The organism is Streptomyces sp. NPDC007872, assembly GCF_042868165.1.
GTDB lineage: Bacteria > Actinomycetota > Actinomycetes > Streptomycetales > Streptomycetaceae > Streptomyces.
In genome coordinates this window covers 247,160-304,830 of record NZ_JBIAEA010000006.1, presented here as the reverse complement: position 1 = coordinate 304,830, position 57,671 = coordinate 247,160, and the positions used below count along the sequence as shown (strand labels likewise).

48 protein-coding genes (2 of these 48 running past the window's edge) are annotated in these 57,671 nt (G+C 72.2%); 33 read left to right on the top strand and 15 right to left on the bottom strand.

The window, feature by feature from the left end; genetic code table 11:
• On the top strand, window positions 1-267 hold the end of the coding sequence (locus ACFYNX_RS23245) for a hypothetical protein (protein ID WP_388663737.1). Its footprint begins 432 nt before the window's first position; the window shows 267 of its 699 coding nt (coding positions 433-699); its start codon lies off the left edge, out of view; it ends in the stop codon at window positions 265-267.
• An 83-nt stretch (window positions 268-350) separates the two neighbouring features.
• Here the strand turns inward: ACFYNX_RS23245 and ACFYNX_RS23240 are convergent, their stop codons facing one another.
• Complete coding sequence (locus ACFYNX_RS23240) at window positions 351-2,564, bottom strand: helix-hairpin-helix domain-containing protein (protein WP_388663735.1); 2,214 nt, start codon at window positions 2,562-2,564, stop codon at window positions 351-353.
• Window positions 2,561-3,538 carry an aldo/keto reductase gene (locus ACFYNX_RS23235; RefSeq protein ID WP_365540018.1) on the bottom strand — a complete coding sequence of 326 codons (978 nt, stop codon included), beginning with the start codon at window positions 3,536-3,538 and terminating at the stop codon, window positions 2,561-2,563. Before ACFYNX_RS23235 ends, ACFYNX_RS23240 begins: the two co-directional genes overlap by 4 nt.
• Window positions 3,539-3,667: 129 nt before the next feature.
• Between ACFYNX_RS23235 and ACFYNX_RS23230 the strand changes: the two genes are divergently transcribed.
• Both ACFYNX_RS23230 and ACFYNX_RS23225 read left to right on the top strand, forming a co-directional pair.
• On the top strand, window positions 3,668-4,717 hold the full coding sequence (locus ACFYNX_RS23230; protein ID WP_388663733.1) for an LLM class F420-dependent oxidoreductase: 1,050 nt from the start codon (window positions 3,668-3,670) through the stop codon (window positions 4,715-4,717).
• Between the two features lie 340 nt (window positions 4,718-5,057).
• On the top strand, window positions 5,058-5,843 hold the full coding sequence (locus ACFYNX_RS23225) for a ferritin-like domain-containing protein (RefSeq protein WP_365540016.1): 786 nt from the start codon (window positions 5,058-5,060) through the stop codon (window positions 5,841-5,843).
• A gap of 36 nt (window positions 5,844-5,879) precedes the next feature.
• Here the strand turns inward: ACFYNX_RS23225 and corA are convergent, their stop codons facing one another.
• Entirely contained in the window at window positions 5,880-6,875 is a 996-nt protein-coding gene (gene corA / locus ACFYNX_RS23220) for a magnesium/cobalt transporter CorA (protein ID WP_388663731.1), read from the bottom strand.
• A gap of 166 nt (window positions 6,876-7,041) precedes the next feature.
• Between corA and ACFYNX_RS23215 the strand changes: the two genes are divergently transcribed.
• The 5 genes from ACFYNX_RS23215 (at window position 7,042) to ACFYNX_RS23195 (ending at window position 13,857) form a co-directional block, all read left to right on the top strand.
• On the top strand, window positions 7,042-7,731 hold the full coding sequence (locus ACFYNX_RS23215) for a histidine phosphatase family protein (RefSeq protein WP_125661128.1): 690 nt from the start codon (window positions 7,042-7,044) through the stop codon (window positions 7,729-7,731).
• 66 nt (window positions 7,732-7,797) lie between these two features.
• The gene (locus ACFYNX_RS23210) at window positions 7,798-8,388 is read left to right on the top strand and encodes a DUF3090 domain-containing protein (protein ID WP_125661125.1); all 591 of its coding nucleotides are present in this window, start codon (window positions 7,798-7,800) and stop codon (window positions 8,386-8,388) included.
• The gene (locus ACFYNX_RS23205) at window positions 8,352-9,188 is read left to right on the top strand and encodes an SCO1664 family protein (protein WP_388663940.1); all 837 of its coding nucleotides are present in this window, start codon (window positions 8,352-8,354) and stop codon (window positions 9,186-9,188) included. Before ACFYNX_RS23210 ends, ACFYNX_RS23205 begins: the two co-directional genes overlap by 37 nt.
• Window positions 9,189-9,393: 205 nt before the next feature.
• A complete protein-coding gene (mshC, locus tag ACFYNX_RS23200; RefSeq protein ID WP_388663728.1) occupies window positions 9,394-10,623 on the top strand; it encodes a cysteine--1-D-myo-inosityl 2-amino-2-deoxy-alpha-D-glucopyranoside ligase in 1,230 nt (409 codons plus the stop codon).
• A 114-nt stretch (window positions 10,624-10,737) separates the two neighbouring features.
• Window positions 10,738-13,857 (top strand): NPCBM/NEW2 domain-containing protein, encoded by a 3,120-nt coding sequence (locus tag ACFYNX_RS23195; protein ID WP_388663726.1) that lies wholly within the window; start codon window positions 10,738-10,740, stop codon window positions 13,855-13,857.
• Between the two features lie 68 nt (window positions 13,858-13,925).
• Here ACFYNX_RS23195 and ACFYNX_RS23190 read toward each other — a convergent pair whose 3' ends face one another.
• The 6 genes from ACFYNX_RS23190 to ACFYNX_RS23165 all read right to left on the bottom strand — a co-directional run bounded on the left by ACFYNX_RS23190 (window position 13,926) and on the right by ACFYNX_RS23165 (window position 21,377).
• Complete coding sequence (locus tag ACFYNX_RS23190; RefSeq protein ID WP_388663724.1) at window positions 13,926-15,080, bottom strand: PAC2 family protein; 1,155 nt, start codon at window positions 15,078-15,080, stop codon at window positions 13,926-13,928.
• 141 nt (window positions 15,081-15,221) lie between these two features.
• Window positions 15,222-16,283 (bottom strand): LLM class flavin-dependent oxidoreductase, encoded by a 1,062-nt coding sequence (locus ACFYNX_RS23185; RefSeq protein ID WP_388663722.1) that lies wholly within the window; start codon window positions 16,281-16,283, stop codon window positions 15,222-15,224.
• 101 nt (window positions 16,284-16,384) lie between these two features.
• Window positions 16,385-17,989, bottom strand: a complete 1,605-nt coding sequence (locus ACFYNX_RS23180; protein WP_388663720.1) for an FAD-dependent oxidoreductase — start codon at window positions 17,987-17,989, stop codon at window positions 16,385-16,387.
• A 27-nt stretch (window positions 17,990-18,016) separates the two neighbouring features.
• Window positions 18,017-19,552: a glycerol kinase GlpK gene (gene glpK, locus ACFYNX_RS23175; protein WP_125658994.1), complete on the bottom strand. Its 1,536-nt coding sequence runs from the start codon at window positions 19,550-19,552 to the stop codon at window positions 18,017-18,019.
• Window positions 19,553-19,587: 35 nt separating this feature from the next.
• Window positions 19,588-20,346, bottom strand: coding sequence for an MIP/aquaporin family protein (locus tag ACFYNX_RS23170; RefSeq protein WP_365540009.1), 759 nt, complete (start codon window positions 20,344-20,346; stop codon window positions 19,588-19,590).
• A gap of 266 nt (window positions 20,347-20,612) precedes the next feature.
• Complete coding sequence (locus tag ACFYNX_RS23165; RefSeq protein WP_125659000.1) at window positions 20,613-21,377, bottom strand: IclR family transcriptional regulator; 765 nt, start codon at window positions 21,375-21,377, stop codon at window positions 20,613-20,615.
• A 243-nt stretch (window positions 21,378-21,620) separates the two neighbouring features.
• On the opposite strand from ACFYNX_RS23165, the gene metH reads away from it, so the two are divergent.
• The 4 genes from metH to ACFYNX_RS23145 all read left to right on the top strand — a co-directional run bounded on the left by metH (window position 21,621) and on the right by ACFYNX_RS23145 (window position 29,699).
• Window positions 21,621-25,172, top strand: coding sequence for a methionine synthase (gene metH / locus ACFYNX_RS23160; RefSeq protein ID WP_365540008.1), 3,552 nt, complete (start codon window positions 21,621-21,623; stop codon window positions 25,170-25,172).
• A 148-nt stretch (window positions 25,173-25,320) separates the two neighbouring features.
• Window positions 25,321-26,019: an HAD family hydrolase gene (locus ACFYNX_RS23155; RefSeq protein ID WP_388663717.1), complete on the top strand. Its 699-nt coding sequence runs from the start codon at window positions 25,321-25,323 to the stop codon at window positions 26,017-26,019.
• Between the two features lie 442 nt (window positions 26,020-26,461).
• Window positions 26,462-28,051 (top strand): ABC transporter substrate-binding protein, encoded by a 1,590-nt coding sequence (locus tag ACFYNX_RS23150; protein WP_365540007.1) that lies wholly within the window; start codon window positions 26,462-26,464, stop codon window positions 28,049-28,051.
• Between the two features lie 64 nt (window positions 28,052-28,115).
• Window positions 28,116-29,699 carry an ABC transporter substrate-binding protein gene (locus tag ACFYNX_RS23145; RefSeq protein WP_388663715.1) on the top strand — a complete coding sequence of 528 codons (1,584 nt, stop codon included), beginning with the start codon at window positions 28,116-28,118 and terminating at the stop codon, window positions 29,697-29,699.
• 72 nt (window positions 29,700-29,771) lie between these two features.
• Here ACFYNX_RS23145 and ACFYNX_RS23140 read toward each other — a convergent pair whose 3' ends face one another.
• Window positions 29,772-30,446, bottom strand: coding sequence for a response regulator transcription factor (locus ACFYNX_RS23140; RefSeq protein ID WP_030213079.1), 675 nt, complete (start codon window positions 30,444-30,446; stop codon window positions 29,772-29,774).
• A 71-nt stretch (window positions 30,447-30,517) separates the two neighbouring features.
• Complete coding sequence (locus ACFYNX_RS23135) at window positions 30,518-31,408, bottom strand: RecB family exonuclease (RefSeq protein WP_388663938.1); 891 nt, start codon at window positions 31,406-31,408, stop codon at window positions 30,518-30,520.
• 353 nt (window positions 31,409-31,761) lie between these two features.
• On the opposite strand from ACFYNX_RS23135, the gene ACFYNX_RS23130 reads away from it, so the two are divergent.
• From ACFYNX_RS23130 to ACFYNX_RS23120, 3 genes are all read left to right on the top strand, one after another.
• Entirely contained in the window at window positions 31,762-32,895 is a 1,134-nt protein-coding gene (locus ACFYNX_RS23130) for a site-2 protease family protein (RefSeq protein ID WP_388663936.1), read from the top strand.
• 18 nt (window positions 32,896-32,913) lie between these two features.
• Window positions 32,914-33,801: a tRNA (adenine-N1)-methyltransferase gene (locus tag ACFYNX_RS23125; protein ID WP_383402348.1), complete on the top strand. Its 888-nt coding sequence runs from the start codon at window positions 32,914-32,916 to the stop codon at window positions 33,799-33,801.
• Between the two features lie 323 nt (window positions 33,802-34,124).
• Window positions 34,125-34,703: a hypothetical protein gene (locus tag ACFYNX_RS23120; RefSeq protein WP_388663712.1), complete on the top strand. Its 579-nt coding sequence runs from the start codon at window positions 34,125-34,127 to the stop codon at window positions 34,701-34,703.
• Between the two features lie 4 nt (window positions 34,704-34,707).
• Here the strand turns inward: ACFYNX_RS23120 and ACFYNX_RS23115 are convergent, their stop codons facing one another.
• A complete protein-coding gene (locus ACFYNX_RS23115) occupies window positions 34,708-35,019 on the bottom strand; it encodes a ferredoxin (protein ID WP_125659024.1) in 312 nt (103 codons plus the stop codon).
• A gap of 240 nt (window positions 35,020-35,259) precedes the next feature.
• On the opposite strand from ACFYNX_RS23115, the gene arc reads away from it, so the two are divergent.
• The 5 genes from arc to prcA all read left to right on the top strand — a co-directional run bounded on the left by arc (window position 35,260) and on the right by prcA (window position 40,895).
• A complete protein-coding gene (gene arc / locus ACFYNX_RS23110) occupies window positions 35,260-37,026 on the top strand; it encodes a proteasome ATPase (protein WP_365540003.1) in 1,767 nt (588 codons plus the stop codon).
• 187 nt (window positions 37,027-37,213) lie between these two features.
• Window positions 37,214-38,725, top strand: coding sequence for a depupylase/deamidase Dop (gene dop / locus ACFYNX_RS23105; RefSeq protein WP_365540002.1), 1,512 nt, complete (start codon window positions 37,214-37,216; stop codon window positions 38,723-38,725).
• A 159-nt stretch (window positions 38,726-38,884) separates the two neighbouring features.
• Window positions 38,885-39,097, top strand: a complete 213-nt coding sequence (locus tag ACFYNX_RS23100; protein ID WP_030213091.1) for a ubiquitin-like protein Pup — start codon at window positions 38,885-38,887, stop codon at window positions 39,095-39,097.
• 161 nt (window positions 39,098-39,258) lie between these two features.
• A complete protein-coding gene (gene prcB, locus ACFYNX_RS23095) occupies window positions 39,259-40,098 on the top strand; it encodes a proteasome subunit beta (protein ID WP_125659031.1) in 840 nt (279 codons plus the stop codon).
• Window positions 40,099-40,142: 44 nt separating this feature from the next.
• Window positions 40,143-40,895 carry a proteasome subunit alpha gene (prcA, locus tag ACFYNX_RS23090; protein WP_365540001.1) on the top strand — a complete coding sequence of 251 codons (753 nt, stop codon included), beginning with the start codon at window positions 40,143-40,145 and terminating at the stop codon, window positions 40,893-40,895.
• Window positions 40,896-40,977: 82 nt separating this feature from the next.
• Here the strand turns inward: prcA and ACFYNX_RS23085 are convergent, their stop codons facing one another.
• Window positions 40,978-41,997, bottom strand: coding sequence for a LacI family DNA-binding transcriptional regulator (locus ACFYNX_RS23085; RefSeq protein ID WP_388663708.1), 1,020 nt, complete (start codon window positions 41,995-41,997; stop codon window positions 40,978-40,980).
• A 123-nt stretch (window positions 41,998-42,120) separates the two neighbouring features.
• Here ACFYNX_RS23085 and ACFYNX_RS23080 point away from each other — a divergent pair, with 123 nt between their 5' ends.
• The 12 genes from ACFYNX_RS23080 to ACFYNX_RS23025 all read left to right on the top strand — a co-directional run bounded on the left by ACFYNX_RS23080 (window position 42,121) and on the right by ACFYNX_RS23025 (window position 55,203).
• The gene (locus ACFYNX_RS23080) at window positions 42,121-43,401 is read left to right on the top strand and encodes an MFS transporter (RefSeq protein WP_365539999.1); all 1,281 of its coding nucleotides are present in this window, start codon (window positions 42,121-42,123) and stop codon (window positions 43,399-43,401) included.
• 69 nt (window positions 43,402-43,470) lie between these two features.
• Window positions 43,471-44,832 (top strand): Pup--protein ligase, encoded by a 1,362-nt coding sequence (gene pafA / locus ACFYNX_RS23075; RefSeq protein ID WP_365539998.1) that lies wholly within the window; start codon window positions 43,471-43,473, stop codon window positions 44,830-44,832.
• Between the two features lie 197 nt (window positions 44,833-45,029).
• Complete coding sequence (locus ACFYNX_RS23070; RefSeq protein WP_365539997.1) at window positions 45,030-46,010, top strand: FKBP-type peptidyl-prolyl cis-trans isomerase; 981 nt, start codon at window positions 45,030-45,032, stop codon at window positions 46,008-46,010.
• A 128-nt stretch (window positions 46,011-46,138) separates the two neighbouring features.
• Entirely contained in the window at window positions 46,139-46,519 is a 381-nt protein-coding gene (locus tag ACFYNX_RS23065; RefSeq protein ID WP_365539996.1) for an FKBP-type peptidyl-prolyl cis-trans isomerase, read from the top strand.
• A gap of 130 nt (window positions 46,520-46,649) precedes the next feature.
• Window positions 46,650-47,606 (top strand): WYL domain-containing protein, encoded by a 957-nt coding sequence (locus ACFYNX_RS23060; RefSeq protein ID WP_365539995.1) that lies wholly within the window; start codon window positions 46,650-46,652, stop codon window positions 47,604-47,606.
• A gap of 15 nt (window positions 47,607-47,621) precedes the next feature.
• Window positions 47,622-48,575, top strand: a complete 954-nt coding sequence (locus ACFYNX_RS23055; RefSeq protein ID WP_365539994.1) for a WYL domain-containing protein — start codon at window positions 47,622-47,624, stop codon at window positions 48,573-48,575.
• A 68-nt stretch (window positions 48,576-48,643) separates the two neighbouring features.
• Window positions 48,644-48,907 carry a hypothetical protein gene (locus tag ACFYNX_RS23050; protein WP_125659056.1) on the top strand — a complete coding sequence of 88 codons (264 nt, stop codon included), beginning with the start codon at window positions 48,644-48,646 and terminating at the stop codon, window positions 48,905-48,907.
• Window positions 48,908-48,942: 35 nt separating this feature from the next.
• Entirely contained in the window at window positions 48,943-49,140 is a 198-nt protein-coding gene (locus ACFYNX_RS23045) for a hypothetical protein (RefSeq protein WP_356546274.1), read from the top strand.
• A 185-nt stretch (window positions 49,141-49,325) separates the two neighbouring features.
• On the top strand, window positions 49,326-49,616 hold the full coding sequence (tatA, locus tag ACFYNX_RS23040; protein ID WP_125659061.1) for a Sec-independent protein translocase subunit TatA: 291 nt from the start codon (window positions 49,326-49,328) through the stop codon (window positions 49,614-49,616).
• A 105-nt stretch (window positions 49,617-49,721) separates the two neighbouring features.
• Window positions 49,722-50,618, top strand: coding sequence for a twin-arginine translocase subunit TatC (gene tatC / locus ACFYNX_RS23035; protein ID WP_388663934.1), 897 nt, complete (start codon window positions 49,722-49,724; stop codon window positions 50,616-50,618).
• A gap of 139 nt (window positions 50,619-50,757) precedes the next feature.
• Entirely contained in the window at window positions 50,758-53,586 is a 2,829-nt protein-coding gene (locus ACFYNX_RS23030) for a DEAD/DEAH box helicase (protein ID WP_388663703.1), read from the top strand.
• Between the two features lie 186 nt (window positions 53,587-53,772).
• On the top strand, window positions 53,773-55,203 hold the full coding sequence (locus tag ACFYNX_RS23025; RefSeq protein ID WP_388663701.1) for a cytochrome P450: 1,431 nt from the start codon (window positions 53,773-53,775) through the stop codon (window positions 55,201-55,203).
• A gap of 39 nt (window positions 55,204-55,242) precedes the next feature.
• Here the strand turns inward: ACFYNX_RS23025 and ACFYNX_RS23020 are convergent, their stop codons facing one another.
• Together ACFYNX_RS23020 and ACFYNX_RS23015 are read right to left on the bottom strand one after the other, a co-directional pair.
• Window positions 55,243-56,172 (bottom strand): ADP-ribosylglycohydrolase family protein, encoded by a 930-nt coding sequence (locus ACFYNX_RS23020; RefSeq protein ID WP_388663699.1) that lies wholly within the window; start codon window positions 56,170-56,172, stop codon window positions 55,243-55,245.
• Between the two features lie 90 nt (window positions 56,173-56,262).
• Window positions 56,263-57,144 carry a hypothetical protein gene (locus tag ACFYNX_RS23015; protein ID WP_388663932.1) on the bottom strand — a complete coding sequence of 294 codons (882 nt, stop codon included), beginning with the start codon at window positions 57,142-57,144 and terminating at the stop codon, window positions 56,263-56,265.
• Between the two features lie 216 nt (window positions 57,145-57,360).
• Between ACFYNX_RS23015 and ACFYNX_RS23010 the strand changes: the two genes are divergently transcribed.
• A protein-coding gene (locus tag ACFYNX_RS23010; RefSeq protein WP_388663697.1) for a MerR family transcriptional regulator crosses the window boundary here: on the top strand, window positions 57,361-57,671 show its beginning. It continues 337 nt past the right edge of the window; only the first 311 of its 648 coding nucleotides appear in the window; it begins with the start codon at window positions 57,361-57,363; its stop codon lies beyond the right edge, outside the window.

Below are 57,671 nucleotides of genomic sequence, written 5' to 3'. Positions count from 1 at the left end.
CCGGACGAGATCGCCTCCCGGCACAAGGACTTCGGCCTGGAGGAGGGCGACTCCACGCTCTGGGTCGTCGCGGCCGACGAACTCCCGGAACCGGGGGAGTGGCTCAACGCCCCCTTCGACCACGCCGATCCCGAGCGGATCGTCTGCCGCTTCGACGTCAGCTCCGTCTTCGACGAGGAGGAGGACGACACCGACGTCGATGACGCCGACATCGCCGACGCCGGTGACGGCACCGGCGGCGGCACGGCCGGGAGGGCCCGCGCCTGACGTCAGGACCGACGCGGAGACGCCGGAGGGCCGGGACACCGTACGAGGTGTCCCGGCCCTCCCGTCGTTCCTCCCGCGCCGCCCTACTCCCCGGGAGCGGCGAGCAGCGCCTCCAGGAGAGGCCGCAGCCGCGTCGTGCGCTCCGGGGCCACCCCCTCCGCGACCGCCCGGGGCAGGGCCTGGTCCACGCCGTGCACGACCGACAGGTGGCGCTCCGCCCGGCCGAAGGCCGTGTACACCCACGCCCGGCTCAGGCCGCCCGCCGCGTCCCCGGGCAGCACCGCGACCACCGCGGGCCACCGCGTCCCGGCCGCCTGGTGCGCGGTGAGCGCCCAGCCGTGCCGCAGCGCCGACTCCACCCGCTCCTTCGGTACGAGGACCTCGCCGTCCCCGCACCGCAGCCGCAGGCCCTCGGCGTCGGCCGACAGGACCGTACCGGTGACCGTGTGCCCCGGCACCGGCGCGTACGCCACCCGGTCGCCGGGGTCGTAGCCGCCGAACCGGCCGGGGCCGGGGTTGAGCCGCTGCTTGAGGGCGGCGTTCAGCGCGCGCGTGCCGGCCGAGCCGCCGTGGCCGACCGTGACGACCTGGGTCCGCTCCGGCGGCACCCCGATCGCCCGGGGCACCGAGTCGGCCACCAGTTGGACGGTGCGGTGCACGGCCTCGCCCGCGTCCCGCACCGGGACGATCACGACCTCCTTGCCGGGGGCCTCGACCTGGTTCAGTTCGCCGACACCGATGCCCGACACCAGCTCGCCGAGCGGCCCCGGGTCGGGGACGCGCGAGGCGATCCGGGGGCACACCCGGGCCGCGAGCGCGTCGGCGAAGACCCGGCCCGCGCCCGGCGCCCCGAGGACCTCCGGGTCACCGCTCAGGACTAGGCGGCAGCCGTCCGGCAGCGACTCCACGAGCGTCGCGGCCGTCTCCACGTCCACCTGCGGCGCGTCGAGCACCACCAGCAGGTCCAGGGCGAAGGCCCCGTCCTCGTCCCGGCCCGGCCCGGCCGTCCCGGACAGCAGGGCGGCGACCGTCACGGCCTCCGTCCCCGCGGCGCCGAGCGCCCGCCGCCCGCCGTCGGAGTGGACCGCGACCAGGGCGCGGAGGCCCCGCTCGCGGGCCTTCGCCGCGAGCGCCACCGGCTCGGCGCGGGCGGCCTCGCCGCCGGTGTGCAGGACGAGGCCGTGCGCACCGGCGGCGCGCTCCAGCTCGGAGCCCTCCCAGGCGTCGGCCGTCGCCGTCCTGACCAGACGGGCGAGGCCCTCCGCGAGGCTCTCCTCCGCGAGCGCGTAGCGGTCGAGGCCGAGCAGCGCGGGCGGCTCCTCGCCGCTCTCCGCGCTCCCGTCCGCGTCCTCGCCGGACCCCTCCGTCTCCTCTTCCGTCTCCTCCGGGGCCTCCCGCTCCTCCTGGAAGAGGTGGACCGCCCCCTCGGAGACCGCCGTGTCGACCGCCTCCCCCGGGTCGGGCACGGAGTGCGCGGCGAGCCCGGCGCGCACGGTCCCGACCTCCTGGGCGGTGTGCCCCTGGAGCGCGGCCCGCTCCAGGAGCCACACGGTGAGGGCGACCGTCCGGCGCGGGTCGCCGGGGCCGCAGTCGGGTCCGAGCAGCGCCCGCGCGAAGCCGTCGGCCCGCTCCGGCCGCACCCCCGCCACCGCGAGGAGCTGCCACGGGTCGTCGAGCAGCACCGCGGCCGCGCCCTCGCCGAGCGCGGCGGCCACCGGTCCGGCCAGTGCCTCCGGGGCGCCGCCCCGGGCCAGGACCTCGCGGACGGCGGCCGCGGTGGCGGGTGCCGGGGCGGTCGCCCGCTCCGGTGCGGGGGGCCGGGGGGCCGCCACCGGGGCCGGCTCGGGGACGGAGGGCCGGGGCGCCGGCTCGGCCGCCTCGTAGAAGGAACCGCCCTTGGCCGCGCCGCCCTCCACGGCCCGGACCGCCGCGAGGAGGTCCGCCGCGGTGCCGCTCAGCTTGGTGCCGGCCGCGACCGGGCCGCCCTTCTCGGCCTTCCGCGCCTCGATCTTCGCCCGCAGTTCCCGCTGCGCGGCCAGCTCGGCCTGCGCCTCGCTCAGTCCGGGCGCGCCGGGGTCCCCGCCGTCGCCGGTCCCCTCGGCCGGCTTCTCGGCGGACCCGGCCCGCTCCCCGGAGGCCTCTCCGGCCTCCTCGGCGGCGTCGGGCCCCTCTGCGGCATCGGTCCCCCCGGCGGTGTCGGGTTCTCCGGCGGCCGCCCCGGCCCCCTCCCGTACGTCCTCGGTGGGCTCCACGTCCTCGGGTGCCTCGGGCGCGGTCTCCCCGGAAGGCTCGGTCACAAGGTGCTCCAGTCGTGATCCGGATAGCGGTGCACGGGCGCCGACACGTCGTTCAGCGCCCGGCAGATCTCGTCAGGAAGACTAAGGGTCTCCACCGACAACGCGGCCGTGAGCTGGCGCGTCGTGCGCGCGCCGACGATCGGGGCGGTCACCCCGGGCCGGTCGCGGACCCAGGCGAGCGCCACGTGGAGCGGGGTCGTCGCGAGGCCGTCGGCCGCCGTCGTCACCGCGTCCACGATCCGGCTCGCCGCGTCGTCCAGGTACGGCTCCACGAAGGGCGCCATCCGCTCCGAGGCGCCCCGCGAGTCCGCCGGCGTCCCGCTCCGGTACTTCCCGGTCAGGACGCCGCGCCCCAGCGGCGAGGAGGGCAGCAGGCCCATGCCGAGGTCCATGGCGGCCGGCAGCACCTCGCGCTCCACGCCCCGCTGGAGCAGCGAGTACTCCAGTTGCGCGCCCGCGAGCCGGGTCCGGTCCCCGCCGAGCTGCCAGGTGCCCGCCTTGGCGAGCTGCCAGCCGCAGAAGTTCGCCACGCCCGCGTACCGGGCCCGTCCGCTGCGCACGGCGATGTCGAGCGCCTGGAGGGACTCCTCCAGGGGCGTGTGCGGGTCGAAGGCGTGCAGTTGCCACAGGTCCACGTGGTCCGTGCCGAGCCGGGCGAGGGAGGCGTCGAGCGCGGCGAGCAGGTGTCCGCGCGAGCCGTCCGTGCGCCGGTCGGGGTCGGGGACGCTGCCCGCCTTGGTCGACAGGACGAGGTCCTGCCGGGGCACGAGGCGTTCCACGAGGCGCCCGAGCAGGTACTCCGCCTCGCCCCCGCCGTACACGTCGGCGGTGTCCACGAGCGTGCCGCCGGCGTCCCAGAACGCCTTCAGTTGCTCGGCGGCGTCGTGCTCGTCGGTGTCCCGGCCCCAGGTGAGGGTGCCGAGTCCGATGCGCGACACGCGCAGGCCCGTACGTCCGAGATGCCTCTGCTCCATGGGCGCGAGATTACTGGCCGGGGCACCACGCGGAGAGAGCCTGTGGACAACCACGTCCTGTCGGCGGCGCCGACCGCGCGCTAGAGTCCGGCCCACAGAGACGTTACCGATGGGTAAGGGGTGCGTGGAATGCGGCTCGGCATCAACCTCGGCTACTGGGGCGCCGGTATGGACGGCGACAACCTCGCCGTCGCGCAGGAGGCGGACCGCCTCGGGTACGACGTCTGCTGGGCCGCCGAGGCCTACGGTTCGGACGCGCCCACCGTCCTCGCCTGGGTCGCGGCGAAGACCGAGCGGATCGACGTCGGCTCCGCGATCATGCAGATCCCGGCCCGGCAGCCCGCCATGACGGCGATGACCGCCGCCACCCTCGACTCGCTCAGCGGCGGCCGCTTCCGCCTCGGCCTCGGCGTCTCCGGACCCCAGGTCTCCGAGGGCTGGTACGGCGTGAAGTTCGACAAGCCGCTCGCCCGGACCCGCGAGTACGTCGAGATCGTCCGCAGGGCCATGACCCGCGAGCGGCTCAGCTACGACGGCGCGCACTGGACCCTGCCGCTCCCGGACGGCCCCGGCAAGCCCCTCAAGCTCACCGTGCACCCGCAGCGCGAGCACATCCCGCTCTACATCGCCGCGATCGGCCCCAGGAACCTGGAGCAGACCGGCGAGATCGCCGACGGCGCCCTGCTGATCTTCCCCTCCGCCGACCACCTGGAGGACACGGCCCTGCGGCACATCCGCGCGGGCCGCGAGAAGGCCGGCCTGACCATGGACGGCTTCGACGTCTGTCCCACCGTGCCGCTCGCCCTCGGCGACGACATCGACGCGCTCGCCGACGTGTTCCGGCCGTACACCGCCCTCTACGTCGGCGGCATGGGCAGCCGCAAGCAGAACTTCTACAACCAGCTCGCGCGGCGCATGGGCTACGAGAAGGAGGCCGCCGAGGTCCAGGACAAGTACCTGGCCGGCGACAAGACGGGGGCCGCGGCCGCCGTGCCGCACTCCCTGATCGACCGCACCACCCTGCTCGGCTCCGTCGAGCGGATCGCCGACCGGATGGCGGCCTACGCCGCCGCCGGGGTCACCACCCTCACCGTCGCCCCGGCCGGCTTCACCCTCGACGAGCGGGTGGCGGCCCTGCGGGCGGGCGTCGAGGCGCTGGAGCGGGCCGGGCTGGCGTGACGCACCGCCGGATCCGCGCGTGACGCGCCGGCGGCCCTGCGCGTGACGCGCCGGCGGCCCTGCGCGTGACGCGCCGACGGCTCCGTACGCGTGTCCCGTACGGAGCCGTCGGAGGGGCCTGCGGCCGTGGTGGGGGCTCGGGGGTCTTCCCCGCCACGGCCGTCACGCAGCACAACGGTTCCGGCGGGCCCCTGGTTACGCCCTCGGGGCTCACTCTTTCGGCCGAACCGCTCCCGCCCCCGTGTTGCCCGCCGTTCCGGACCGGACTTGACTCGTTCTTCCCGGACGCGGTGCTCCCCGGACGTACCGGAGTGCGAACGTCCGCACGGAGGTGGCGGCGATGCTCACGGCCAAGGGCCTGTTCCAGGAAATCATCGACGACGACGAGTCCTTCCGGCTCTTCTGTTCGATCGCGGCGAGCGGCGAGGCCCAGGGCGGCTGGGAGAACGCCCGGATCGCGGCCCTCGTCGCCCCGGGCATGCGCGACCTCGCGCCCAAGATCACCCGGCACGGCGCCGACGAGGACAAGCACGGCCGGATCTTCAACGCGCTGATGAAGAAGCGCGGCCTCGAACCCGTCCCGGTGCCCCCCGACACCGACTACACGATGCTGCTCGAACAGCGCGGCATCGGCCTCGCGCACGACAAGCTCCGCCGCGACGAGCCCCTGACCGAGCGGGACATCATCGTCTACCTCGCCCACAGCCGGGTCACCGAGCAGCGGGCGGCCGACCAGATGGACATGCTCGTCACGTACTTCGGGGACCACCCCGAGCTCGGCAGGGCCATCCACATGATCGACAACGACGAGGCCAACCACCTCGCCTACTGCCACGAGGAGCTGCTCCGGCTCGCCCGCCAGGGCCACGGCCGGCTGATCCAGCGGACCCTGCGCGAGTCCGCCCTGGTCGAGATCCAGGTCTACCGCGACGTCAGCCTCGCCGTGATGCGCCACATGGGCCGCATCCTGAAGTGGCCCAGGCCCAAGGCCCTCGTCCTCGCCGCCGGCATCCACGGCATGTACGCGTACGAGCGCGCCGCCGGGTGGCACAAGATGATCGACCTCAGGATGCCCGAACGGCGCGACGCCCTCGGCGGCCCGGCGATCCCCGCCCCCGCCTTCTGAGCCCGCGGGGGCGGGCCCGGCACGGCGGGAGCGGTCCTACATCCAGCCGCGCCGCTTGAACATCCGGTACAGGACGACGACGATCCCCGTCATCACGACGATCACCGCCGGGTACCCCATCCCCCAGCGCAGCTCCGGCATGTGCTCGAAGTTCATGCCGTAGATCCCCGCGACCATGGTGGGGACCGCCGCCATGGCCGCCCACGCCGAGATCTTCCGCATGTCGTCGTTCTGCCGCACCCCCATCTGCGCCAGATGGGCCGAGAGCACGTCGGACAGGAGCCGGTCCAAACCCTCCACCTGCTCGTTGGACCGCATCAGGTGGTCGTTGACGTCCCGGAAGAACGGCTGGGCGTGCTCCTCCACGAACGGCACCGAACCGGTCGTCAGACGGGCCATCGGACCGGCCAGCGGACCGCTGGCCCGCCGGAACTCCAGGACCTGCCGCTTCGCCGTGTAGATCCGCGCCGCCGTGTTGGAGGCCGCCTCCCCGCTGGGCGCGAAGACGTCCGCCTCCAGCTCCTCCAGGTCCACCTGGAGCTCGCCCGCGACCTCCAGGTAGTGGTCCACGATCGCGTCGCTCACCGCGTACAGGACCGCCGTCGGGCCGTGCTTCAGGACCTCCGGGTCGGCCTCCAGGCGCCGGCGCACCTGCGCCAGCGGGGCCCCCTCGCCGTGCCGGACCGTGACCACGAACGAGTCGCCCACGAACACCATCAGCTCGCCCGAGGAGACCCGGTCGCTCTCCGGCTCGTACACGACCGGCTTGAGCACCACGAAGAGCGAGTCGTCGTAGACCTCCAGCTTGGGCCGCTGGTGGGCCTTCAGGGCGTCCTCGACGGCCAGGGGGTGCAGCGCGAACTCCGAGGCCACGTGGTCGAACTCCGCCTCGGTGGGTTCGTGCAGGCCCACCCACAGGAACGCGTCGTCGCCCGTCGACCGCGCCTCCTCCAAGGCGTCCGAGAGGTCGGCGGGGCCGTCCGTACGGCGCCCGTCCCGGTAGATGGCAGAGTCCACGATCACGGGGCGCATTCTCCCCCCGAACGGTTCCGCCATGCACGCGTACGCGCGCCCGTGGACCCCGGGCGCAGGCCACGCGCGCGTGCGGCGGCCGGGGAAACGGACCCGCCCTTCCCCGCGTGCGCGTACGGAGGCCGGCGAGACGGGCCCGCTCCGGGCACCGCCTAGGCTGGCCGCCATGGCCACGCTGATCCTCGTCCGGCACGGACGCTCCACCGCCAACACCTCCGGGGTCCTCGCCGGGCGCACGCCCGGGATCGCGCTCGACGAGCGCGGGGCCGCGCAGGCCGCCGCGCTCCCCGGGCGCCTCGCGGACGTCCCGCTCGCCGCCGCCGTCTCCAGCCCCCTCCAGCGCTGCCGGGAGACCCTGCGGCCCCTCCTCGACGCCCGTCCGGACCTCCCGTTCCACGTCGAGGAGCGGATCAACGAGTGCGACTACGGCGACTGGTCGGGCCGCAAGCTCGCCGAGCTCAACGACGAGCCCCTGATGGAGGTCGTCCAGGCGCACGCCTCCGCCGCCGCCTTCCCCGGCGGCGAGTCCATGCGCGCGATGCAGAACCGCGCCGTCGAGGCCGTACGGGACTGGAACGCGCGGATCGAGGCCGAGCACGGCGAGGACGCCTGCTACGTCATGTGCTCGCACGGCGACATCGTCAAATCGCTCGTGGCGGACGCCCTCGGCCTCCACCTCGACCTCTTCCAGCGCGTCCACGTCGACCCCTGCTCGGTCACCGTCATCCGCTACACGCGCCTGCGTCCCTTCCTCCTCCGGCTCGGCGACACGGGGGACTTCGCCGGATTCGCCCCCCGCGAGCGCCCGGGGGACGGCGGGGCGGCCGAGGTCGGTGGCGGTGCGGGCGCACCGTGATCCCTTCGCGCAGTAGGGTGGACGCGCCGTTGTAGTACGACCGTCGAGACGCAAGGAGCCGGGAACGTGTCCCGTCAGGTGTTCCTCTACGACCCACCGGAGCGTTTCGTGGCCGGCACGGTCGGACTGCCTGGCCGCCGTACGTTCTTCCTCCAGGCGTCCGCCGGCGGCCGGGTCACCAGCGTCGCCCTGGAGAAGATGCAGGTCGCCGCCCTCGCCGAGCGCATCGACGAGCTCCTCGACGAGGTCGTGCGGCGCACCGGCGGCAACGCGCCCGTGCCCGCCGTCGCCCCCGTCGAGATCGCGGACACCGCCCCCCTCGACGCGCCCGTCGAGGAGGAGTTCCGGGTCGGCACCATGGCGCTCGCCTGGGACGGCGAGGAACAGCGCATGATCGTCGAGGCGCAGGCCCTCGTGGAGCTCGACGCGGACTCCGAGGAGGACCTCGCCGAGGCCGAGGAGCGGCTGCTCCAGGACGAGGAGAACGGCCCGCCGATGCTCCGGGTCCGCCTCACCGGCGCCCAGGCCCGGGCCTTCGCCAAGCGGGCCCTGGACGTCGTCAACGCCGGCCGCCCGCCGTGCCCGCTGTGCAGCCTGCCGCTCGACCCCGAGGGACACGTCTGCCCCCGCCAGAACGGATACCGCCGCGGAGCATGAGCAGCCCCCAGACCCTGCCGGGCGCGGACCTGCTCGCCCACGGTGAGCTGACCGTGCGCGGCCGGATCCGCGAGGCCTCCAACGCCGTCCTGTACTGCTCTGTCGCGTACGAGGGCCGGGAGGCGGCCTGCGTCTACAAGCCGGTCGCGGGGGAGCGGCCCCTGTGGGACTTCCCCGACGGAAACCTCGCCCGGCGCGAGGTCGCCGCGTACGAGGTCTCCGAGGCCACCGGCTGGGGCCTGGTCCCGCCGACGGTGCTCCGCGACGGCCCGTACGGCGAGGGCATGGTCCAACTGTGGATCGAGGCCGACCCCGGGGCGCGGCTCCTGGCCCTCACCGAGGACGAGGCGCCGGGAGAGGGCTGGAAGGCCGTCGGGGAGGCCGAGGTCGGCGAGGGCCGCACCGCCCTCCTCGTCCACGCCGACACCCCCGGACTGCGGCGGCTCGCCGTCCTGGACGCCGTGATCAACAACGGCGACCGCAAGGGCGGCCACCTGCTGCCGGCCCCCGACGGGCACCTGTACGGCATCGACCACGGGGTCACCTTCCACGTCGAGGACAAGCTGCGCACCCTGCTGTGGGGATGGGCGGGCGAGGAACTGCCCGCCGAGGCGGTCGAGGTCCTCGACCGCCTCGGCCCGGCCCTGGCGCCCGGAGCGCCGCTCGCCACCCGACTGGCCGAACTGCTCACCGGCGCCGAGGTGGCGGCGGTACGCGCCCGCGTGGCGGCCCTGCGGGCGGGCGGACGGCACCCGGAACCCTCGGGCCAGTGGCCCGCCATCCCCTGGCCGCCTGTCTGAGAACCGCCGTCCCGAGCCTCGTTCCGGGCCCCGTGCGGCCCACCCGCCCCAGGGGTTCGACCGAAAGTTTTCGGCCAAGCCGTGCCGGGCGGAGGAGTGCCCTCTTGGGAGACGCACGCGCGCATTCGCCCCGCAAGACCGCCTAATCGGTCAAGATCCCGGATCCGGTTCGTATCCGGAACACCTGTCCGGTTACGCTCGGGTCATGCATGCCTGGCCCGCTTCTGAGGTCCCCGCCCTTCCCGGCAAGGGCCGCGACCTCCGGATCCACGACACCGCGACCGGCGGACGAGTCACCCTCGTCCCCGGTCCCGTCGCCCGCATCTACGTCTGCGGCATCACCCCGTACGACGCGACCCACATGGGTCACGCGGCGACCTACAACGCGTTCGACCTCGTGCAGCGCGTGTGGCTCGACACCAAGCGGCAGGTTCACTACGTCCAGAACGTGACGGACGTGGACGACCCCCTCCTGGAGCGCGCGATCCGCGACGGCGTGGACTGGGTCGGACTCGCCGAGCGCGAGACCGCCCTCTTCCGCGAGGACATGACCGCCCTGCGGATGCTGCCCCCGCGGCACTACATCGGCGCGGTCGAGGCCATACCGGGCATCGTCCCGCTCGTCGAGCGCCTGCGGGACGCCGGCGCCGCCTACGAGCTCGACGGCGACGTCTACTTCTCCGTCGACGCCGACCCGCACTTCGGCGAGGTCTCGCACTACGACGCCGAGCTGATGCGCCACCTCTCCGCCGAGCGCGGCGGCGACCCCGAGCGCCCCGGCAAGAAGAACCCGCTCGACCCGATGCTCTGGATGGCCGCCCGCGAGGGCGAGCCGAGCTGGGACGGCGGCAGCCTCGGCGCGGGCCGCCCCGGCTGGCACATCGAGTGCGTCGCCATCGCCCTCGACCACCTCGGCATGGGCTTCGACGTGCAGGGCGGCGGCTCCGACCTGATCTTCCCGCACCACGAGATGGGCGCCTCGCACGCCCAGGCCCTCACCGGCGAGTTCCCGATGGCCAAGGCGTACGTCCACGCCGGCATGGTCGCCCTCGACGGTGAGAAGATGTCCAAGTCCAGGGGCAACCTGGTCTTCGTCTCGAAGCTGCGCCGCGACGGCGTCGACCCGGCCGCGATCCGGCTCGCGCTCCTCTCCCACCACTACCGCGCCGACTGGGAGTGGACCGACCGGATCCTCCAGGACGCCGTGGAGCGCCTCGGACGCTGGCGCGCCGCGGTCTCCCGCCCCGACGGGCTGCCCGCCGACGCCCTCGTCGAGGAGATCCGCGAGGCCCTCGCCGACGACCTCGACGCACCGGCCGCGCTCGCCGCGATCGACCGCTGGGCCGAGCGCCAGACGGCCGGGGGCGGCACCGACGAATCCGCTCCCGGACTCGTCTCCCGCGCCGTCGACGCGCTCCTGGGCGTCGCCCTGTAGGGACGCCGCCGTACAACTCCCTTCCGGCCAACCGCCCTTGGACTTCCGTGCGAAGTCCGGGGGCGGTTCCGTTTTGTCCTGTCGCGATGCTCGATTCTGCGCTAAAGAGGCTCCATGCAATCATCAATGCGCATGAGAGCTACGGTCGCCGGTGCACTGCTCGGGCTGCTCACCGCCTTCGCGGGCCCCGGCTCCACCGCCACGGCCGCCCCCACCGTCCCCACGGAGAAGGCCGCCCCCACCGAGAGGGCCAGGAGCGCCGAGCAGGCCGACAGCCCCGACACCACCGTCGGCGACGTGACCGGGTTCGCCGCCGACGGAGCCGTCTACCGGCTGACCGCCGGTCAGGCCCGGGCCCGCGTCAGCTTCGTCACCGCCGACACCTTCCGCATCGAACTCGCCCCCGACGGCACGTTCACCGATCCCACCGGCACCGACATCACCCTGCCCCAGGGCCCGCCCCCGGCCACCCGCTGGCGCGACCGCGGCGACCGGTACGAACTGAGCAGCGACCGGGTCACCCTGCGCGCCTACAAGTCCCCGCTCCGCTTCGCCGCCCTGCGCGCCGACGGCACCCCGCTCTGGTCCGAGACCCGCGGCCTCACCTGGAACCAGGACCGCACCGTCCAGACCCTCGCCCGCGGCGCCACGGAGCAGTTCTACGGCGCCGGCATGCAGAACGGCCGCGGCAACACCTCCCACCGCGACAAGACCGTGGAGGTGGGCGTCGACTACAACTGGAACGACGGCGGCCACCCCAACTCCGTCCCGTTCTACCTCTCCTCCACGGGCTACGGCGTCTACCGCAACACCTACGCCCCCAACACCTACGCCTTCACCGCGCCCGTCACCACGAGCGCGAAGGAACGGCGCTTCGACGCCTACTACTTCGCCGGCACCGGCCGCGACGCCGCCAAGGACGTCATAGGGCAGTACACCCGGCTCACCGGGAAACCGTTCCTGCCGCCCGTCTACGGCCTGGAGATCGGCGACGCCGACTGCTACCTGCACAACGCCAACCGCGGCGAGCGCCACACCCTCGACGCCCTGGAGGTCGCCGACGGCTACGTCGAGAACGACATGCCCAACGGCTGGATGCTCGTCAACGACGGCTACGGCTGCGGCTACGAGAACCTCGCGGAGACCGCCACCGGGCTCCGACAGCGCGACATGCAGCTCGGCCTGTGGACCGAGGACGGCATCGACCGGCTCGGCGAGCAGGTCAGGGCCGGCCAGCGGGTCGCCAAGCTCGACGTCGCCTGGGTCGGCGAGGGCTACAAGTTCGCCCTCGACGGCTGCAAGGACGCCCACGCCGGCATCGAGGCCCACAGCGACGCCCGCGGCTTCACCTGGGCCCCCGAGAGCTGGGCCGGCGCCCAGCGCTGCGGCGTCCAGTGGTCCGGCGACCAGTCCGGCAGTTGGGAGTACATCCGCTGGCAGATCCCGACCTACGCGGGCGCGTCCATGTCCGGCCTCGCCTACACCACCGGCGACGTCGACGGCATCTTCGGCGGCAGCGCCAAGACGTACACCCGCGACCTCCAGTGGAAGACCTTCCTGCCCGTCACCATGACCATGGACGGCTGGGCCGCCAGCGACAAGCAGCCCTTCCGGTACGGCGAGCCCTACACCTCGATCAACCGCGCCTCCCTCAAGCTCCACGAAGCCCTGCTCCCGTACGTCTACAGCCACGCCCACCGGGCCACGAAGACGGGCGTCGGCCTCGCCCGGCCGCTCGCCCTGGAGTACCCGGACGACCCGAAGGCCGCCACGGAGGCCGCGAAGTACGAGTTCCTCAGCGGCGAGGACTTCCTCGTCGCCCCCGTGTACCAGGACGCGGTGGAACGCGACGGCATCCATCTGCCGAAGGGCACCTGGATCGACTACTGGAGCGGCCGCACCTACGAAGGCCCCGTCACGGTCGACGACTACAGCGCCCCGCTCGACACCCTGCCCCTCTTCGTCCGGGCCGGGGCGACCGTCCCCCTGTGGCCCGGCGGCATCCGCTCGTACAAGGACCGCGCCCCCGGCGACCCGATCGCCTGGGACGTCTACCCCGAGGGCACCTCCTCCTTCGAGCTGTACGAGGACGACGGCGTCACCCGCGAGCACCGCACCGGCCGGTACGCCACCCAGCTCGCCGAGGTCCGCGCCCCGGACGCCGGGCCCGGCGACGTCTCCGTGCGCATCGGCCCCAGCAGGGGCACGTACACCGGCAAGCCGGCCGCCCGGCCGTACGCCTTCACCGTCCACACCGGCGACGCGCCCGGCGCCGTGCGGCTCGACGGGCGCGACCTGCCCGCCCTCGCCTCCCGCGCCGCCTTCGACGCCGCCGCGCAGGGCTGGTGGTACGACCGCGACGAGCGCGGGGGAGTGGTCCGGGTCAAGACGACCGCCCGGCCCACCGACCGCGGCTTCGAGGTGCTCCTGAAGGACACCAGCGCGGTCGGCGGCGCCGTCCGCGGCGCCTCCGCCACCGCCGCCGCGCCCACCGGACAGGAGCTCGGCGCCGGCGCGCCCGGCACCGTCGCCGTGGACGTCACCGCGGGCAGCAGGGACGCCACCGACGTACGGGTCTCCGTGGCCGCCCCGGCCGGGTGGCGGGTCGCCCCGGCCGCCCCGATCGCCCGCGTCCCGGCCGGAACCACCCGCCGGGTCGAGGTCGCCGTCACCCCGGCGGCGGACGCGAAGCCCGGCGAGGCCACCCTCACGGCGACGGTCCGCCACCGCGCGGCCGGCACCGACCGCACCGCGCTCCAGCGGTTCGCGGTCGGCGTGATGCCCCCGCCGCCCGCCGGCGACGCCTGGGCGAGCGACCTGGTGTGGCTGCGCTCCACCAACGGCTGGGGGCCGCCCGAGCGCGACCGGTCCAACGGCGAGTCCGGTACCGCCGACGGCCGGCCGCCGACCCTGGCCGGGAAGACGTACGAGAAGGGGATCGGCGCCCACGCCGACTCCGACGTCGAGGTCTACCTCGGCGGCCGCTGCACCGCCCTCACCGCCGACGTCGGCATCGACGACGAGATCGACGGCTACGGCGAGGTGGCCTTCTCCGTCGAGGCGGACGGCAGGGTCCTGTGGACCTCGCCCCCGCTGACCGGCGCCTCCGCGACCCTGCCCGTGGACGTCGACGTGACCGGGGCCCGGCACGTACGGCTGAGGATCACGGACACCAACGGGTCGAAGAGCGGCGACCACGGGGACTGGGCGGCGGCCCGGTTCACCTGCGCCTGACCCACGACGCGCGGGAGGGGCGCCCGTCCCCGGACGCCCCTCCCGCACCGTCTTCTCCGCACCGCCCGCTACTTCCCGGGACCGCCCTCGGGGGCCTCGGGGCCCTCGGGATCCTCACCGGGCGGGTTTCCGTCGGCGGGGTTCTCACCGGTCGGGCCCTCATCGGCGGCGCCTCCGGCGGAGTCCTCCTGCGGAGCCTCCCCTGAGGTCTCCCCGGCGCCCGCCCCCGGAACCGGTTCAGGCCCCTGGACCGACTCCGAGCCCGGCACCGACTCCGGTCCCGGCTGTTCCGGCTTCGGGGGGCGGATGCGGCCGCTGCCGGGGTCCAGCAGGAACGGGGAGTCCCCGCCCTCCGTCGCCACCCCGGGGCCGGGCCCCGCGCCCGGCTCGCGCCGCCGCAGGTACCGCTCGAACTCGCGGGCGATCGCCTCGCCGGACGCCTCCGGGAGCTCCGCGGTGTCCCGCGCCTCCTCCAGGGTCTGTACGTACTCGGCGACCTCGCTGTCCTCGGCGGCCAACTGGTCCACGCCGAGCTGCCAGGCCCGCGCGTCCTCGGGCAGCTCGCCCAGCGGGATGCGCAGTCCGATCAGGTCCTCCAGGCGGTTGAGCAGCGCCAGCGTCGCCTTCGGGTTCGGCGGCTGCGACACGTAGTGCGGCACCGCCGCCCACAGGCTCACCGCCGGCACGCCCGCGTGCGTGCACGCCTCCTGGAGGATGCCCACGATGCCCGTCGGGCCCTCGTACCGGGTCTCCTCCAGGTCCATCGTGCGCGCCAGGTCCGGATCGGAGGTCACCCCGCTGACCGGGACCGGCCGGGTGTGCGGGGTGTCGCCGAGCAGCGCGCCCAGGATCACCACCATCTCCACGCCCAGCTCGTGCGCGAAGCCGAGCAGCTCGTTGCAGAAGGAGCGCCAGCGCATCGAGGGTTCGATCCCGCGCACGAGCACCAGGTCGCGGGGCTTGTCGCCGCCCACCCGGACCACGGAGAGCCTGGTCGTCGGCCAGGTGATCTTCCGTACGCCGTTGTCCAGGAAGACCGTGGGCCGGTTCACCTGGAAGTCGTAGTAGTCCTCGGCGTCGAGCGCCGCGAAGACCTCGCCCTTCCACTCCCGGTCCAGATGGCCGACCGCGGTGGAGGCGGCGTCCCCGGCGTCGTTCCAGCCCTCGAACGCGGCCACCATGACCGGGTCGATCAGCTCGGGCACCCCCTCGAGCTCGATCACCCAGCGCCTCCTTCTCGAAGTTCCTGTCGTACGGACCAACCTTACGGCTTTCCGGCGGTCCGTCCGCAGCCCCCGGACATCCCCGAAAACCCGTGCGGCCTTGATCGACTACCCAGGAACTCACCCCCGCACACGACGGCGTCACTCCTCCCAGAGGGTGCTGGGCGCCTCCCTCCGGACCACCGGCGCGATCTCCTCGGCGAAGCGCTGGAGCGTCTCGGCCTGCTCGGCCGTCGACTGCCCGAAGGCGTCGACCGTGACGGACTGGAGGTCGTGCCCGTAGTGCTCGTGGTAGCCGAGGATCTTGTCGATGATCTGCTGCGGCGAGCCGATCAACTGGGGGCCGTCCGCGACGGCGTCCTCGATCGTGCGGAACGGGGTGTTGTAGCCGGCCTTGCCCTCCAGGTGCGGCCGGAAGCTCTGCCGGACCTTCGCCTCGTACAGGTCCTTGTAGCGGGCGACCGCCTGCTCGGGGGTGTCGGCGATGAGCAGACCGCCGGAACCGGCCGCCACGCGCGCGTGGGCCGGGTCGTGCCCGTACTCCTCGAACTTCTCGCGGTAGTGGGCGATGAGCCGCGCGTACGCCTCGCGGGGCTGGATCGCGTTGGCGGTGAAGAGCGGGTCGCCGTGCTTCGCCGCGAGCTCGGGGGAGTTGAGGCTGGTGGCCGAGCCGTGCCAGACCCGGGGCGGGCCGGCGTACGGGCGCGGCACCGTGGTCACGTTCTTCAGGGCGGGCCGGAACTCGCCCTCCCAGTCGACGCCCTCCTCCGTCCAGAGCCGGCGGAGCAGCTCGTACTTCTCCTTCTGGAGGTCCCACTGGCGCTCCTCGTCCAGGCCGAAGAGGTCGAAGTGGCCGGCCTCCGCGCCCTTGCCGACGACGAGTTCGATCCGGCCCCGGGAGAGCTGGTCGAGCGTGGCGTAGTCCTCGGCGACCCGGACCGGGTCGAGGATCGCGACCACGGTCACGCCGGTGAGGAGCCGGATCCGGGCGGTGCGGGCGGCGAGCGCGGCGAGCAGCACGGTCGGGGCCGAGGAGAGGAACGGGCCCGCGTGCCGCTCGCCGACCGCGTACGCGTCGAAGCCCAGGCGCTCGGCGGTCTCGCCGAGCGTGACGACCTGCTCCAACCGGTCTGCGGCGGACAGGAGTTCGCCGGTGAGCGGGTGCGGGGAGTGGTGGACGATCGTGAGCACTTGAAACTTCATGCTTCAACTCTGCGCGCGGAGTGTTGCGGGCGTGTGGACGGGGTGTGGCACGCCGGAGGGGCGATCCCTCCGAGGAGGAACCGCCCCTGGAAGCAGGAGAGTTACTTGCCCAGCATCTCCTCGACCCCGGCGCGGACCTCGTCCGTCGCCAGGCCGCGGATGGTCAGCGTCGTGCGGCGGCGCAGCACGTCGTCGGCCGTCTCGGCCCACTCGTGGTCGCGGGCGTAGGCGACCTGCGCCCAGATCTCCGGCGCGTCCGGGTGGACGCGCCGGGCCAGCTCCGGGTTCTCGTTCGCCATGCGGGCGATCTCGAAGGAGAGCGAGCCGTAGTGCGTCGCCAGGTGCTTGGCGGTGTCGGCGGCCATGCACGGGCCGGGCGCCGGACCGTCGACGAGCAGCCGGTGGGCGACCGCGTTCGGGTTGGCTATGCCGGGCAGCGGCAGCCGCTTCGGCAGCGCGGACACCGGCTCGTAGTCCTCACCGAGGGGGTGGCCGGGAAGCTGCTCCAGCTTCTTCATGACCGTGCGGCCGATGTGGCGGAAGGTCGTCCACTTGCCGCCGGCCACCGACAGCATCCCGCCGCGGCCCTCGGTCACGACCGTCTCGCGCTTGGCCTTGGAGGTGTCGCCGGGGCCGCCGGGGAGCACCCGCAGACCGGCGAAGGCGTACGTGATCAGGTCGCGCGACAACTGCTGGTCGCGGATGGAGAAGGCGGCCTCGTCCAGGATCTGGGCGGTGTCCTTCTCGGTGACCTCGACCTGGCCGGGGTCGCCCTCGTACTCCTCGTCGGTGGTGCCGAGCAGCAGCATGTCCTCCCAGGGGAGGGCGAAGGTGATGCGGTACTTGTCGATCGGGGTGGCGAGCGCGGCCCTCCACGGCGAGGTCCGCTTGAGGACCAGGTGCGCGCCCTTGGAGAGGCGGATGGAGGGGGCCGCGTTCGGGTCCTCCATCTTCCGCAGGTGGTCGACCCACGGGCCGGTCGCGTTGAGGACCAGGCGGGCGTCCACGCCGAACTCGTCGCCGCTGGTGCGGTCCTTCAGCTCGGCGCCGGTGGCCCGGCCGCGGGTGAAGCGCAGACCGGTGACCTCGGCGTGGTTGAGGACGGTGGCACCGGCGTCGACCGCGGCGCGGACCGTCATCAGCGCCATCCGGGCGTCGTTCATCTGGTCGTCGCCGTAGACGGCCACGGCCTTCAGATTGTCGGTCCGCAGCTCCGGCACGTCCTGCGCGGCCTTGGCGGGGGAGAGCAGGTGGCCGACGCCGTCGCCGAACGCCGAGAGCGCGGAGTACGCGAAGACGCCGGCGCCCAGCTTGGCCGCGCCGTGCGGGCCGCCCTTGTAGACGGGCAGGTAGAAGGTGAGCGGGTTGGCGAGGTGCGGGGCCACCTGGCGGGAGACCGCGCGCCGCTCGAAGTGGTTCTCCGCCACCAGCTTCACCGCGCCGGTCTGCAGGTAGCGCAGGCCGCCGTGGAGCAGCTTCGAGGAGGCGGAGGAGGTGGCGCCGGCGAAGTCGCCGGCGTCCACCAGGGCCACCCGCAGGCCCGACTGCGCGGCGTGCCAGGCGGTGGAGATGCCCAGGATGCCGCCGCCGATCACCAGGAGGTCGTACGTCGCCTTGGAGAGCCGTTCCCGGGTCTCGGCGCGGCTCGGCAGGGAACCGGCAGCCGGGCGCGTCCCCAGGGCGGGGACGCTCTGCAGGGTGGTCATGTCGCTTACTCCTCTTACTGCTCGCTCTTACTGCTCGTCGGATTCGTCTTCGAGCCAGCCCATGGAGCGCTCGACGGCCTTCAGCCAGCTCTTGTACTCGCGGTCGCGCTTGTCGGCGTCCATGCGGGGGGTCCATTCGGCGGCACGGCGCCAGTTGGCTCGCAGCGCGTCGGTGTCGGGCCAGAAGCCGACGGCCAGGCCGGCGGCGTAGGCGGCGCCGAGGCAGGTGGTCTCGGCGACCATGGGGCGCACGACGGGCGCGTCCACGAAGTCCGAGAGGGTCTGCATCAGCAGGTTGTTGGAGGTCATGCCGCCGTCGACCTTGAGCGCGGTCAGCTCGACGCCGGAGTCCTTCGTCATGGCGTCGGCGATCTCGCGGGTCTGCCAGGCCGTGGCCTCCAGGACGGCGCGGGCGATGTGCGCCTTGGTGACGTACCGGGTGAGGCCGGCGATGACACCGCGCGCGTCCGAGCGCCAGTAGGGGGCGAACAGGCCGGAGAAGGCCGGGACGAAGTAGGCGCCGCCGTTGTCCTCGACCGAGGACGCGAGGGTCTCGATCTCGGCGGCGGACTTGATCAGGCCCATCTGGTCGCGCATCCACTGCACCAGGGAGCCGGTGACGGCGATCGAGCCCTCCAGGGCGTAGACCGGCTTCTCGTCGCCGATCCGGTAGCCGACCGTGGTCAGCAGGCCGCTGTAGGAGTTGATCACCTTGTCGCCGGTGTTCATCAGCATGAAGGTGCCGGTGCCGTACGTGGACTTGGCCTCGCCCTCGGCGAAACACGTCTGGCCGAACAGGGCGGCCTGCTGGTCGCCGAGCGCGGAGGCGACCGGGACGCCGTCGAGGACGCCGCCCTTGACCGTGCCGTACACCTCGGCGGAGGAGCGGATCTCCGGCAGCACGGCGGCCGGGACGCCCATGGAGTGCAGGATGCGCTCGTCCCACGCCATCTCGTGCAGGTTCATCAGCATGGTGCGCGAGGCGTTGGTGACGTCGGTGACGTGCACGCCGCCGTCGACGCCGCCGGTCAGGTTCCAGATGACCCAGGAGTCCATGGTGCCGAAGAGGATGTCGCCGCGCTCGGCGCGCTCGCGCAGGCCCTCGACGTTGTCGAGCAGCCAGCGGACCTTGGGGCCGGAGAAGTACGAGGCGAGGGGGAGGCCGGTCTCGCGGCGGAAGCGGTCCTGGCCGACGTTGCGGCCGAGCTCCTTGCAGAGGGTGTCGGTGCGGGTGTCCTGCCAGACGAGGGCGTTGTGGACGGGCTCGCCGGTGTTCTTGTCCCACAGCAGCGTGGTCTCGCGCTGGTTGGTGATGCCGATGGCCTTGACGTCGGCGGCGGTGATCTCCGCCTTCTCCAGGGCGCCGGCGACGACCTCCTGGACGTTGGTCCAGATCTCGGCGGCGTCGTGCTCCACCCAGCCCGGCTTCGGGAAGATCTGCTCGTGCTCCTTCTGGTCGACGGAGACGATCCGGCCGTCCTTGTCGAAGACGATGCAGCGGGAGGAGGTGGTGCCCTGGTCGATGGCGGCGATGAAGGGGCCGGAGGTGTGGGCGTCGGTCACGGTGTGCTCCAAGGGAGGTCTGGAAGAAGGACGGCTCAGGCGAACGCGATGGTGTAGATGCCCGCGGCGAGGGCGCCGCCGATCAGCGGACCGGCGACCGGGATCCAGGCGTAGCCCCAGTCGGAGCCGCCCTTGTTCGGCAGCGGCAGCAGGGCGTGCACGATGCGCGGACCGAGGTCACGGGCCGGGTTGATGGCGTAACCGGTCGGACCGCCGAGCGAGAGGCCGATGGAGACCACGACGAAGGCGGTGATCAGGGCGCCCAGGGTGCCGAGGCCCTTGCCGCTGTCGTTGAGGCCCTGGGTGAGCACGGCGAGCACGAGCACGACGGTGCCGATGACCTCGGTGGCCAGGTTCTGCCAGGTGTTGCGGATCTCGGGGCCCGTGGAGAAGATCCCGAGCACCGGGCCGGGGCCCTCGATCGGCTTCTCGCCGATGGTCTCCGGGTCCGTGAGGTGGGCCCGGAACTGGCCGTAGTAGGCCACCCAGACCAACGCCGCGCCGATCATCGCGCCGAGCATCTGGCCGGCGAAGTAGACGGGCACGTCGCCCCAGGCCCCGTCCTTGATCGCGATTCCGACCGTGACGGCGGGGTTCAGATGGGCGCCCGAGAGGGAAGCCGTCATGTAGACGGCCGTCATGACGGCGAAGCCCCACCCGAAGGTGATCGCGAGCCAGCCCGCGCCGCGGGCCTTGGAGCTCTTGAGCGTGACGGCGGCGCACACGCCGCCGCCGAGCAGGATGAGTACGGCGGTACCGATGGTCTCGCCGAGGAAGATGTCGGAGCTGGACACCCGCGACTCCTTTGTCCTTCGTCCAGGGGAAGGCGAACCACGGGTCCCTCCGATGGTCCGCACCCTCGTGCTGAGGGCGTTGCCGGCCCTTGGCACTGCCACACTCTAGCGCGTATTGCCGGTAGGTGTTCGGCAATGCCGACCGATGAACGGAAGTTTTGCCCCCGGGTTAACAGCGCGTCAAGGGTCTGGGAAGTGAAAAACCCGCCGATGACGGGATCGTTACCGGCGGGTCGGAAGGGGGCGCGGGGGAGCCCCGGGAGGTCTCAGAAGCGGCCGGCCCCCAGGTCCCGGGAGACCGCGCGGGCGCAGTCCCGCACCGCCGCCACCAGCTCCGGCCGCAGCTCGCCGTCCGGGCGGAGCCGCTCCACCGCGCCCGTCACCGCCACCGCGCCCACCGGCATCCGCCGCCGGTCGTGGATCGGCGCCGCCACCGACGCCACGCCCTCCCAGGTCTCCTCCACGTCCGCCGCCCAGCCCCGGGCCCGCACCGTGTCGAGCAGCGTCTCGAAGTCCCCGAGCGCCGTCGTCGTCCGGGGCGTGAACGCCTCCCGCTCGACCTCCAGGACCTCGCTGTGCGCCACCGGGTCGTACGCCGAGAGGACCTTGCCCAGGGCCGTGGAGTGCAGCGGCTGCATGGCCCCCACCTCCAGGACCTGACGGCTGTCGTCCGGCCGGAAGACGTGGTGCACGATCAGCACGCCCCGCTGGTGCAGTACCCCCAGGTGCACGCTCTCGCCGCTGGACCGGGCCAGGTCGTCCGTCCAGACGAGCGCCCGGGCCCGCAGCTCGTGCACGTCCAGGTAGCTGTTCCCGAGGCGCAGCAGCTCCGCGCCCAGTTGGTAGCGGCCCGAGGCCGCCTCCTGCTCCACGAAGCCCTCCGCCTGGAGGGTGCGCAGGATCCCGTGGGCCGTTCCCTTGGCGAGTCCGAGCGACGACGCGATGTCCGACAGGCCGAGCCGGCGCTCGCCGCCCGCGAGCAGTCGCAGCATGGCCGCCGCTCTTTCAAGCGACTGGATGTTCTTAGCCATCGCCCGGCCCCTATCCCTCTCACACTGTTCGACAATGCTGAACACTATCGGTCGATGCCGACCTTGCGTCACATCCCACAGTGTCGGCCAAGGAGGGGCAGGACCGGGAGTCCCCGGACACAGGATGCCGTCCGGCCCGTGGGACGCCGTGTCCGCCCCGGCCCGAGCATGGTTAGGCTGGCTCCGTGCACCCTCCACCGAGCGTGCAAAGCCGACAGCCGTCGCATCCCAGGGAGATCGCCCATGGCCTCGTCGCCGTCCCCTTCCGCCTCCGCCTCCGCCTCCGGAGGGAGCGCCCCCGCCCCCGGTGACGCCCGGAGCCGCGCCGCCGCCCTCCGCGAGGCGCTCGCGACCCGCGTGGTGGTCGCCGACGGAGCCATGGGAACCATGCTCCAGGCCCAGGACCCCACCCTCGAGGACTTCCAGAACCTCGAAGGCTGCAACGAGATCCTCAACGTCACCCGGCCCGACATCGTCCGTTCGGTCCATCAGGAGTACTTCTCCGCCGGCGTCGACTGCGTCGAGACCAACACCTTCGGCGCCAACCACGCCGCCCTGGGCGAGTACGACATCCCCGAGCGCGTCCACGAGCTGTCCGAGGCGGGCGCCCGGATCGCCCGCGAGGTGGCCGACGAGTTCACCGCCTCCACCGGCCGCCAGCGCTGGGTCCTCGGCTCGATCGGCCCCGGCACCAAGCTGCCGACCCTGGGCCACGCCCCGTACACCCTCCTGCGCGACGCCTACCAGCGGAACGCCGAGGGCCTCCTCGCCGGCGGCGCCGACGCGCTGCTCGTGGAGACCACCCAGGACCTCCTGCAGACCAAGGCCTCCGTGATCGGCGCCCGCCGCGCCCTGGACGCCCTGGGCGCCGACGTGCCCCTGATCGTGTCCGTCACCGTCGAGACGACCGGCACCATGCTCCTCGGCTCCGAGATCGGCGCCGCCCTGACGGCCCTGGAGCCGCTGGGCATCGACATGATCGGCCTGAACTGTGCCACCGGCCCGGCCGAGATGAGCGAGCACCTGCGCTACCTCGCCCGCCACTCCCGCATCCCCCTGTCCTGCATGCCGAACGCCGGCCTGCCGGTGCTGACCTCGGACGGCGCCCACTACCCGCTGTCGCCGGCCGAGCTGGCCGACGCGCAGGAGACCTTCGTCCGCGACTACGGCCTCTCCCTGATCGGCGGCTGCTGCGGTACGACTCCGGAGCACCTGCGCCAGGTCGTCGAGCGGGTCCGGGACCTGACCCCCGCCGTCCGCGAGCCGCGCCCGGAGCCCGGCGCCGCCTCCCTCTACCAGACCGTGCCGTTCCGCCAGGACACCTCGTACATGGCGATCGGCGAGCGCACCAACGCCAACGGTTCGAAGAAGTTCCGCGAGGCCATGCTGGAGGCGCGCTGGGACGACTGCGTGGAGATGGCCCGCGACCAGATCCGCGAGGGCGCGCACATGCTCGACCTCTGCGTGGACTACGTCGGCCGCGACGGCGTGGCGGACATGGAGGAGCTGGCCGGGCGCTTCGCCACCGCCTCCACCCTCCCCGTCGTCCTGGACTCCACCGAGGTCGAGGTCATCCGGGCCGGCCTGGAGAAGCTCGGCGGCCGGGCCGTCATCAACTCGGTGAACTACGAGGACGGCGACGGACCCGAGTCCCGCTTCGCCAAGGTCACCCGACTGGCCCAGGAGCACGGCGCCGCCCTGATCGCGCTGACCATCGACGAGGAGGGCCAGGCCCGCACGGTCGAGCACAAGGTCGCCATCGCCGAGCGCCTGATCGAGGACCTGACCGGCACCTGGGGCATCCAGGAGTCGGACATCCTCATCGACACCCTGACCTTCACCATCTGCACCGGTCAGGAGGAGTCCCGCAAGGACGGCATCGCCACCATCGAGGCGATCCGCGAGCTCAAGCGCCGCCACCCCGACGTGCAGACCACCCTGGGCCTGTCGAACATCTCCTTCGGCCTCAACCCGGCCGCCCGCATCCTGCTCAACTCCGTCTTCCTCGACGAGTGCGTCAAGGCGGGTCTGGACTCGGCGATCGTGCACGCCTCCAAGATCCTGCCCATCGCCCGCTTCGACGACGAGCAGGTCACCACCGCGCTCGACCTGATCTACGACCGGCGCGCGGAGGGCTACGACCCGCTGCAGAAGCTGATGGCCCTCTTCGAGGGCGCCACCACCAAGTCCCTCAAGGCCGGCAAGGCCGAGGAGCTGGCCGCGCTGCCGCTGGAGGAGCGCCTGAAGCGGCGGATCATCGACGGCGAGAAGAACGGCCTGGAGGCCGACCTCGACGAGGCCCTGACCACCACCCCGGCCCTGGACATCGTCAACAACATCCTCCTGGACGGCATGAAGGTGGTCGGCGAGCTGTTCGGCTCCGGCCAGATGCAGTTGCCGTTCGTGCTCCAGTCCGCCGAGGTCATGAAGACCGCGGTGGCCCACCTGGAGCCGCACATGGAGAAGTCCGACGCGGAGGGCAAGGGCACCATCGTCCTGGCCACCGTCCGCGGCGACGTCCACGACATCGGCAAGAACCTCGTGGACATCATCCTGTCCAACAACGGCTACAACGTCGTCAACATCGGCATCAAGCAGCCCGTCTCGGCGATCCTGGAGGCCGCCGAGGAGCACAACGCCGACGTGATCGGCATGTCCGGCCTGCTGGTGAAGTCGACCGTGATCATGAAGGAGAACCTGGAGGAGCTCAACCAGCGCGAGCTGGCCGCCAAGTACCCCGTGATCCTGGGCGGCGCCGCCCTGACCCGCGCCTACGTCGAGCAGGACCTCCACGAGATCTACCAGGGCGAGGTCCGCTACGCCCGCGACGCCTTCGAGGGCCTGCGCCTGATGGACGCCCTCATCGCCGTCAAGCGCGGAGTCCCCGGAGCGGCGCTTCCCGAGCTCAAGCAGCGCCGGGTGCCCAAGCGGGACGCGGCCGCGCTCCGGGTCGAGGAGCCGGAGCCCGGCGGCCGCTCCGACGTCGCCGTCGACAACCCGGTGCCCACCCCGCCGTTCTGGGGCACCCGCGTCGTCAAGGGCATCCCGCTGAAGGACTACGCCTCCTGGCTCGACGAGGGCGCCCTCTTCAAGGGCCAGTGGGGCCTCAAGCAGAACCGGGCCGGCGACGGACCGGCGTACGAGGAGCTGGTGGAGACCGAGGGCCGGCCCCGGCTGCGCGGCTGGCTGGAGCGCCTCCACACCGAGAACCTCCTCGAAGCGGCCGTCGTGCACGGCTACTTCCCCTGCGTCTCCAAGGGCGACGACCTGATCGTCCTGGACGAGGACGGCAACGAGCGGACCCGCTTCACCTTCCCGCGCCAGCGCCGCGGCCGCCGCCTCTGCCTCGCGGACTTCTTCCGCCCGGAGGAGTCCGGCGAGACCGACGTCGTCGGCCTCCAGGTCGTCACCGTCGGCTCGAAGATCGGCGAGGCCACGGCCAAGCTCTTCGAGTCCGACTCCTACCGCGACTACCTGGAGCTCCACGGCCTCTCCGTCCAGCTCGCCGAGGCCCTCGCCGAGTACTGGCACGCCCGCGTCCGCGCCGAGCTGGGCTTCGCGGGCGAGGACCCGGCCGACGTCGAGGACATGTTCGCGCTCAAGTACCGCGGCGCCCGCTTCTCCCTCGGCTACGGCGCCTGCCCCGACCTGGAGGACCGCGCGAAGATCGCGGACCTGCTGCGGCCGGAGCGGATCGGCGTGCACCTCTCGGAGGAGTTCCAGCTCCACCCCGAGCAGTCCACCGACGCCATCGTCATCCACCACCCGGAGGCGAAGTACTTCAACGCACGGTGACCGCGTGCTGACCGCGAGTCGATCGGCGGCGTGTTAAGGGGACGCGTTTCCGCCGACCGGGACGTACACTTGTCCGTCCAGCAGGCCGGTCCTCCTCCCGCACGGCGAGGAGGACCGGCCTTCTCGTCCCTTCATGGAGGTGTGCCGGATGACCAGTACGGTTCCCGCGTCCCTGTTCCGTACGAACGGCAGCTCCGCCCTCCAGGCGGTCTTCCTCGACATGGACGGGACCCTCGTCGACACGGAGGGCTTCTGGTGGGACGCGGAGGTCGAGGTCTTCGCCGACCTCGGGCACCGGCTCGACGAGGCCTGGCGGGACGTGGTGGTCGGCGGGCCGATGACCCGCAGCGCCGGCTACCTCATCGAGTCCACCGGCGCCGACATCACCCTCCCCGAGCTGACCGTCCTCCTCAACGAGAAGTTCGAGCAGCGCATCGCGCGGGGCGTCCCGCTCATGCCCGGCGCCGAGCGGCTCCTCTCCGAGCTGGCCCGGCACTCCATCCCCACCGCCCTGGTCTCCGCCTCGCACCGCCGGATCATCGACCGGGTCCTCGCCTCGCTCGGCCCCGACCGCTTCTCCCTCACCGTCGCCGGGGACGAGGTCGTACGGACCAAGCCGCACCCCGAGCCGTACCTGACGGCCGCCGAGGGGGTCGGGGCCGACCCCACGCTCTGCGCCGTCATCGAGGACACGGCGACCGGCGTCGCTGCGGCCGAGGCGGCGGGCTGCCGGGTCGTCGCCGTGCCCTCCGTCGCCCCGATCGCGCCCTCCCCGGGCCGGGTCGTCGTGCGCTCCCTCGAAGAGGTCGACGTGCCCTTTCTCCGCACATTGATCACGGGAATCTGAGCTTTCACTGAGCTTTCCCGCAGGAAAACGATCAGGCCATTTGCCGAAAAGGCCTCTGCGTGACCTTGGTCACTCAGAGTGCCGGACGGCAGGTGGCCTGTCTCCGTTCCTCATCCGGAATGTGCGCTTTCGGCGTCCCCATGTGCCCCGATTCGCTCGCGCCCGTCCGCATCGTCCGGCGCATGACTATCGAACCGCACGCATTCATGATCACTGTGCGATTACCCCGGCCCCCGGCGGTGGTCCGGCAATAGGGGCGCGGCCCACTAATCTTTCGCGAGTACTTCGCCGCATAACCGCGTGCACCGGCGCACACCCAAGTCGCCGTGAACACAGGACCGATCGCAACACCCGGCCCGATCGCTCCCGCCCCGACCGGGCGGCAGGCGGCGGAGTGTCACTGACCGCTGTAACCCAGTGCCGGATGAGGAGATCGTCCCCGATGAACCGCAAGACCCTGGTGCTCCCGGCCGTGGCCGGTCTGCTCGCCCCCCTGCTCGCCGCCTGCGGCGGCTCCGAGGGCGACCGGGCCATCGTGGTCGGCACCACGGACCAGTTCGTCGCGACCGAGGACGCCCCCGCCCCGCTCGACCCGGCCTACGCCTACGACACCGGCGCCTGGAACGTCCTGCGGCAGACCGTCCAGACCCTGCTGCACGTGCCCCGGGAGGGTGGCGAGCCCGTCCCCGAGGCGGCCGAGAGCTGCGGCTTCTCCGACAAGGCCAGCGAGAGCTACCGCTGCACGCTCCGCTCCGGCCTCACCTTCGCCGACGGCACCCCCGTCACCGCCGAGGACGTCAAGTACTCCATCGAGCGCGTCCTGAAGATCAAGTCGGACAACGGAACGGCCGCCCTCCTCGCGAACATCGACACCGTCGAGGTCCAGGGCACCGACGGGATCGTCTTCCACCTCAAGACCCCCGACGCCACCTTCCCGTACAAGCTCTCCACCCCGGTCGCCGGCATCCTCAGCAAGGACAAGTACGCCGCCGGCGAGCTCCGCGACGGCTTCGACGTCGACGGCTCGGGCCCGTACACCATGAAGGTCGAGCGCGAGGGCGACAAGGTCAGCCGCTTCGTCTTCACCAGGAACCCGAAGTACAAGGGCGACATCACCGCGCGCAACGACAGGGTCGAGCTGCGCCCCTTCGCCGACTCGACCGCCATGGGCAAGGCCCTGGAGAGCGCCGACATCGACATGATGGCCCGCTCCCTGTCGCAGAAGCAGATCAAGGACCTCACCGAGAAGCCCAAGGACGGCATCCAGATGGTCGAGGTCCCCGGCCTGGAGATCCGCTACCTCGGCTTCAACACCAAGGCCCCCTCCGTCGAGCAGAAGGCCGTGCGCCAGGCGATGGCCGCCGTCGTCGACCGGGGCGCCCTGGTCAACCTCGTCTACGGCCCCACCGCCCAGCCGCTCTACTCCCTGATCCCCTCCAGCATCACCGGCCACGCCACCCCCTTCTTCGACGCGTACGGCGAGCCCGACCGCGACCGGGCCGCCCGGATCCTGGAGAAGGCGGGCGTCAAGACCCCCGTCAAGGTGACCCTGAACTACACCACCGACCACTACGGCGCCGAGACCGCCCAGGAGTTCGCGGCGCTCGGCAAGCAGCTCACCGCCAGCGAGCTCTTCGACGTCACCGTCAAGGGCGCCGAGTGGTCCACCTTCCGCACCGCCCAGAAGCGCGGCGACTACGCCGTCTACGGTCTCGGCTGGTTCCCCGACTACCCGGACCCGGACAACTACATCGCGCCCTTCCTGGACAGCGACAACTTCCTCAACACGCCGTACGTGAACAAGGTCGTCCGCGACCAGCTCATCCCGCGCTCGCGCCGCCAGGCCGACCGCACCGCCGCGGCCCCCGTCTACGCGCAGATCCAGAAGATCGTCGCCGAGGACGTCCCCGTCCTGCCCCTGTGGCAGGGCAAGCAGTACGTTGCCGCCCGCAACGACCTCAACGGAGTCGAGTACGCGCTCAACACCTCCTCCGACCTGCTGCTCTGGGAACTGGGTCGCGGCACCGCCTGACCCCTTCGTTGTCCCGGCCGCGCGCCCGCGCGGCCGGTCTGGCAAGAGATCAAGAGGCACGACTGTGAAGGCACACAACAAGTGGCTGACGGCCCCGCTCGCCGCCGGCCTGTCCGCCGCCCTCCTCAGTGGCTGCGGCACCGAACAGGGCGGCGGCTCCGGCGGCTCCGGTGACGGCATACGCGTCGGCATGTCCGACGAGATCCTCGCCACCGACCCGGCGGCCGGCTACGACCCCGGCTCCTGGCTGCTGTTCAACAACGTCTTCCAGTCCCTCCTGGCCTTCCCCAAGGGCGGTCTCGAACCCGAGCCCGAGGCCGCCGACGAGTGCGCCTTCTCCGCCGGCAGCAAGGTCTACACCTGCACCCTGCGGGACGGCCTCACCTTCTCCAACGGCAACAAGCTGACCTCGGAGGACGTCAAGTTCTCCTTCGAGCGGGCCATCAAGATCGCCGACCCGAACGGTCCGGCGCCCCTGCTCGCCGGCATCGACACCATCGACACCCCCGACGAGAAGACCGTCGTCTTCCGCCTCAAGGTCCCCGACGCCACCTTCCCCAACAAGATCGCCTCCGGCGCCGGCTCCATCGTCGACCACCGGGACTACCCCGCCGACGCGCTGCGCACCGACGGGAAGGCCACCGGCTCCGGCCCCTACAAGCTGGACTCCCTCAGCGAGACCGAGGCCACCTTCTCCGCCAACTCCTCCTACCGCGGCACCGCCAAGCGCAAGGGCGACGCGGTCACCCTCAAGCTCTACCGGGGCGACCGCTCCGCCCTCGCCAAGGCCCTCGCCGACGACCAGATCGACGTGGCCTACCGAGGCCTCTCCGCCGGTGACATCGCCGCCCTCGAAACCTCCGACACCACCGACGACCGGGGCATCGAGGTCGTCCAGGGCAGCAGCGCCGAGGTCCAGCACCTCGTCTTCAACATGAAGGACCCGGTCGTCGGCAAGCTCGGCGTCCGGCAGGCCATCGCCCACCTCGTCGACCGCGAGGCCCTCGTCGAGGACGTCTACAAGTCGACGGCCACCCCGCTCTACTCGATCGTCCCGGCCGGCATCAACGGCCACAACACCGCCTTCTACGACACCTACGGCGCCCCCGACGCGGCCAAGGCGAAGAAGGCCCTGCGCGCGGCCGGCATCACCGACAAGGTGAAGCTCACCCTCTGGTCCACCCCCAGCCGCTACGGCCCGGCCACCGACCAGGAGCTCAAGGCCATCGCCGGCCAGCTCAACGCCAGCGGCCTCTTCGAGGCCGACGTCAAGTCCGTCGCCTTCGAGCAGTACGAGAAGGACATCGCGGCCGGCAAGTACGGCGTCTACGTCAAGGGCTGGGTCCCCGACTACCCCGACGCCGACAACTTCACCGCCCCCTTCTTCGGCAAGGGCAACGTCCTCGGCAACCACTACGAGAACGCCGAGATCACCGGCAGCCTCCTCCCCAAGACGGCCGCCGCGGCCGACCGCGCCGGCACCGCCGACGAGTACGCGAAGGTCCAGGACATCGTCGCCGAGGAACTGCCCCTGCTGCCGCTCTGGCAGGGCAAGCAGTACGCCGTCTCCCGCACGGGCGTCACCGGCCTCGAATGGACCCTCGACGCCTCGACCGTCTTCCGCTTCTGGGAGCTCCGCAAGAGCTGACGCGGGACAGTCCCCCCACGGCGGAGGGGCCCGGCGCGGACGCGCCGGGCCCCTCCGCCGTCCTCCGCGCCGCTACTGGTTGCCGCCGGGCCGCACCAGACCGCTCTCGTACGCGTACACCGCCGCCTGCACCCGGTCCCGCAACCGCAGCTTCGTCAGCACGTGGCCCACGTGCGTCTTCACCGTCGTCTCGCTGACGAACAGGTCCGCCGCGATCTCCGCGTTCGACAGGCCCCGGGCCACCAGCTTCAGCACCTCCACCTCACGGTCGGTCAGGGTGCCCAGCGTGTCCGGCACCTGCTCCTCACCCGTCGGCAGGTGCGCCGAGTACTTGTCGAGCAGCCGGCGCGTGATCGACGGCGCCAGCATCGCCTCGCCCGCGGCCACCACCCGGATCGCCTGCACCAGCTCGTTCGCCGGGGCGTCCTTCAGGAGGAAACCGCTCGCCCCGGCCCGCAGCGCCTCCACCACGTACTCGTCCAGGTCGAAGGTGGTCAGGACGAGGACCTTCGCCGGACCGTCCCGGCCCGGACCGGTGATCTGCCGGGTCGCCTCCACCCCGTCCATCCGCGGCATCCGGATGTCCATGAGCACCACGTCCGGCTGGAGGGCGCGCACCTGCTCCTGCGCCTGGAGGCCGTCCCCGGCCTCACCCACCACCGCGATGTCCTGCTCCGCCTCCAGAATCATCCGGAAGCCGGTGCGCAGCAGCGGCTGATCGTCGACCAGGAGGACGCGGATCGTCACGGGGGCTCCTTCACGGGGCTGGACCCACGGGGTTCACGGTCCTGACCGGTCCCCGGGGTACGGGCGGGCCCCTACGGTGCGGGCGGGGCCGGGTCCATTCTGCCCTGCCCGGATTCGCCCGACTCCGGCGGCCGCACCGGAACGATCTCCAGCGGATAGACCGGGGGAGTCCCGCCGAACTCCGGACAGACCGCCTGGTGGTCGCACCAGCCGCACAGCTTCGTCGGCCGCGGCCGCCAGTCGCCCGTCTCCGTCGCCAGCCGGATCGCCTCCCACAACGCGAGCAGCTTCCGCTCCACCCGCAGCAGGTCCGCCTCCACCGGGTCGTACGTCAGCACCTCCCCGCTGCCCAGGTACACGAGCTGGAGCCGCCTCGGGACCACGCCCCTCAGCCGCCGCACCACGAGCGCGTAGAAGGTCATCTGGAACAGCGCGCCGTCCCGGTACTCCGGCCGCGGCGCCTTGCCCGTCTTGTAGTCGACGATCCGCACGTCGCCCGAGGGCGCCACGTCGATCCGGTCGATCACCCCGCGCAGCCGCAGCCCCGAATCCAGCTCCGTCTCCACGAACAGCTCGCGCTCGGCCGGCTCCAGGCGCGTCGGGTCCTCCAGCGTGAACCACCGCTCGACCAGCCGCTCCGCCTCGCCCAGCCAGCCCGCGAGGCGCTCCCCTTCCGGATCCTCCGCGAACAGCTCGCCCAGCTCCGGCTTCGACGCCAGGAGCCGCTCCCACTGCCCCGGCACCATCGCCTTCGCCCGCGGCGCCGTCCGCTCCGCCGCCGGATCGTCGAAGAGCCGCTCGAGCACGGCGTGCACCAGCGTGCCCCGGGTCGCCGCCGGACTCGGCTTCTCCGGCAGCCGGTCGATCACCCGGAACCGGTACAGCAGCGGACACTGCATGAAATCGCTCGCCCGCGAGGGCGACAACGACATGGGCGGTCTCGGGGGTGTCTTGTCGATCATGCCGGGCTCGCGGTGTCCGGTGCCGCACCTCGCCGCGTTGTCGTCACTCGCCATGGCTCCGCCATGCCTCCCTCCTCCGCCTCGCGAGGCACGGCACCGGACACCGCTCCCTGATCCGGCCCGATCGACAAGACACCCCCGGCTCCGCCGGCACCCGCTCGCTCGTACTCATGACCACGACCCTACGACCCGCCACCGACAACCGGACGCATACCATCGACCCGGGACCCCGTCGCACTGCATGATCGAACCGTGACGCACCGACGCGGGTCACACCGGCGCGACGAAAGGAACCCGTGAACCAGGACGAGCCCAAGCCGCAGCGGACCGAGGAGCCCGGCGGAGGCATCCTCATGGGCCGACCCTTCGGCGTGCCCGTCTACGTCGCCCCTAGCTGGTTCCTGGTCGCCGCCCTGATCACCTGGGTCTTCGGCGACCAGATCGAACGCGTCCTGCCCCACCTCGGCGCCGCCCGCTACCTCGTCTCCCTCTTCTTCGCGGTCGCCTTCTACGCCTCCGTGCTCGTCCACGAGCTGGCCCACACGATCGCCGCGCTCCGCTTCAAGCTGCCCGTGCGCCGCATCCAGCTCCAGTTCTTCGGCGGCGTCTCCGAGATCGAGAAGGAGAGCGAGACCCCCGGCCGCGAGTTCGTCCTCGCCTTCGTCGGCCCCCTCCTCTCCCTCGTCCTCGCCGGCCTGTTCTACCTCTCCCTGTACGCCGTCGAGCCCGGCACCGTCCCCGGCGTCCTCCTCGCCGGCCTGATGATCTCCAACCTGATCGTCGCCGTCTTCAACCTGCTCCCCGGCCTCCCGCTCGACGGCGGCCGGATGCTCCGCGCCGTCGTCTGGAAGATCACCGGCAAGCCCATGAGCGGCACCGTCGCCGCCGCCTGGGTCGGCCGCGCGCTCGCCGTCCTCGTCCTCGTCGGCCTGCCCCTGCTGACCCGCACCGGCCTCCTCGGCAACTCCACCGAGGACATCAGCGGCTTCGACACCGTCACCGACGCCCTGCTCGCCGCGATCCTCGCCGCCATCATCTGGACCGGCGCCGGCAACAGCCTCCGCATGGCCCGGCTGCGCGAGCACCTGCCCGAGCTCGGGGCCCGCTCCCTCACCCGGCGCGCCATCCCCGTGGAGCCCGTCACCCCGCTCTCCGAGGCCCTCCGCCGCGCCAACGAGTCGGGCGCCCGCGCCCTGGTCGTCGTCGACGCCGCCGGCGAGCCCACCGGCATCGTCCGCGAGGCCGCCATCGCCGCCGTGCCCCAGCACCGGCGCCCCTGGGTCGCCGTCAGCACCCTCTCCCAGGACCTCGCCGACGGCATGCGGGTCCCGGCCGAGCTCACCGGGCAGCCCCTCCTCGACCACCTCCGCGCCAGCCCGGCCACCGAGTACCTGGTCGTCGAGGAGACCGGCGAGATCTACGGCGTCCTCTCCACCGCGGACGTCGAACGGGCCTTCGTCAGGGCCATGGCACGACCGGGTTCCTGACCCCGGTACTCTGGTCACATGTCCGAACCGACCGGTGCCGCCCGCCGACGCGGGCCCTTCAAGGTCGGGGACCAGGTTCAGCTGACCGACCCCAAGGGCCGTCACTACACGTTCACGCTCGAAGAGGGAAAGAACTTCCACACCCACAAGGGTTCTTTCCCGCACGACGAACTGATCGGTGCCCCCGAGGGCAGCGTTGTCCGCACCACCGGAAACGTCGCCTACCTCGCGCTGCGCCCCCTGCTCCCCGACTACGTCCTGTCCATGCCCCGCGGCGCCGCCGTGGTCTACCCCAAGGACGCGGGGCAGATCCTGGCCTTCGCCGACATCTTCCCCGGCGCGCGCGTCGTGGAGGCCGGGGTGGGCTCGGGATCGCTGAGCAGCTTCCTCCTGCGCGCCATCGGAGACAGCGGCATGCTGCACTCCTACGAGCGCCGCGAGGACTTCGCCGAGATCGCCAAGGGCAACGTCGAGCGCTACTTCGGCGGCCCCCACCCCGCGTGGCAACTGACCGTCGGCGACCTCCAGGACAACCTCTCCGACGCCGACGTCGACCGCGTCATCCTGGACATGCTGGCCCCCTGGGAGTGCCTGGAGGCCGTCTCCAAGGCCCTCGTCCCCGGCGGCATCCTCTGCTGCTACGTGGCGACTACCACCCAGCTCGCCCGCACCGTGGAGTCCATCCGCGAGTTCGGCTGCTACGCCGAGCCGCAGCCCTGGGAGTCCATGATCCGCAACTGGCACGTGGAGGGCCTCGCCGTCCGCCCCGACCACCGCATGATCGGCCACACCGGCTTCCTCGTCACCGCCCGCCGCCTCGCGGACGGGGTCGAGCCCCCGATGCGCCGCCGCCGCCCCGCCAAGGGCGCCTACGGCGAGGACTACGAGGGCCCCAACAAGGGCTGACGTCCCGACATCCGCGGCACGCCGCCGCCGAGTTCCCGCCCCCGGGAGGAACTCGGCGGCGGCGTCCTCATGTTCGAGACCTCCGGGAAAGGGTTCGAGACCCGGGGGAGGGCCGGGGCCCCGGGAGCGGTCCGGGCCCCGGGGAAGGATCCGGGGCCCCCGGGCAGGTCCGCGCCCCCGGCGCCGGCCCACGGGATCGGGAAGGCGGCGCGGCCCCGCCGGGAGACGGCCGTCCGCCGTTCACCCCACGTGTTCCGTCCCCCTGTGACGTGTGGCACGATGCCGGAAACCCTCGCCGCACCACCCCACAGGAGACGTCTCGCGTGCAGCTCCCCGCCGCCCCGGACCTCGCCGACCTCGCGCACACCCACGCCGGGCCGATGCACTGGCTGGCCACCGCCACCGCGACCGCCGCGGTCGTCGCCCTCGCGGGACTGTTCCAGCCGGGTCCCGCCGGGGCCACCGTCACGGCGGCCCCCGCCCCGCGCCCGGCACCCGCGCCCGAGGCCGCGGCGGCCTCCTACCCCCTGGAGTGCGCGGGAGCCCCCCACACGGTCGCCAAGCGGGCCTCCGGGGACCTCGACGGCGACGGGACCCCCGAGACCGTTGCGGTCGTGCACTGCGAAGCCGGCTCCGGCACCCCGCCGAGCGGCGTCTACGTCCTCACCCGCGGCCGGGGGACGAACGCACCCGCGCGCGTGGTGGCCACCCTCGTCGCGCCGGACCAGCACCGGAGCGTCACCGAGCTGGCCGTACGCGACGGGACGGTGTTCGCCACCCTGCTCGGCTACTCGTCCCTCGACGTGCCCCGCTGCTGCCCGGACGAGAAGGAGCAGGTGAGCTGGCGCTGGCGGAGCGGCGCCTTCGTCCGCGCCGGCCGGGACGAGGCGCGGAGCGCCTGACCCGTCACTCCGCGTCGGGGCCGTACACCTCGACCTTGTCCGCGACCCGGCGCACGTGGATGCAGTCGCCCGGGCACTCCTTCGCGGAGTCCACCACGTCCTGGAGCAGCGGGAGCGGCACGGGGGTGGTGGCGCCCGTGTCCTGGAGGAGCTCGTCGTCGGCGCTCTTCACATAAGCGAGCCCGTCGATGTCGAGCTCGAAGACCTCGGGAGCGTACTGCGCGCAGATCCCGTCCCCGGTGCACAGGTCCTGGTCGATCCAGACCTCCAGGGCCTCGTCGGCGCCCGTCGCCGGGGCCTCGTTCTGCACGGTCATATCTCCTGCCGTTTCTGCTTCGCGCGTTAAGTCGGGCCACCCTTGGCGGGTGTTGGCCAATGACGACGATACAACCGCCCGCTTTCAGACGGTGAAGGGTGGGTATTCCCCTGGCGAGAGGGGAAGCGCAAGGGTGAAGATCGGACACACCCCGGAGTCTTTTTGATCTAGGGGTTTCAATCGCCACCCACGCAGGTAGGGTCAGGAAGCGTCCAGCTCCCCTTGGAGGAGGTGAGGACCGTGGCAGCCCACGACGACGACATCAACCGCGGCATCCGGCCGGGGCGAGGGTCTGAAGACCCCGCCGGTCAGGTTGCCTATCTCGAGCAGGAAATCGCCGTCCTGCGCCGCAAGCTCGCCGACTCTCCGCGCCATACGAGGATTCTCGAAGAGCGGATCGTCGAGCTGCAGACCAACCTGGCCGGCGTGTCCACGCAGAACGAACGCCTGGCGAACACGCTCCGTGAGGCCCGCGACCAGATCGTGGCCCTCAAGGAGGAGGTCGACCGGCTCGCGCAGCCGCCGGCCGGCTTCGGTGTCTTCCTGCAGGCGAACGAGGACGGCACGTGCGACATCTTCACGGGTGGTCGCAAGCTCCGGGTGAACGTCAGCCCGAGCATCGAGCTCGAAGAGCTCCGGCGCGGCCAGGAGGTCATGCTCAACGAAGCGCTCAACGTGGTCGAGGCCATGGAGTTCGAGCGCGCCGGCGACATCGTCACCCTCAAGGAGATCCTCGAGGACGGCGAGCGCGCCCTGGTGGTCGGGCACACGGACGAGGAGAGGGTGGTGAGGCTCGCCGAGCCCCTGCTGGACGTCACCATCCGCTCCGGCGACGCCCTGCTGCTCGACCCCCGGTCCGGCTACGTGTACGAGGTGGTCCCCAAGAGCGAGGTCGAAGAGCTCGTCCTCGAAGAGGTCCCGGACGTCGACTACGAGAAGATCGGCGGTCTGGGCAACCAGATCGAACTGATCCGCGACGCGGTCGAGCTCCCGTACCTCTACCCGGACCTCTTCAAGGAGCACGAACTGCGGCCGCCGAAGGGCATCCTGCTCTACGGCCCGCCCGGCTGCGGCAAGACGCTGATCGCGAAGGCCGTGGCCAACTCCCTGGCCAAGAAGGTCGCCGAGGTGACCGGTCAGCCCGCGGGGAAGTCCTACTTCCTCAACATCAAGGGCCCCGAGCTCCTCAACAAGTACGTCGGCGAGACCGAGCGGCACATTCGCCTCGTCTTCCAGCGTGCGCGGGAGAAGGCGAGCGAGGGCACTCCCGTCATCGTCTTCTTCGACGAGATGGAATCCCTCTTCCGCACCCGCGGATCCGGTGTCAGCTCGGACGTGGAGAACACCATCGTCCCGCAGTTGCTCGCCGAGATCGACGGCGTGGAGGGCCTGGAGAACGTCATCGTCATCGGCGCCTCCAACCGCGAGGACATGATCGACCCCGCGATCCTGCGGCCCGGCCGGCTCGACGTCAAGATCAAGATCGAGCGTCCGGACGCGGAGGCGGCGAAGGACATCTTCGCGAAGTACCTCACGGGCAACCTGCCGCTGCACGAGGACGACGTCTCCGAGCACGCCGGCTCCAAGGCCGCCGCGGCCCACGGGATGATCCAGTCCGTCGTCGAGCAGATGTACGCGGAGTCCGAGGAGAACCGCTTCCTCGAAGTCACGTACGCCAACGGCGACAAGGAAGTCCTGTACTTCAAGGACTTCAACTCCGGCGCGATGATCCAGAACATCGTCGACCGGGCCAAGAAGATGGCCATCAAGGCCTTCCTCGACCACAACCAGAAGGGCATCCGGGTCTCCCACCTCCTCCAGGCGTGCGTGGACGAGTTCAAGGAGAACGAGGACCTGCCCAACACCACCAATCCCGACGACTGGGCCCGCATCTCCGGAAAGAAGGGCGAACGGATCGTGTTCATCCGCACGCTCGTCACCGGAAAGCAGGGCGCGGACACCGGGCGCTCCATCGACACGGTGGCCAATACCGGCCAGTACCTGTAGAACGCCCACCGGCTGCGGATGTCCGGAGACCGGGCATCCGCAGCCGACGCATTCCGTCCAGCATTTCCCCGGCACCACGGGCTCAGGGAAATACCGCAAACGATCTCCCCACCAGCGCGGAGCCGCTCTAGGCTCTTCGGTACCGCCGAGTCGCGCACAGTGAGCGCCGCCGGGCAAGGAGGGCCGCATGACCGTACGGCGAGTAATGGGCATCGAGACGGAGTACGGGATCTCCGTCCCCGGACACCCGAACGCCAATGCCATGCTCACCTCGTCCCAGATCGTCAACGCCTACGCGGCGGCGATGCACCGGGCGCGCCGCGCCCGCTGGGACTTCGAGGAGGAGAACCCGCTGCGGGACGCCCGCGGCTTCGACCTCGCCCGCGAGGTGGCCGACTCCAGCCAGCTCACCGACGAGGACATCGGCCTCGCCAACGTGATCCTCACCAACGGGGCCCGGCTCTACGTGGACCACGCCCACCCGGAGTACAGCTCCCCCGAGATCACCAACCCCCGTGACGCCGTCCTCTGGGACAAGGCCGGCGAGCGGATCATGGCCGAGGCGGCCGAGCGCGCCGCCCAGCTTCCCGGGGCCCAGCCCATCCACCTGTACAAGAACAACACCGACAACAAGGGCGCGTCCTACGGCACGCACGAGAACTACCTGATGAAGCGGGAGACCCCCTTCTCGGACATCGTGCGCCACCTGACCCCCTTCTTCGTCTCCCGCCAGGTCGTGACCGGCGCGGGCCGCGTCGGCATCGGCCAGGACGGGCGGGAGAACGGCTTCCAGATCAGCCAGCGCGCCGACTACTTCGAGGTCGAGGTGGGCCTGGAGACCACCCTCAAACGGCCCATCATCAACACCCGGGACGAGCCGCACGCCGACGCCGAGCGCTACCGCCGCCTGCACGTCATCATCGGCGACGCGAACCTCTCGGAGATCTCCACCTACCTCAAGCTGGGCACCACCGCGCTGGTCCTGTCGATGATCGAGGACGGCTTCATCACCGTCGACCTCGCCGTCGACCAGCCGGTGCGCACCCTCCACCAGGTCTCGCACGACCCCTCGCTCCAGTACCTGATCACGCTCCGCAGCGGCCGGACACTCACCGCCGTACAGCTCCAGATGGAGTACTTCGAGCTGGCCAGGAAGTACGTGGAGGAGCGGTACGGCGCGGACGCGGACGAGCAGACCAAGGACGTCCTGGTCCGGTGGGAGGACACCCTCAACCGGCTGGAGAACGATCCGATGAGCCTGGCCGGCGAGCTCGACTGGATCGCCAAGCGGGAGCTCATGGAGGGCTACCGGCGCCGCGACGGCCTGGACTGGGACGCCGCCCGGCTGCACCTGGTGGACCTCCAGTACGCGGACGTGCGCCCCGACAAGGGCCTCTACAACCGTCTGGCGGCCCGCGGGCGCATGAAGCGGCTCCTGGACGAGACCGAGGTGCAGCGGGCCCAGACGGCGCCTCCCGAGGACACCCGGGCCTATTTCCGGGGCCGCTGTCTGGAGCAGTACGCGGACGACGTCGCCGCGGCCTCCTGGGACTCGGTGATCTTCGACCTGCCGGGCCGGGACTCGCTCCAGCGCGTCCCGACCCTGGAGCCCCTCCGGGGCACCAAGGCGCACGTGAAATCGCTCCTGGACCGCTGCCGCACGGCGGAGGAACTGGTGCGCGTGCTCTCGGGCAACTGAACCGGGAGCCCCGGAGAAGCCTGAAACGCCCCGGTGCTGGGAATCATGGAACCAGTGCCCGGGCTTGTGGAAACCACGAGGCCGAAGACGGACCCTGCCTATAGGGTCTGATCTTGCAAGGACTCAACCGAGCGGGCCGATTCGAGCGGGGTGAGGGATATGGCGACCAAGGACACCGGCGGCGGACAGCAGAAGGCGACGCGCTCCACGGAGGAGGTCGAGGAGACCACCACGGAGGCGAGCTCCGACCTCCAGGAGCGCCAGGAGAAGCTGAGCGAGGACGTGGACTCCGTCCTGGACGAGATCGACGACGTCCTGGAGGAGAACGCCGAGGACTTCGTTCGATCGTTCGTGCAGAAGGGCGGCGAGTAGCCGCCTCGCGCACCTGTCGTCCTCCGTCCCCGGAGCCCCGGACGAAGCCGTGGGTCCGGGGACGGATGACAGGCCGTGGCACGGGTAAGGTCCGTGCACAGCAAGCAAGATCGGCCCGCGCTCCGCACGGCGGGCCGACTCTCCCACCCGGAAGGAATCGCGTGGAAGCCAACCCTCGTAGCACCGGGCGTCTGCCGGCGGCCTTCCTGACGCCGGGCTCGTCCTCGTTCATGGACTTCCTGTCCGCGCACTCGCCGGATCTGCTCCCCGGCAACCGGAAGCTTCCGGAGGGCATCGTCGAGGCCCCCCACGGCACGACCATCGTGGCCGCCACGTTCCCCGGCGGAGTCGTCCTCGCCGGCGACCGCCGCGCGACCATGGGCAACATGATCGCGCAGCGGGACATCGAGAAGGTGTTCCCGGCCGACGAGTACTCCGCGGTCGGCATCGCCGGCACCGCCGGCCTCGCGGTGGAGATGGTCAAGCTGTTCCAGTTGGAGCTGGAGCACTTCGAGAAGGTGGAGGGCGCGACGCTCTCCCTGGAGGGCAAGGCGAACCGCCTGTCCACCATGATCCGCGGCAACCTCGGCATGGCCATGCAGGGCCTCGCCGTCGTGCCGCTCTTCGCGGGCTGGGACGAGGGCAAGGAGAAGGGCCGGATCTTCTCCTACGACGTGACCGGCGGTCGCTCCGAGGAGCACGGCTTCGCCGCCACCGGCTCGGGTTCGATCTTCGCGCGCGGTTCGATGAAGAAGCTCTACCGCGACGACCTCACCGAGCAGCAGGCCACCACGCTGGTCGTGCAGGCGCTGTACGACGCGGCGGACGACGACTCCGCGACCGGCGGCCCGGACCTGGCCCGCCGGATCTTCCCGATCGTCACCGTCATCACCGAAGAGGGCTTCCGCAGGCTCACCGAGGCCGAGTCCTCCGAGCTGGCCCGGTCGGTCACCGAGCGACGGCTCGAGCAGCCCGACGGGCCGCGCGCCGCCCTGCTCTGACCACTCGTCGCTCCAGAAGCCCAGAAGAAAGGGACGGACCGCCGGTGTCCACTCCGTTCTACGTCTCACCCCAGCAGGCCATGGCCGACCGGGCCGAGTACGCCCGCAAGGGCATCGCCCGCGGCCGCAGCCTCGTCGTCCTCCAGTACACCGACGGCATCGTCTTCGTCGGTGAGAACCCGTCCCGGGCCCTCCACAAGTTCAGCGAGATCTACGACCGGATCGCCTTCGCGGCCGCCGGCAAGTACAACGAGTACGAGAACCTGCGCATCGGCGGCGTGCGCTACGCCGACCTGCGGGGCTACACCTACGACCGGGACGACGTCACCGCGCGCGGCCTGGCCAACGTCTACGCGCAGACGCTCGGCACCATCTTCTCCAGCGCGGGGGAGAAGCCGTACGAGGTGGAGCTGGTCGTCGCCGAGGTCGGCACCGAGCCGGAGGGCGACCAGATCTACCGCCTGCCGCACGACGGCTCGATCGTCGACGAGCACGGCTCGGTCGCGGTCGGCGGCAACGCCGAGCAGATCAGCTCCTTCCTGGACCAGCGGCACCGGGACGGCATGTCCCTGGCCGAGGCCCTGAAGCTGGCCGTGCAGGCGCTCTCGCGGGACACCAACGGCAGCGAGCGGGACATCCCCGCCGAGCGCCTAGAGGTGGCGGTCCTGGACCGCACGCGCCCGCAGCAGCGCAAGTTCAAGCGGATCGTCGGCCGGCAGCTCTCCCGCCTCCTGGAGGCGGACAACGCGGCGGTGACGAAGACGGACGAGCCCTCCGACGAGGCTCCCGAGGAGTAGACGGCACCGCCCGAGGGGCTCCGGTGCGCGCGAGCGACCGGGGCCCCTCGGCGCGTCTTCCTCCGAGGAGTCCGGAGGGGCCTCAGGAGCCCGGGGCGGGCCCCGAGGAGCCCCGGGGGACCAGGGCGACGGGAAGGGTGTCCGGGCGGTGCGGTTCGCCCGCGAGGACGGCGAGGAGCGCCTCCATGCCCCGCCGGCCGAACTCCTCGGCGGGGAGTCGGACGGTGGTGAGCTCCGGCTCGACCACCGTGGCCAGGGCCATGTCGTCGAAGCCGGTGACCGACAGGTCCTCGGGGACGCGCAGACCGAGCCGGCGCGCGGCCTTGTAGACGCCGGCCGCCAGGATGTCGTCGTCGCAGACCACCGCCGTGGGGCGGGGCCCCGGGGCGGCGAGGGCCCGGGCCGCCGTCTCCCGCGCGTCCGCGACGTTCAGCGCCGACCGCACGGTGCGCACGTCCGTCCCGCGCAGCGCCCGGGCGAGCGCCTCGGCCCGGGCGTCGAAGGTCCAGGACGGGGCCGCGGACGCCAGGTGCAGGAAGCGGCGGTGGCCGAGGCCGAGCAGGTGCTCGGTCACCCGGCGCATGCCGTCCGCGACGTCGAGGTTCACGTGGGCGGCGGCGCCGGTGCCGGCCGGGTCGCTGTCGAGCATGACGAGCGGGAGGTCGGTGCCCCGGAAGGCCTCCAGGGCGTCGGTCGCCATGGAGGAGGCGATCACGCCGTCGAGGGCGGCCTGCGCGGAGGCGAAGGGGTCCCGGGCCGGGCCCACGCCGTCGGGGGAGGGGTAGAGGACGACGCCGAAGCCGTGCCGGGCCGCCGCCGCGGCGGCGCCCGTGTAGACGTGGGCGAAGAACTCGTTGGTGAGGGCCGGGACGACGAGCAGGGCCGTCCTGGTGCGGCCGAGCCGGAGGTTGCGGGCGGCCAGGTTGGGCCGGTAGCCGAGCTCCCGGGCGGCCTCCCGCACGGCGCCCGCGGTGCGCTCGGAGACCCGGCCGCGCCACTTGTCGCCGAGCACCAGGGAGACGGTGGCCTGCGAGACGCCCGCGACCCGGGCGACGTCCCGGCTGGTCGGGCGGGTGCCGCCGAGCGGCTCCGGGGTCTGCACACAAGCCTCCGCGTCGGACGGTCCCAGGGGCGCGGGGTGGACCCGCGCGCAGTCGACATGGTACGTATGACGTCGGACGTTATACGTAAAACCTCGGCGGGTCCGGGGCGAGGGGAGACCGACATGGCCACCGAGGCACCGGCACGCGGGGGCTATCTCGACATACTCCGGGCGCCGCACGCGGCCCGGCTCCTCGCCGGAACCCTCGTGGGGCGCCTGCCCAACGGCACCGGCCCCGTCGCCCTCACCCTCTTCGTCCGCGACCAGGGCGGCAGCTACACCCTCGCCGGCGGCCTCATCGCCGCCTACGGCGTCGCCACCGCCCTCGGCCAGCCCCTCCTCGGCCGGGCCGTCGACCTCAAGGGCCAGCCCCGGGTGCAACTGCCCGCCGCCGTCCTCTCCGCCCTCGGCATGGCCCTGCTCGCCCTCACCGGCATCGGACACCTCGGCCTCGCCTACGCGGCCGTCGTCCTCGCGGGGCTCTTCACCCCGCCCCTGGAGGGCGGGCTGCGGGCCCTGTGGCCGAGCGTCCTCGGCCGCGAGGACCGGGTCCACCGCGCGTACGCCCTCGACGCGGTCGCCCAGGAGGTCATGTTCACCGTCGGGCCCCTGCTGCTCACCCTCCTGGTCTCCCTGTGGTCGCCCGCCGCCGCCCTCCTCGTCATCAACGCCCTCGGCGTCCTCGGGGCCCTCGCCGTCGTCCTCTCCGAGCCCTCCCGCGCCTGGCGCTCCGGGCCCCGCGAGGCCCACTGGCTGGGCGCCCTGCGCTCGCCCGGCCTCCTCGCCCTCCTCGGCTCCTTCTTCTTCGTCGGCCTCGCCCTCGGCTCCATCACCGTCGCCGCCGTCGCCTACGCCGACGACCGCGGCGCCCCCGCCGTCTACGGCTGGCTGATGGCCGCCCTCGGCCTCGGCGCGCTCCTCGGCGGCGTCGCCTACGGCGCCCGGCAGTGGGCCGGGGCGCCCGAGCGGCGCCTGCGCGTCCTCGTGCTGCTCCTCGCGGTCTGCTACCTGCCGCTGGTCCTCGTCCCGGGCCCCGTCGCCATGACGGGCCTCTCGGTCCTCTCGGGCGTCTTCCTGGCCCCCGCCCTCGCCTGCGCCTTCCTCGTCGTCGACCGGCACGCGCCGCGCGGCACCGTCACCGAGGCCTTCTCCTGGCTGGTCACCACCTTCGGCGTCGGCTCGGCCCTCGGCTCCGCCGTCGCGGGACCCGCCGTCGAACTCGCCGGAACCGCGTCCGGCTTCGCGGTGGCCGGGGCGGGCGGTCTCGTCGCCTTCGCCGTCCTCCTCGCCACCACCCGCGTCCTGGACGCCCCGACGCCTTCCGCCGTCCCCGCCGCCGGGGCGCGACACGCCGCCGGTGCGGACGCTCCCGCCGCCGCGCACGGCGAAAAGAACGCGCCCTGATCGGAAAATGATCCGAACGTGAGTGTCCAACCCGGTTTCAGCACAGGCCCTCGGGCGTAATGTTCAGACATGGACCGCCGCATTTTCGGGCTGGAGAACGAGTACGGCGTCACGTGCACGTTCAGGGGACAGCGCCGACTGTCTCCTGACGAAGTGGCGCGCTACCTCTTCCGCCGTGTCGTGTCATGGGGCCGCAGCAGCAATGTCTTCCTGCGGAACGGCGCCCGCCTGTACCTCGACGTGGGTTCGCATCCGGAATACGCCACACCGGAATGCGACGACGTGACCGAACTGGTCACCCACGACAAGGCCGGCGAGCGCATTCTCGAAGGCCTGCTCGTCGACGCCGAACGCCGCCTGCACGAGGAGGGAATCGCGGGCGACGTCTACCTCTTCAAGAACAACACCGACTCGGCCGGAAACTCCTACGGCTGCCACGAGAACTATCTCGTCGCCCGCCACGGCGAGTTCTCCCGGCTCGCGGACATCCTCATTCCCTTCCTCGTCACCCGGCAGCTCATCTGCGGTGCGGGGAAGGTCCTCCAGACCCCGCGCGGCGCGGTCTACTGCGTCTCCCAGCGCGCCGAGCACATCTGGGAGGGCGTCAGCTCCGCCACCACCCGCTCGCGCCCCATCATCAACACCCGGGACGAGCCGCACGCCGACGCCGAGCGCTACCGCAGGCTCCACGTCATCGTCGGTGACTCGAACATGTCCGAGACGACCATGCTGCTCAAGGTCGGCGCCACCGACCTCGTGCTCCGCATGATCGAGGCCGGCACCGTGATGCGCGACCTGACCCTGGAGAACCCCATCCGGGCGATCCGCGAGGTCAGCCACGACATCACCGGCCAGCGCAAGGTCCGGCTCGCCAGCGGCCGCGAGGCCTCCGCCCTGGAGGTCCAGCGCGAGTACTACGAGAAGGCCGTGGACTTCGTCGACCGCCGCGGCATCCGCAGCGGCACCGTCGCCCAGGTCCTGGAGCTCTGGGGCCGTACGCTCGACGCGATCGAGGCCGAGCAGCTCGACCGCATCGAGACCGAGATCGACTGGGTCATGAAGTACAAGCTCATCGAGCGGTACCGGGCCAAGCACAACATGACCATGTCGAACCCGAGGGTCGCGCAGATAGACCTCGCCTACCACGACATCCACCGTCGCCGCGGGCTCTACTACCTGCTCCAGAAGAACGGGCAGGCGGCCCGGATCTGCAACGACCTGAAGATCTTCGAGGGCAAGTCCGTGCCTCCGCAGACCACTCGGGCCCGCCTCCGCGGCGACTTCATCCGCCGCGCCCAGGAGCAGCGGCGGGACTTCACCGTCGACTGGGTCCACCTCAAGCTCAACGACCAGGCGCAGCGCACGGTGTTGTGCAAGGACCCGTTCCGCTCCGTCGACGACCGGGTGGAGAAGCTGATCGCCGGCATGTGACGGGACCACCGCAAGGGTGAAAACACGGTACGCGAGGTCGGGTCCGGCGCACCGGGCCCGACCTCCCGTTCCGAAGGCCGCGCCCCGCCGGAGGCGCGGCCCCGGTTCCGTCCGTCGAGTACGGCGGAACCCCTGCGGGGCAGGGGCCGCACCGTAGAGTGTGGACGTTCCCATGGCCCCGACTCCCAGTTGGACTGATGAACTACAACACGAAGCGACGCATCGCCGCTCTCTTTGCCGTGCCCGTCCTGCTGCTGACCGCCGCGTGCGGTTCGGACTCGGAGAAGGACGGCGCCTCGGACGGCACGGTGGCCGAGGTCAAGGGGAAGTTCGGCGCCCAGCCCGACGTCGTCGTCCCCAAGGACGCCAAGGCCGCCGACAAGACGGTGATCGAGACCGTGACGGAGGGCAGCGGGGCGACGGTCAAGAAGGGCGACTTCGTCAGGCTGGACTGGACGGTCGAGAAGTGGCAGGACGGCAAGCCGCTCGGCGGCACGTGGGGCCAGCAGACGCCCGCCGCCAAGGGAGCGCACCCGCAGTCCGTCGAGCGACTCGGCCAGCCGAGCCAGCAACTGCCGGAGAAGGTCCTCAACGCGGTGGAGGGCAAGAAGGCCGGCTCCCGCATCCTCGTCCAGGGCACGGCGGGCGAGCTGGTCGGTGAGAACCTGAACCCGCAGTCGGGCCTGAAGGCCACCGACACCCTGGTCTGGGTCGTGGACGTGGCCGGAGCCGCCACGGTGGACTCCAAGGCCGAGGCCAAGGGCACCCAGGCGGCGCCCGAGGCCGGCATGCCCGAGGTGAAGGCCCCCTCGCAGGCCGCCGCGACGATCACGATCCCGAAGGGGCAGAAGGCCCCCACCGAACTGAAGCAGCAGGTGCTCATCAAGGGCACCGGGCCGAAGGTCGAGGCCGGACAGGGGCTCGTCGCCCAGTACACCGGTGTGAAGTGGGAGGACGGCAAGAAGTTCGACTCCTCCTGGGACCACGGGGGCGCCACCGCCTTCCAGATCGGCACCGGATCGGTCATCCAGGGCTGGGACAAGGCCCTGGTCGGCAAGAACGTCGGTGACCGCGTGCTCCTGGTGATCCCCCCGGCGCTGGGCTACGGGGCCAACCCGAGCAGCGAGCTGGCGAAGAACACGCTGGTCTTCTCCGTCGACATCCTGGGCGTCGCCTGATCGGCTGCCCGACCACCGGCCGGACCGTCGATCCGATCACCGGTCCGACCGTCGATCCGATCAGCGATCCGATCATCGATCTGTGAGACTGTTCCGGATCGACGCACCACAAGAAGGAGCACACAGCAGTGAGTATCGAGAAGCCCGAGGTCGACTTCCCGGGCGGCGAGCCGCCGAAGGACCTGGAGATCAAGGACATCTGGGAGGGCGACGGCGAGATCGCCGAGGCCGGCGACGCCGTGCAGGTCCACTACGTGGGCGTGGCCTTCTCCACCGGCGAGGAGTTCGACGCCTCCTGGAACCGCGGCACCCCGCTCGGTTTCCAGCTCGGCATCGGCCAGGTCATCGCGGGCTGGGACCAGGGCGTCCAGGGCATGAAGGTCGGCGGCCGCCGCCAGCTCGTCATCCCCGCGCACCTCGCCTACGGCGACCGCGGCGCCGGCAGCGCCATCGCCCCGGGCGAGTCGCTGATCTTCGTCTGCGACCTCGTGGCCGTCGGCAAGCGCTGACCCGGCCCCACGAGGCATCGAGGGCCCCCGCCGTCCACGGCGGGGGCCCTCGGCTTTGGTTCCCGGGCCCCCTGGGCGGTACGGTCGGACGTCCGGGAAGCGGAACAGGCGGAAGAGGTGCGGGGCGTCGATGGCGATTGCCAAGTCCGAGCGGCTGATGAATCTCGCGCTGTGCCTGCTCGGGACGCGCCGCCCGCTCAGCAAGCGCGAACTGCGCGGCTCCATCGAGGCGTATCTCGAAGCGAGCGGCGAGGACGCCTTCAACCGCATGTTCGAGCGCGACAAGGACGACCTCCGCGAGCTCGGCCTCGTCATCGAGACCGTCGAGAACCTGGACGGCGAGACCGGCTACCTGGCCCGCCGCGACTCCAACCGGCTGCCGCCCATCACCCTCGACGCCGAGGAGGCCGCCGCACTCGGCCTCGCCGCCAAGGTCTGGCAGCAGGCCCGCCTCGCCGGGGCCGCCAGCGGCGCCCTCCAGAAGCTCCGCGCGGCCGGCATGCCCGAGGCGGAGGACTCGTACGACGTCCAGCCCAGCGCCCTCGAACCGCGCATCCCGGTCCGCGAGGCCGCCTTCGAGCCCCTCATGCTGGCCTGCCGCGACCGGCGGCCCGTCGTCTTCGACTACCGCAAGGCCAACGCCGCCCGGCCCGGGACCCGCCACGTCGAGCCCTGGACCCTCGAGTGCTGGCGCGGCCACTGGTACCTCGCCGGCTGGGACCGCGACCGCGGCGCCGAGCGCGTCTTCCGTCTTTCCCGGATCACCGGCAAGGTCCGCTCCCGGGCCGGCGCCTTCACCGCGCCCGTGCCCGACGTCGTCACCGTCCGGGAGACCGTCGAGAGCTGGGCCGGCGAGACCGCCACCCGCTCCGCCCGGATCCGCCTCCGCGCCGGTGCCGGCTATCCGCTGCGGGCCCGCGCCCAGTCCGTGCGGGAGGGCGCCGACGGCTGGGACGAGCTGGAGATCCCGTACGGGCACGGCCTCGACGCCTGGCTCGTCGAGTTCGGCCCCGACGTCGTCGTACTGGAACCGGCCGACCTGCGGACCGACGTGGTGGACCGGCTGCGCGCCGTGGCCAAGAACTGAGGGGGAGACGGACGCATGGCTGCCAACGCGATCGACCAGACGAGGCGGATGCTCTCCCTCGTCACCTACCTGCGCGAGCGCCCCGGCGCCCACGTCGCCGACGTGGCGCGCGCCTTCGGCATCACCGAGGACGAGCTGATCTCCGACCTGGACGTGCTGCCCATGTGCGGCACCAGCTTCCGGGGCGGCGACCTCCTCGACATCGACACCGACGGCGACCGGATCTGGTGGCACAACCCCGACGACGTCGCCGCCCCGCTGCGGCTCGCCGCCGACGAGGCGACCGCCCTGCTCGTCGCCGCCCGCGCCGTCGCCACCCTGCCGGGGCTCCGCGAGGGCGACCGGGAGGCCCTGCTGCGCGCCACCGCCAAGCTGGAGGCCGCGGCCGGCGAGGCCGCCGGGGCCAGCGCCCGGCTCTCGGTGACCTTCGAGGCCGAGGGCGGGGTCTTCGCCGAGGTCGACCGGGCGATCTCGGAGCGCCGCCGCCTGTGGGTGCGCTACTACTCGCCCGCCCGCGACGAGCTCACCGAGCGCGAGGTCGACCCGATCCGGCTCTTCGCCGTCGGCCACACCTACATGGAGGCGTGGTGCCGCCTCTCCGAGGCACGCCGCACCTTCCGGCTCGACCGGGTCGCGGAGATCCGCCTCCTGGACGAGCCCGCCGCGCCGCCGGAGCTGGAGCTGCGGGACCTCTCCGAGAACCTGGTCCAGCCCTCCGCCGACGACCCCGAGGTCGTGGTCGAGGTCGGCCCCGGGGGCCGCTGGGTCGCCGAGTACTATCCGCACGACCGGGCCGACGAGCTGCCCGACGGCGGTCTGCGGATCACCCTGCGCACGCCGGACCCCGCCTCCCTGCGCCGGCTCGCGCTCCGTCTCGGCAGCGACGGGCGCATCGTCGCACCGGCCGAGCTCGCCGACAGTGCCAGGACGGCGGCGACCGCCGCCCTCGCCGCGTACGAGAACGCGTGAGGCACGGCGGGGACGGTCCGGGCCGGGCGACCCGGGACGGGCGCGGTGAGCGGTCCGGGAAGAAAGAGATGAGGGAGATGTCCGTGATGCACGGTTTTGCGGCGACAGTGGCCCCGGTCCTCTTCAAGGCCGCCTGCCCCGACTGCCGTTCCCGCTTCGAACTCTCGGCGAACGCCCTGCGCCTCGCCATCGGGGCCAGCCGTCGCACCACCTTCTACTCCTTCACCTGCCCCGAGTGCGGAAGCTCCGTCCGCAAGCCCGCCGGCGAGCGCATCGTCGAACTCCTCACCGGCGGCGGCGTCCGGACGCTGCGCCTCCACACCACCGTCTGACCCGCCCGCCGCCGCCCACCGTCTAGGCTCGCCCCATGTTCTGGCCCATGCTCGCCATCGCCCTCGGCTTCCTCGGCCTCGCCGTCCTCGGCGTCCTCGCCGTCAAGGTCTTCCTGGAGGTCCAGCGCCTCGGCCGTCAGGTGGCCCGCACCAGCGAACGGATCGCCCGGGCCGCCGAAGAGCTCGAGGACGCCGCCACCGACCTCGCCCGGACCGGCGAGACGCTCCGCTGAACCCGTGCCGTACGCTGCGGGAGGCGGCCCCGGCCGGGGCACGCGGGACGCAATCGGGAGTACGCACGGGCATTGCCCCCCGTTTACTCCTGCGGGTTACGATCGCAGACAGCGCGGTGGCCGGACACCTGTCCGACCCGCCGGGCACGCACTCCATGTCCCCTCGGTGAAGAAGGTAAACAGCTATGGGTAGGCTCGGCCCCACCGAGATCATCCTCATCCTCGTCGTCATCATCCTGCTGTTCGGCGCCAAGAAGCTCCCGGACATGGCCCGCTCGCTCGGCAAGTCGGCCCGCATCCTCAAGAGCGAGGCCAAGGCGATGAAGTCCGAGGACCAGCAGAGCGCGCCCGCCGACCCGCCGCACCCCGGAACCGCAACGCCGGACCAGTCCGTCCCGCGCACCATCCAGGCCGCTCCCGGCGACGTGACCAGCGCGCGTCCCGTGACCGAGCCCACGGACACCACCAAGCGCTGACCCGGTCCGCCGCGGCCGCCGCACCGGGCGGCGGCCTGCCGCACGAGATGAGGACGTGGGTTGCTCAAGTCTGCCCGCAAGCAGGAGAAGGATCCCGAGGGGCGGATGCCCCTCGTGGAGCACCTCCGCGAACTCCGCAACCGACTGGCGAAGGGCCTCCTCGCCGTCGCAGCGGTGACGATCGTCGCCCTCGTGTACAGCGAGGAGCTGATGCAGTTCCTGACGAAGTCGGTGCCCACCTGCGCGCCGAACGTCACCAGCAACGGCGGAAACTGCGCGATCGTCTCCTTCAACACGCTGATGGCCCCCTTCAGCACGACGATCCAGCTCTCGCTGACGACGGGCCTCGTCGTCGCCAGCCCCGTCTGGCTCTACCAGCTCTGGGCCTTCGTCGCGCCCGGACTGCACAGGAACGAGAAGAAGTACACGTACGCCTTCGTCGGCGCGGCCGTGCCGCTCTTCGCCGCCGGCGCCTACCTCGCGTACCTCATCCTCCCCATCAGCGTGAAGGTCCTCATCAGCCTCACGCCCGAGGGCTCCGCGAACATCCTCTCGCTCGGTGACGTCCTCGACTTCACCCTGCGCATGGTGCTCGTCTTCGGCCTCGCCTTCGAGCTCCCGCTCGTCCTGGTGATGCTCAACCTCACCGGCGTCCTCTCCGGCCGTCGCATGGCCGGCTGGTGGCGCGGCGTGATCATGGGCGTCTTCGTCTTCGGCGCCGTCATCACCCCCACCACCGACCCCGTCGGCATGATCGCCCTCGCCGGACCCATCACCGTCCTGTACTTCGGGGCCGTCGGCTTCTCCCTCCTCAACGACCGGCGGCGCAGGCGCGGCAACCCCGACGCCGAGCTCGACGACGACGAGGCCTCCGCCCTCGACCTCGCCCCCGAGCCGGTCGGCGCCGTCGAGGCCGTGAGCGCGCCCCGCGCCCTGCCCGAGCAGGCGACCGGAGAGCAGGGCGGCGCACGGCGCCTCAACGGGTACGACGACATCACCTGATCCCGCGGCGTTCCCCCGGACCCCCGGACCCCCCGGACCCCGTCCGGGGGGGCCATCCTGACGATCCGCTCCCGCCGGTCCACATCGCGCGATAAAGATCGCGTCACTGTCAGAGGTGGCGGGTAGTCTCGACAACAAGATGACAGAGGACCTCACACCAGCCGAGGCGTACGCGGCCGCCCTCGCCCGCAACGCCGAGCAGGCCACCGCGCTGGCCCCCTTCCGCGAGATGTACGACTTCGACCTGGACCCCTTCCAGATCGAGGCGTGCAGGGCTCTCGAAGCCGGCAAGGGGGTACTCGTCGCCGCGCCCACGGGCTCCGGCAAGACCATCGTCGGGGAGTTCGCCGTTCACCTGGCCCTCACCCAGGGCCGCAAGTGCTTCTACACGACCCCCATCAAGGCGCTGTCGAACCAGAAGTACGCCGACCTCGTCAAGCGGTACGGAGCCGACAAGGTCGGCCTGCTCACCGGGGACAACAGCGTCAACGGCGACGCGCCGATCGTCGTCATGACCACCGAAGTCCTCCGCAACATGCTGTACGCAGGCTCCCAGGCCCTCTCCGGCCTCGGGTACGTCGTCATGGACGAGGTGCACTACCTCTCGGACCGCTTCCGCGGCGCCGTCTGGGAGGAAGTGATCATCCACCTCCCCGAATCGGTCACCCTCGTCTCACTCTCCGCGACCGTCTCCAACGCCGAGGAGTTCGGCGACTGGCTCGACACCGTCCGCGGCGACACCGAGGTCATCGTCTCCGAGAGCCGTCCCGTGCCGCTCTGGCAGCACGTCCTCGCCGGACGCCGGATGTACGACCTCTTCGAGGAGGAGACCGACCACGGCGGCCGCGGCGCCTCCCGGCGCGAGGTCAACCCCGACCTCCTCCGCCTCGCCCGCACCGAGAACACGCGCACGTACAACCCGCGCGACCGGCGGCGCGGCAAGATGGTCCGCGAGGCCGACCGCGAGCGCGAGCGCCGCCAGCGCTCCCGCATCTGGACCCCCGGCCGGCCCGAGGTCATCGACCGCCTCGATGCCGAGGGGCTCCTGCCCGCCATCACCTTCATCTTCAGCCGCGCCGGCTGCGAGGCCGCCGTCCAGCAGTGCCTCTACGCGGGGCTCCGCCTCAACGACGACGAGGCCCGGCAGCGGGTCCGCGAGATCGTCGAGGAGCGCACCGCCTCCATCCCCGGCGAGGACCTCCACGTCCTCGGCTACTACGAGTGGCTCGAAGCCCTGGAGCGGGGCATCGCCGCCCACCACGCGGGCATGCTCCCCACCTTCAAGGAGGTCGTCGAGGAGCTGTTCGTCCGCGGCCTCGTCAAGGCCGTCTTCGCCACCGAGACCCTCGCCCTCGGCATCAACATGCCCGCGCGGTCCGTCGTCCTCGAAAAGCTGGTCAAGTGGAACGGCGAGCAGCACGCCGACATCACCCCCGGCGAGTACACGCAGCTCACCGGCCGCGCCGGACGCCGCGGCATCGACGTCGAGGGGCACGCCGTCGTCCTCTGGCAGCGCGGCCTCGACCCCGGCCACCTCGCCGGCCTCGCCGGCACGCGCACGTACCCGCTGCGCTCCAGCTTCAAGCCCTCGTACAACATGGCGGTCAACCTCGTCGACCAGTTCGGCCGGCACCGGTCCCGCGAACTCCTCGAAACCTCGTTCGCGCAGTTCCAGGCCGACCGCTCCGTCGTCGGGATCTCCCGCCAGGTCCAGAAGAACGAAGAGGGCCTGGAGGGCTACCGCGAGGGCATGACCTGCCACCTCGGGGACTTCGAGGAGTACGCGCTGCTCCGCCGCGACCTCAAGGACCGCGAGACGGAGCTGGCCAAGCAGGGCGCCGCCCAGCGCCGCGCCCAGGCGGCCGGCTCCCTGGAGAAGCTGAAGCCCGGCGACGTCATCCACGTCCCCACCGGGAAGTTCGCCGGCCTCGCCCTGGTCCTCGACCCCGGCATCCCGGCGGGCCGCACCAACGGACACCGCGGCTTCGAGCACCACGACGGGCCCCGCCCGCTCGTCCTCACCGCCGAGCGGCAGGTCAAGAGGCTCGCCTCCATCGACTTCCCCGTCCCGGTCGAGGCGCTGGAGCGCATGAGGATCCCCAAGTCCTTCAACCCGCGCTCCCCGCAGTCCCGCCGCGACCTCGCCTCCGCGCTGCGCAGCAAGGCCGGTCACATCAACCCCGAGCGGCACCGCAAGAACCGCTCCGCCGCCGCCGACGACCGCGAGATCGCCCGGCTGCGCGCCGCCCTCCGCGCCCACCCCTGCCACGGCTGCGACGAGCGCGAGGACCACGCCCGCTGGGCCGAGCGCTACCACCGCCTCCAGCGCGACACCCGGCAACTGGAACGGCGCATCGAGGGCCGCACCAACACCATCGCCCGCACCTTCGACCGGATCGTCGCGCTCCTCACCGAGCTCGACTACCTGCGCGGTGACGAGGTCACGGACAACGGCAAGCGGCTCGCCCGCCTCTACGGCGAACTCGACCTGCTGGCGAGCGAATGCCTCCGCGAGCGGGTCTGGGAAGGCCTCACCCCGCCCGAACTCGCCGCCTGCGTCTCCGCGTTGGTGTACGAGTCCCGCCAGGCCGACGACGCCGTCGCGCCCAAGCTGCCCACCGGCAACGCCAAGGCGGCCCTCGGCGAGATGGTCCGGATCTGGGGGCGCCTCGACGCCCTCGAAGAGGAGTTCAAGATCAACCAGGCGGAGGGGGTGGGCCAGCGCGAGCCCGACCTCGGATTCGCCTGGGCGGCCTACCAGTGGGCCTCCGACAAGGGCCTCGACCAGGTGCTCCGCGAGGCCGAGATGCCCGCCGGAGACTTCGTCCGCTGGTGCAAGCAGGTGATCGACGTCCTCGGACAGATCGCCGCCGCCGCGCCCAGGGAGGACAGCACCGTCGCCAGGAACGCCCGCAAGGCCGTCGACTCGCTGCTGCGGGGCGTCGTCGCCTACAGCTCGGTGGGCTGACGTCCCTCACTCCTTCGGGGGAGTTCCGGCCGGGTGCCCATGGCGATCACGCCATGGGCACCCGGCTTTCGTCGTGTTCCCGACGCCGTTGTCCACAGGCCGTCGTCCACAGGGGTGGCGCGGAGCCCGGCCCTTCCGCTTGCATGGACTCACATGCGGGGAAGGGCAGTTGGGGAGGGAAAACGGATGACCACACATGCCGGTCCGGACGCCGGGGCGCGCGACGGAGAGGCGGGAGAGCCGGGGCCGCCGGTGCGGGAGCCGGCGGTCTTCGCGGAAGGGCCGCGAGGCGTGCCCCTCCTCGGCAACCTGCCCGCCTTCGGCAAGGACCCCCTCGCCTTCTTCGAACAGCTCCGGGAGCGGGGGGACTTCGTCCGCTGGCGCTTCGGCCGCAGCCGCGCCCTCTTCATCGCCCATCCCGACAACATCGGCGAACTCCTCACCGAGATCGAGCGCACCTTCGACCAGCCCGACCTCGGCATCGCCTTCCGCACCCTCCTCGGCAACGGCGTCGTCGTCGCGAAGGGCGCCGACTGGCGGCGCAAGCGCTCCCTCGTCCAGCCCTCCGTCCGCCCCAAGCAGGTCCGCTCCTACGCGGCGACCATGGCCGAGTGCGCCGTCGACCTCGCCGACCGGTGGACCGACGGACAGCGGATCGACATCAAGAAGGAGATGGCCGCCCTCACCCAGCTCATCGCCGTCCGCACCATCTTCGGCGTCGACACGGCCGCCGACGCCGAGTCCATCGGCCGGGCGATGGACATCGCGCAGAAGGAGATCGGCGCCGAGTTCAGCGGCATCGGCGCCCTGCTGCCCGACTGGGTCCCCACTCCCGGACGCGCCCGCATCAAGCGCGCCACGGCCGTCATCGACGCCGAGGTCTCCCGGGTCGTCTCCCGCCACCGCGACGGCGACACCGAACGGCCCGACCTGCTCAGCAGGCTCCTCGCCGCCCGGGACGAGACCGGCGCCCGCCTCTCCGACCGGGAGATACGCGACGAGACCGTCACCCTCTACATCGGGGGCCACGAGACCACCAGCTCCACCCTCGTCTGGGCCTGGCACCTGCTCTCCCGCAACCCCCGGGTCCGTGACGCCCTCACCGAGGAACTCGACCGGGTCCTCGCCGACCACGAACCGCGCCACGACGACTACGCCTCCCTCACCTACACCCAGGCCGTCGTGAAGGAGACCCTCCGGCTCTACCCCACCATCTGGCTCCTCACCGGCCTCGCGAAGGAGGGCGCCACCATCGGCGGCACCCCCGTCCCCGCCGGCACCCGCGTCTGGTCCAGCCAGTGGGCCACCCACCGCGACCCCCGCTGGTACGGCGACCCCGAGGCCTTCCGCCCCGAACGCTGGCTGACCGGGAACCCCGCGAACGGCGACGGCGGTGAACCGGGCGAGGAGATACCCGAATACGCCTGGTTCCCGTTCGGCGGCGGTCCCCGCGTGTGCCTCGGCACCCGCTTCGCCCTCGTCGAGGCGGTCCTCGTCCTCGCGGTGCTCGCCCGCCGCTTCCACCTGGACGTCACCGCCGACGGGATACGCCCGGTCCCCAGCCTCACCCTCCAGCCGGACCGCGACGTCCTGGCGACGGTCCGCGCCCGGGGCTGAGAGCGGGGCAGGGCCGGGTCCCGGGCCGGCCCGGCGTCCTCAGCCGGCCGTGGCCAGGGCCTCCGCCAGGTCCCGCAGGCCGTCGGCGTCCAGGACACGGCCGCCGAAGCCGGGGAGGGGGACGTGGAGCGCGGACAGCCAGCGGGCGGGGACGGCGGCGGAGCCGTACACGGCGCCCGCGAGCGTGCCGGTCACCGCCGCCACCGTGTCGGTGTCGCCGCCCAGGTCGACCGCCGCGGCGAGGGCCTCCTCGAAGGAGCCGGTGGTGCGCAGTGCCCACACCGCCGAGCCGAGGCAGGGCCAGACCGCGCCGTTGAACTCGGTCGCGTCGTCCGGGTGCCAGTCCGGGGCGAGCACCCCTGCCCACCGCTCCCGGTGGGCAGGGGCCGTCTCGGCGAGGGCGGCGGGCAGGGCGGTGAGCGGGTCCTCGCCGAGGAGGGCGACCCGGACCAGCTCGTGGAGGATCGCCGTACCCTCCCAGGCCGCGCCGTCGCCGTGGGTCAGGGCGGCGATGCGGCGGGCGGCCTCCATGGTCTCCGCCCGTCCCCGGGCCGCGAAGTACACGGCCGAGGTGGCGGCCCGCATCAGCGAACCGTTCCCGGCGGCGTACAGGGTGGTTTGGAAGTGGAGGGCGGAGGCGAGGTCCCACGGGTCGCCGCCGAGGAGCACCTGCTCGGTCTGGAGGCCGATGTCCTTGGGGTCGGCCGCCGCCCAGCGCCGGAAGCGGTCGAAGACGTCCGGCAGGTCGAGGCCGCCCCGTTCGAGGAGGGACTCCCCGAGCAGCACGGCCATCTGCGTGTCGTCCGTCGCCTCGCCCGGGTCCCAGCCGCCGCCCCCGCACAGCTCCCCGGCACCGTCCGGGAAGCGTTCCCGGAAGGTGCCGGGGAGGCCGAACTCGAAGGGGGCGCCCAGGGCGTCGCCCGCGGCGGAGCCCAGGACGGCGCCCACGGCGCGGTCGATGTCCGTCATCCGGTCAGCCTAGGGGGTTTCTTGTCGATCGGGCCGGATCGGGGAGCGGTGCCGGACGCCGCGAGCCCGGCATGATCGGCGAGACACCCCCTAGGGGAGGGGGGTGCGCAGGGAGAGGGTGGTGGCGGCCGTGCCGAGCAGCACGATCGCCCCCGCGCCGGCCAGGGTCGCGCCGTCCGGTGCCGACAGGGCCTGGCCCCGCAGCGCCTGCCAGGTCAGCAGGACGAAGAACGCCGCGTAGACCCCCGAGGCGGTGAGGGCGAGGCGCAGTCGGACCCGTTCGTCGGAGAGGCGGGCGAGGCGGGGGTGGTGGACGGAGCGGGTCGCGAAGGCGGCCAGGACGAGCAGCACCAGCGGGAGCAGTTGGAGCGCGTGCACGCCGAAGAAGTGCGCCACGCGCAGGTCGCCGCCGGTGGTGGCCCAGCCCGTCACCGGCATGGACGGGCCGCCGTCCGGGGCGCCGACGCCGTGCGCGCCGACGATCGGCGGGTCGTCGGTCGCGAGCTGTTCCGGGGTCGGACGCACCATCAGGAAGCCGACGCCGGCGCCCGCCAGGGCGATCAGGGAGGAGAGGCGGACCGTCCAGGCCATGGCGCGGTCGAGGATCCGGGCGCGCAGCAGGAGCAGGGCGATGACCAGGGCGCCGAGCCACAGCACGACGACGGTGCCGCCCATGATCTGGAAGACGGTGTCGTCGAACGGGGTCGCCCGGTTGAAGTGGCTCTGGGTGCCCCGTACCACCTGGAGGGTGATGAGCGCCATCTCCACCGCGCTCGCGACGGCGATCACCGTCCCGGCCCACCAGCCGGTCCGGCGGCCCCGGGGAAGCAGCGAGAGCATCCAGGCGAGCGAGAGGGAGTAAGCGACGAACGAGACCGAGAACTTGAACGGTTTGGCCCAGATCGGCACGCCGACCAGGATCCGGTCGTCCACCGCCAGACCGACGGCGGAGACGAGGGCGAGGGCGCCCATCGAGGCGGCGAACCAGACCAGGGGCCGGTGCGGTCGGGGGCGCGGGCCGGGCGGACTGAGTGGGCCGGGCGGGTCGAGCAGATCGGTCGAAGACATACGGATCCCCCCGCGGGAAAGTATGGATAGTGGCACTCGCCGCTATCTGATAGCGCCACTATCTATGATGGGGGTGTCGGTCGGCAAGGCCGGAGAGGATCCGGGAAAGGTGAACAGGCAGTGCGCATAGGAGAGTTGAGTCGCAGGACCGGGGTGTCCGTGCCGACGATCAAGTTCTACGTACGGGAAGGACTGCTCCCGCCCGGAGAGCTGACGAGCCCGAACCAGGCCTCGTACGGAGAGACGCACGTGCGGCGGCTCCGCCTGATCCGGGCGCTCCTCGACGTGGGCGGCCTGTCGGTGGCGGGCATCCGCGACGTGATCGTGGCGATCGACGACCCGGACCGGCCGCTGCACACGGTGCTCGGCGAGGCGGCGGACCACGTGGTGCCACGGTACGGGCGCGGGGACGGGTCCGGGATCGCCGAGGC

What these genes read in the sequence shown, in the direction of transcription:
- ACFYNX_RS23235 (WP_365540018.1), bottom strand. Translation starts at nt 3,538, where the DNA reads ATGGAGCAGAGGCATCTCGGACGTACGGGCCTGCGCGTGTCGCGCATC.
- ACFYNX_RS23230 (WP_388663733.1), top strand. Translation starts at nt 3,668, where the DNA reads ATGCGGCTCGGCATCAACCTCGGCTACTGGGGCGCCGGTATGGACGGC.
- ACFYNX_RS23225 (WP_365540016.1), top strand. Translation starts at nt 5,058, where the DNA reads ATGCTCACGGCCAAGGGCCTGTTCCAGGAAATCATCGACGACGACGAG.
- corA (WP_388663731.1), bottom strand. Translation starts at nt 6,875, where the DNA reads ATGCGCCCCGTGATCGTGGACTCTGCCATCTACCGGGACGGGCGCCGT.
- ACFYNX_RS23215 (WP_125661128.1), top strand. Translation starts at nt 7,042, where the DNA reads ATGGCCACGCTGATCCTCGTCCGGCACGGACGCTCCACCGCCAACACC.
- mshC (WP_388663728.1), top strand. Translation starts at nt 9,394, where the DNA reads ATGCATGCCTGGCCCGCTTCTGAGGTCCCCGCCCTTCCCGGCAAGGGC.
- ACFYNX_RS23195 (WP_388663726.1), top strand. Translation starts at nt 10,738, where the DNA reads ATGCAATCATCAATGCGCATGAGAGCTACGGTCGCCGGTGCACTGCTC.
- ACFYNX_RS23185 (WP_388663722.1), bottom strand. Translation starts at nt 16,283, where the DNA reads ATGAAGTTTCAAGTGCTCACGATCGTCCACCACTCCCCGCACCCGCTC.
- ACFYNX_RS23180 (WP_388663720.1), bottom strand. Translation starts at nt 17,989, where the DNA reads ATGACCACCCTGCAGAGCGTCCCCGCCCTGGGGACGCGCCCGGCTGCC.
- ACFYNX_RS23165 (WP_125659000.1), bottom strand. Translation starts at nt 21,377, where the DNA reads ATGGCTAAGAACATCCAGTCGCTTGAAAGAGCGGCGGCCATGCTGCGA.
- metH (WP_365540008.1), top strand. Translation starts at nt 21,621, where the DNA reads ATGGCCTCGTCGCCGTCCCCTTCCGCCTCCGCCTCCGCCTCCGGAGGG.
- ACFYNX_RS23155 (WP_388663717.1), top strand. Translation starts at nt 25,321, where the DNA reads ATGACCAGTACGGTTCCCGCGTCCCTGTTCCGTACGAACGGCAGCTCC.
- ACFYNX_RS23150 (WP_365540007.1), top strand. Translation starts at nt 26,462, where the DNA reads ATGAACCGCAAGACCCTGGTGCTCCCGGCCGTGGCCGGTCTGCTCGCC.
- ACFYNX_RS23135 (WP_388663938.1), bottom strand. Translation starts at nt 31,408, where the DNA reads ATGATCGACAAGACACCCCCGAGACCGCCCATGTCGTTGTCGCCCTCG.
- ACFYNX_RS23130 (WP_388663936.1), top strand. Translation starts at nt 31,762, where the DNA reads ATGGGCCGACCCTTCGGCGTGCCCGTCTACGTCGCCCCTAGCTGGTTC.
- ACFYNX_RS23125 (WP_383402348.1), top strand. Translation starts at nt 32,914, where the DNA reads ATGTCCGAACCGACCGGTGCCGCCCGCCGACGCGGGCCCTTCAAGGTC.
- ACFYNX_RS23115 (WP_125659024.1), bottom strand. Translation starts at nt 35,019, where the DNA reads ATGACCGTGCAGAACGAGGCCCCGGCGACGGGCGCCGACGAGGCCCTG.
- dop (WP_365540002.1), top strand. Translation starts at nt 37,214, where the DNA reads ATGACCGTACGGCGAGTAATGGGCATCGAGACGGAGTACGGGATCTCC.
- ACFYNX_RS23100 (WP_030213091.1), top strand. Translation starts at nt 38,885, where the DNA reads ATGGCGACCAAGGACACCGGCGGCGGACAGCAGAAGGCGACGCGCTCC.
- ACFYNX_RS23080 (WP_365539999.1), top strand. Translation starts at nt 42,121, where the DNA reads ATGGCCACCGAGGCACCGGCACGCGGGGGCTATCTCGACATACTCCGG.
- pafA (WP_365539998.1), top strand. Translation starts at nt 43,471, where the DNA reads ATGGACCGCCGCATTTTCGGGCTGGAGAACGAGTACGGCGTCACGTGC.
- ACFYNX_RS23070 (WP_365539997.1), top strand. Translation starts at nt 45,030, where the DNA reads ATGAACTACAACACGAAGCGACGCATCGCCGCTCTCTTTGCCGTGCCC.
- ACFYNX_RS23060 (WP_365539995.1), top strand. Translation starts at nt 46,650, where the DNA reads ATGGCGATTGCCAAGTCCGAGCGGCTGATGAATCTCGCGCTGTGCCTG.
- ACFYNX_RS23055 (WP_365539994.1), top strand. Translation starts at nt 47,622, where the DNA reads ATGGCTGCCAACGCGATCGACCAGACGAGGCGGATGCTCTCCCTCGTC.
- ACFYNX_RS23050 (WP_125659056.1), top strand. Translation starts at nt 48,644, where the DNA reads ATGAGGGAGATGTCCGTGATGCACGGTTTTGCGGCGACAGTGGCCCCG.
- ACFYNX_RS23045 (WP_356546274.1), top strand. Translation starts at nt 48,943, where the DNA reads ATGTTCTGGCCCATGCTCGCCATCGCCCTCGGCTTCCTCGGCCTCGCC.
- tatA (WP_125659061.1), top strand. Translation starts at nt 49,326, where the DNA reads ATGGGTAGGCTCGGCCCCACCGAGATCATCCTCATCCTCGTCGTCATC.
- tatC (WP_388663934.1), top strand. Translation starts at nt 49,722, where the DNA reads ATGCCCCTCGTGGAGCACCTCCGCGAACTCCGCAACCGACTGGCGAAG.
- ACFYNX_RS23030 (WP_388663703.1), top strand. Translation starts at nt 50,758, where the DNA reads ATGACAGAGGACCTCACACCAGCCGAGGCGTACGCGGCCGCCCTCGCC.
- ACFYNX_RS23025 (WP_388663701.1), top strand. Translation starts at nt 53,773, where the DNA reads ATGACCACACATGCCGGTCCGGACGCCGGGGCGCGCGACGGAGAGGCG.
- ACFYNX_RS23020 (WP_388663699.1), bottom strand. Translation starts at nt 56,172, where the DNA reads ATGACGGACATCGACCGCGCCGTGGGCGCCGTCCTGGGCTCCGCCGCG.
- ACFYNX_RS23015 (WP_388663932.1), bottom strand. Translation starts at nt 57,144, where the DNA reads ATGGGCGCCCTCGCCCTCGTCTCCGCCGTCGGTCTGGCGGTGGACGAC.